General features: G+C 43.4%; 57 protein-coding genes (1 of these 57 only partly in view). 52 read left to right on the top strand and 5 right to left on the bottom strand.

What is annotated here, in order from left to right; translation table 11 throughout:
- The 4 genes from IGI96_RS16620 to IGI96_RS16605 form a co-directional block, all read left to right on the top strand.
- On the top strand, positions 1 to 1425 hold the 3' portion of the coding sequence (locus IGI96_RS16620) for a carboxypeptidase M32 (RefSeq protein WP_438785380.1). The gene continues 90 nt to the left of window position 1, outside the view; only the last 1425 of its 1515 coding nucleotides appear in the window; its start codon lies beyond the left edge, outside the window; the stop codon is at positions 1423 to 1425.
- Between the two features lie 146 nt (positions 1426 to 1571).
- Positions 1572 to 2231 (top strand): HD domain-containing protein, encoded by a 660-nt coding sequence (locus IGI96_RS16615; protein WP_005226139.1) that lies wholly within the window; start codon positions 1572 to 1574, stop codon positions 2229 to 2231.
- Positions 2232 to 2314: 83 nt separating this feature from the next.
- On the top strand, positions 2315 to 2695 hold the full coding sequence (locus IGI96_RS16610) for a hypothetical protein (RefSeq protein ID WP_005226138.1): 381 nt from the start codon (positions 2315 to 2317) through the stop codon (positions 2693 to 2695).
- Complete coding sequence (locus IGI96_RS16605; RefSeq protein ID WP_010748385.1) at positions 2692 to 2925, top strand: hypothetical protein; 234 nt, start codon at positions 2692 to 2694, stop codon at positions 2923 to 2925. Before IGI96_RS16610 ends, IGI96_RS16605 begins: the two co-directional genes overlap by 4 nt.
- A gap of 156 nt (positions 2926 to 3081) precedes the next feature.
- On the opposite strand, the gene IGI96_RS16600 is transcribed toward IGI96_RS16605, so the two are convergent.
- On the bottom strand, positions 3082 to 3408 hold the full coding sequence (locus tag IGI96_RS16600; protein WP_010748384.1) for a hypothetical protein: 327 nt from the start codon (positions 3406 to 3408) through the stop codon (positions 3082 to 3084).
- 93 nt (positions 3409 to 3501) lie between these two features.
- On the opposite strand from IGI96_RS16600, the gene IGI96_RS16595 reads away from it, so the two are divergent.
- Together IGI96_RS16595 and IGI96_RS16590 are read left to right on the top strand one after the other, a co-directional pair.
- The gene (locus IGI96_RS16595) at positions 3502 to 4665 is read left to right on the top strand and encodes a VanZ family protein (RefSeq protein WP_086338189.1); all 1164 of its coding nucleotides are present in this window, start codon (positions 3502 to 3504) and stop codon (positions 4663 to 4665) included.
- A gap of 58 nt (positions 4666 to 4723) precedes the next feature.
- Positions 4724 to 6070: a DEAD/DEAH box helicase gene (locus tag IGI96_RS16590; protein ID WP_086338190.1), complete on the top strand. Its 1347-nt coding sequence runs from the start codon at positions 4724 to 4726 to the stop codon at positions 6068 to 6070.
- A 31-nt stretch (positions 6071 to 6101) separates the two neighbouring features.
- On the opposite strand, the gene IGI96_RS16585 is transcribed toward IGI96_RS16590, so the two are convergent.
- Complete coding sequence (locus IGI96_RS16585) at positions 6102 to 6545, bottom strand: GNAT family N-acetyltransferase (RefSeq protein WP_438785379.1); 444 nt, start codon at positions 6543 to 6545, stop codon at positions 6102 to 6104.
- 70 nt (positions 6546 to 6615) lie between these two features.
- Between IGI96_RS16585 and IGI96_RS16580 the strand changes: the two genes are divergently transcribed.
- From IGI96_RS16580 to cls, 4 genes are all read left to right on the top strand, one after another.
- Positions 6616 to 7668 carry a DUF7278 family profilin-like fold-containing protein gene (locus IGI96_RS16580; RefSeq protein ID WP_086338192.1) on the top strand — a complete coding sequence of 351 codons (1053 nt, stop codon included), beginning with the start codon at positions 6616 to 6618 and terminating at the stop codon, positions 7666 to 7668.
- A 351-nt stretch (positions 7669 to 8019) separates the two neighbouring features.
- A complete protein-coding gene (alaS, locus tag IGI96_RS16575) occupies positions 8020 to 10662 on the top strand; it encodes an alanine--tRNA ligase (protein ID WP_086338193.1) in 2643 nt (880 codons plus the stop codon).
- Between the two features lie 276 nt (positions 10663 to 10938).
- Positions 10939 to 12081 carry a cation diffusion facilitator family transporter gene (locus IGI96_RS16570; protein WP_074535780.1) on the top strand — a complete coding sequence of 381 codons (1143 nt, stop codon included), beginning with the start codon at positions 10939 to 10941 and terminating at the stop codon, positions 12079 to 12081.
- A 24-nt stretch (positions 12082 to 12105) separates the two neighbouring features.
- A complete protein-coding gene (gene cls, locus IGI96_RS16565; RefSeq protein ID WP_086338194.1) occupies positions 12106 to 13572 on the top strand; it encodes a cardiolipin synthase in 1467 nt (488 codons plus the stop codon).
- Here cls and IGI96_RS16560 read toward each other — a convergent pair.
- Positions 13552 to 13968: a ribonuclease HI family protein gene (locus tag IGI96_RS16560; RefSeq protein WP_005226128.1), complete on the bottom strand. Its 417-nt coding sequence runs from the start codon at positions 13966 to 13968 to the stop codon at positions 13552 to 13554. The two genes, cls and IGI96_RS16560, sit on opposite strands and share 21 nt — an antisense overlap.
- A 65-nt stretch (positions 13969 to 14033) precedes the next feature.
- Here IGI96_RS16560 and IGI96_RS16555 point away from each other — a divergent pair, with 65 nt between their 5' ends.
- The 19 genes from IGI96_RS16555 to IGI96_RS16465 all read left to right on the top strand — a co-directional run bounded on the left by IGI96_RS16555 (position 14034) and on the right by IGI96_RS16465 (position 33298).
- Positions 14034 to 14444 (top strand): EbsA family protein, encoded by a 411-nt coding sequence (locus tag IGI96_RS16555; protein ID WP_005231379.1) that lies wholly within the window; start codon positions 14034 to 14036, stop codon positions 14442 to 14444.
- Between the two features lie 209 nt (positions 14445 to 14653).
- Positions 14654 to 16324: a formate--tetrahydrofolate ligase gene (locus IGI96_RS16550; RefSeq protein ID WP_015509731.1), complete on the top strand. Its 1671-nt coding sequence runs from the start codon at positions 14654 to 14656 to the stop codon at positions 16322 to 16324.
- A 228-nt stretch (positions 16325 to 16552) separates the two neighbouring features.
- A complete protein-coding gene (locus IGI96_RS16545) occupies positions 16553 to 16960 on the top strand; it encodes a hypothetical protein (RefSeq protein ID WP_074933801.1) in 408 nt (135 codons plus the stop codon).
- Positions 16953 to 17660, top strand: coding sequence for a CBS domain-containing protein (locus tag IGI96_RS16540; RefSeq protein ID WP_005226123.1), 708 nt, complete (start codon positions 16953 to 16955; stop codon positions 17658 to 17660). Before IGI96_RS16545 ends, IGI96_RS16540 begins: the two co-directional genes overlap by 8 nt.
- Positions 17657 to 18142, top strand: coding sequence for a signal peptidase II (gene lspA / locus IGI96_RS16535; RefSeq protein WP_005226122.1), 486 nt, complete (start codon positions 17657 to 17659; stop codon positions 18140 to 18142). Before IGI96_RS16540 ends, lspA begins: the two co-directional genes overlap by 4 nt.
- Complete coding sequence (locus IGI96_RS16530) at positions 18126 to 19034, top strand: RluA family pseudouridine synthase (protein WP_005226121.1); 909 nt, start codon at positions 18126 to 18128, stop codon at positions 19032 to 19034. Before lspA ends, IGI96_RS16530 begins: the two co-directional genes overlap by 17 nt.
- 243 nt (positions 19035 to 19277) lie before the next feature.
- The gene (pyrR, locus tag IGI96_RS16525; protein WP_005231374.1) at positions 19278 to 19814 is read left to right on the top strand and encodes a bifunctional pyr operon transcriptional regulator/uracil phosphoribosyltransferase PyrR; all 537 of its coding nucleotides are present in this window, start codon (positions 19278 to 19280) and stop codon (positions 19812 to 19814) included.
- 19 nt (positions 19815 to 19833) lie between these two features.
- Positions 19834 to 21114: a solute carrier family 23 protein gene (locus tag IGI96_RS16520; protein WP_086338195.1), complete on the top strand. Its 1281-nt coding sequence runs from the start codon at positions 19834 to 19836 to the stop codon at positions 21112 to 21114.
- A 47-nt stretch (positions 21115 to 21161) separates the two neighbouring features.
- Positions 21162 to 22088 (top strand): aspartate carbamoyltransferase catalytic subunit, encoded by a 927-nt coding sequence (locus IGI96_RS16515; protein WP_005226118.1) that lies wholly within the window; start codon positions 21162 to 21164, stop codon positions 22086 to 22088.
- Between the two features lie 36 nt (positions 22089 to 22124).
- Positions 22125 to 23408, top strand: coding sequence for a dihydroorotase (locus IGI96_RS16510; protein WP_015509725.1), 1284 nt, complete (start codon positions 22125 to 22127; stop codon positions 23406 to 23408).
- A gap of 1 nt (position 23409) precedes the next feature.
- A complete protein-coding gene (locus tag IGI96_RS16505) occupies positions 23410 to 24489 on the top strand; it encodes a carbamoyl phosphate synthase small subunit (protein WP_010748372.1) in 1080 nt (359 codons plus the stop codon).
- Between the two features lies 1 nt (position 24490).
- Complete coding sequence (carB, locus tag IGI96_RS16500) at positions 24491 to 27676, top strand: carbamoyl-phosphate synthase large subunit (protein ID WP_086338196.1); 3186 nt, start codon at positions 24491 to 24493, stop codon at positions 27674 to 27676.
- Positions 27677 to 27697: 21 nt separating this feature from the next.
- Complete coding sequence (locus IGI96_RS16495) at positions 27698 to 28474, top strand: dihydroorotate dehydrogenase electron transfer subunit (protein WP_005226114.1); 777 nt, start codon at positions 27698 to 27700, stop codon at positions 28472 to 28474.
- Positions 28474 to 29397 (top strand): dihydroorotate dehydrogenase, encoded by a 924-nt coding sequence (locus tag IGI96_RS16490; RefSeq protein WP_005226113.1) that lies wholly within the window; start codon positions 28474 to 28476, stop codon positions 29395 to 29397. Before IGI96_RS16495 ends, IGI96_RS16490 begins: the two co-directional genes overlap by 1 nt.
- Positions 29397 to 30116: an orotidine-5'-phosphate decarboxylase gene (gene pyrF, locus IGI96_RS16485; protein ID WP_086338197.1), complete on the top strand. Its 720-nt coding sequence runs from the start codon at positions 29397 to 29399 to the stop codon at positions 30114 to 30116. Before IGI96_RS16490 ends, pyrF begins: the two co-directional genes overlap by 1 nt.
- Positions 30113 to 30748 (top strand): orotate phosphoribosyltransferase, encoded by a 636-nt coding sequence (gene pyrE / locus IGI96_RS16480; protein WP_005226111.1) that lies wholly within the window; start codon positions 30113 to 30115, stop codon positions 30746 to 30748. Before pyrF ends, pyrE begins: the two co-directional genes overlap by 4 nt.
- Positions 30749 to 30905: 157 nt before the next feature.
- Positions 30906 to 31583, top strand: coding sequence for a carbonic anhydrase family protein (locus tag IGI96_RS16475; protein WP_017144366.1), 678 nt, complete (start codon positions 30906 to 30908; stop codon positions 31581 to 31583).
- 309 nt (positions 31584 to 31892) lie between these two features.
- The gene (locus IGI96_RS16470; protein ID WP_086338198.1) at positions 31893 to 32795 is read left to right on the top strand and encodes an AraC family transcriptional regulator; all 903 of its coding nucleotides are present in this window, start codon (positions 31893 to 31895) and stop codon (positions 32793 to 32795) included.
- 14 nt (positions 32796 to 32809) lie between these two features.
- On the top strand, positions 32810 to 33298 hold the full coding sequence (locus IGI96_RS16465; protein ID WP_060791939.1) for a pyridoxamine 5'-phosphate oxidase family protein: 489 nt from the start codon (positions 32810 to 32812) through the stop codon (positions 33296 to 33298).
- A 251-nt stretch (positions 33299 to 33549) separates the two neighbouring features.
- Here IGI96_RS16465 and efbA read toward each other — a convergent pair whose 3' ends face one another.
- Positions 33550 to 35250 carry a fibronectin-binding protein EfbA gene (gene efbA, locus IGI96_RS16460; RefSeq protein WP_086338199.1) on the bottom strand — a complete coding sequence of 567 codons (1701 nt, stop codon included), beginning with the start codon at positions 35248 to 35250 and terminating at the stop codon, positions 33550 to 33552.
- A gap of 108 nt (positions 35251 to 35358) precedes the next feature.
- Positions 35359 to 35757, bottom strand: a complete 399-nt coding sequence (locus IGI96_RS16455) for a DUF1622 domain-containing protein (RefSeq protein ID WP_438785378.1) — start codon at positions 35755 to 35757, stop codon at positions 35359 to 35361.
- A 126-nt stretch (positions 35758 to 35883) separates the two neighbouring features.
- On the opposite strand from IGI96_RS16455, the gene IGI96_RS16450 reads away from it, so the two are divergent.
- The 23 genes from IGI96_RS16450 (at position 35884) to IGI96_RS16340 (ending at position 57420) form a co-directional block, all read left to right on the top strand.
- The gene (locus tag IGI96_RS16450; protein ID WP_074933828.1) at positions 35884 to 36462 is read left to right on the top strand and encodes a hypothetical protein; all 579 of its coding nucleotides are present in this window, start codon (positions 35884 to 35886) and stop codon (positions 36460 to 36462) included.
- A 374-nt stretch (positions 36463 to 36836) separates the two neighbouring features.
- Entirely contained in the window at positions 36837 to 37889 is a 1053-nt protein-coding gene (gene trpX / locus IGI96_RS16445; protein WP_010748363.1) for a tryptophan ABC transporter substrate-binding protein, read from the top strand.
- Between the two features lie 78 nt (positions 37890 to 37967).
- Positions 37968 to 38852, top strand: a complete 885-nt coding sequence (locus tag IGI96_RS16440) for an ABC transporter permease (RefSeq protein ID WP_086338201.1) — start codon at positions 37968 to 37970, stop codon at positions 38850 to 38852.
- The gene (locus IGI96_RS16435; RefSeq protein ID WP_005226102.1) at positions 38852 to 39610 is read left to right on the top strand and encodes an ABC transporter ATP-binding protein; all 759 of its coding nucleotides are present in this window, start codon (positions 38852 to 38854) and stop codon (positions 39608 to 39610) included. The genes IGI96_RS16440 and IGI96_RS16435 overlap by 1 nt, the downstream gene beginning before the upstream one ends.
- A gap of 413 nt (positions 39611 to 40023) precedes the next feature.
- On the top strand, positions 40024 to 40893 hold the full coding sequence (locus IGI96_RS16430; RefSeq protein WP_086338202.1) for a shikimate dehydrogenase: 870 nt from the start codon (positions 40024 to 40026) through the stop codon (positions 40891 to 40893).
- A gap of 39 nt (positions 40894 to 40932) precedes the next feature.
- Positions 40933 to 41958 (top strand): 3-deoxy-7-phosphoheptulonate synthase, encoded by a 1026-nt coding sequence (aroF, locus tag IGI96_RS16425; RefSeq protein ID WP_005226100.1) that lies wholly within the window; start codon positions 40933 to 40935, stop codon positions 41956 to 41958.
- Between the two features lie 36 nt (positions 41959 to 41994).
- Positions 41995 to 43050: a 3-dehydroquinate synthase gene (gene aroB / locus IGI96_RS16420; protein ID WP_086338203.1), complete on the top strand. Its 1056-nt coding sequence runs from the start codon at positions 41995 to 41997 to the stop codon at positions 43048 to 43050.
- Positions 43051 to 43069: 19 nt separating this feature from the next.
- Positions 43070 to 44236: a chorismate synthase gene (gene aroC / locus IGI96_RS16415; RefSeq protein WP_005226098.1), complete on the top strand. Its 1167-nt coding sequence runs from the start codon at positions 43070 to 43072 to the stop codon at positions 44234 to 44236.
- A 44-nt stretch (positions 44237 to 44280) separates the two neighbouring features.
- Positions 44281 to 45363 carry a prephenate dehydrogenase gene (locus IGI96_RS16410; protein WP_010748358.1) on the top strand — a complete coding sequence of 361 codons (1083 nt, stop codon included), beginning with the start codon at positions 44281 to 44283 and terminating at the stop codon, positions 45361 to 45363.
- Between the two features lie 9 nt (positions 45364 to 45372).
- Positions 45373 to 46662: a 3-phosphoshikimate 1-carboxyvinyltransferase gene (gene aroA / locus IGI96_RS16405; protein ID WP_086338204.1), complete on the top strand. Its 1290-nt coding sequence runs from the start codon at positions 45373 to 45375 to the stop codon at positions 46660 to 46662.
- Entirely contained in the window at positions 46659 to 47165 is a 507-nt protein-coding gene (locus IGI96_RS16400; RefSeq protein ID WP_005226095.1) for a shikimate kinase, read from the top strand. Before aroA ends, IGI96_RS16400 begins: the two co-directional genes overlap by 4 nt.
- 1 nt (position 47166) lies before the next feature.
- Complete coding sequence (gene pheA / locus IGI96_RS16395; protein WP_016609328.1) at positions 47167 to 48048, top strand: prephenate dehydratase; 882 nt, start codon at positions 47167 to 47169, stop codon at positions 48046 to 48048.
- Positions 48023 to 48493 carry a GNAT family N-acetyltransferase gene (locus tag IGI96_RS16390; RefSeq protein WP_438785377.1) on the top strand — a complete coding sequence of 157 codons (471 nt, stop codon included), beginning with the start codon at positions 48023 to 48025 and terminating at the stop codon, positions 48491 to 48493. The genes pheA and IGI96_RS16390 overlap by 26 nt, the downstream gene beginning before the upstream one ends.
- 117 nt (positions 48494 to 48610) lie before the next feature.
- Positions 48611 to 49885, top strand: a complete 1275-nt coding sequence (locus IGI96_RS16385) for an LCP family protein (RefSeq protein WP_086338205.1) — start codon at positions 48611 to 48613, stop codon at positions 49883 to 49885.
- 93 nt (positions 49886 to 49978) lie between these two features.
- Positions 49979 to 50827 carry a DegV family protein gene (locus IGI96_RS16380; RefSeq protein ID WP_005235946.1) on the top strand — a complete coding sequence of 283 codons (849 nt, stop codon included), beginning with the start codon at positions 49979 to 49981 and terminating at the stop codon, positions 50825 to 50827.
- A gap of 176 nt (positions 50828 to 51003) precedes the next feature.
- Positions 51004 to 51546: a GNAT family N-acetyltransferase gene (locus IGI96_RS16375; RefSeq protein WP_010748353.1), complete on the top strand. Its 543-nt coding sequence runs from the start codon at positions 51004 to 51006 to the stop codon at positions 51544 to 51546.
- Positions 51539 to 51796, top strand: a complete 258-nt coding sequence (locus tag IGI96_RS16370; RefSeq protein ID WP_086338206.1) for a TfoX/Sxy family DNA transformation protein — start codon at positions 51539 to 51541, stop codon at positions 51794 to 51796. The genes IGI96_RS16375 and IGI96_RS16370 overlap by 8 nt, the downstream gene beginning before the upstream one ends.
- 189 nt (positions 51797 to 51985) lie before the next feature.
- Positions 51986 to 52465: a DUF6530 family protein gene (locus tag IGI96_RS16365; protein WP_005235941.1), complete on the top strand. Its 480-nt coding sequence runs from the start codon at positions 51986 to 51988 to the stop codon at positions 52463 to 52465.
- An 18-nt stretch (positions 52466 to 52483) separates the two neighbouring features.
- The gene (locus tag IGI96_RS16360; protein WP_438785376.1) at positions 52484 to 54751 is read left to right on the top strand and encodes an AAA family ATPase; all 2268 of its coding nucleotides are present in this window, start codon (positions 52484 to 52486) and stop codon (positions 54749 to 54751) included.
- A 137-nt stretch (positions 54752 to 54888) separates the two neighbouring features.
- Positions 54889 to 55527, top strand: a complete 639-nt coding sequence (locus IGI96_RS16355) for a hypothetical protein (RefSeq protein ID WP_438785375.1) — start codon at positions 54889 to 54891, stop codon at positions 55525 to 55527.
- A gap of 87 nt (positions 55528 to 55614) precedes the next feature.
- Positions 55615 to 56283 (top strand): hypothetical protein, encoded by a 669-nt coding sequence (locus IGI96_RS16350; protein ID WP_086338209.1) that lies wholly within the window; start codon positions 55615 to 55617, stop codon positions 56281 to 56283.
- 15 nt (positions 56284 to 56298) lie between these two features.
- Positions 56299 to 57147 (top strand): sce7725 family protein, encoded by an 849-nt coding sequence (locus IGI96_RS16345; protein ID WP_015509701.1) that lies wholly within the window; start codon positions 56299 to 56301, stop codon positions 57145 to 57147.
- A 120-nt stretch (positions 57148 to 57267) separates the two neighbouring features.
- Positions 57268 to 57420, top strand: a complete 153-nt coding sequence (locus tag IGI96_RS16340) for a hypothetical protein (protein WP_010748347.1) — start codon at positions 57268 to 57270, stop codon at positions 57418 to 57420.
- Positions 57421 to 57671 lie beyond the last annotated feature (251 nt).

Below are 57671 nucleotides of genomic sequence, written 5' to 3'. Positions count from 1 at the left end.
ATGCCAGAAAAAGCCAGTGATTACCGTGCGGAAGTTGACAGCTATTTATATGGTCTATACTTTGATAAAAAAGTGGGGGAACCAATCCAAGAAGCCATCAACTATTTCGGGAAACACCCAGATGAATTATCAGAAGTAGGGAAAGTTGCGTATCAATTAGTCAAAGAAGAATATGAATTGCAAAAAGATGTGCCGAATGAGTTAGCGATGGCGGCTTCCGCAGCTACGTCAAAAGCACATACTGCTTGGCTCAAAGCCCGTAAAGAAAAAGATTTTTCTTTATTTAAAGACGCTCTTTCTGAAAACATTCGCTTGACGAAAGAATTGATTCCTTATTGGAAGAAAAATGAGCTGACGAACTATGACGTCTTGTTAAACCAATACGAGCCGAATATGACGGTTGAGATCTTGGATAACGTATTCTCACAAGTGAGAGACGGTATCATGGATATTCGTCGTCAATTGGCTGAAAAAGGAACAGCGCCAGACACTTCGATCCTTTCACGTAAGATGACCGAAGCGCAACAACGTAAATTTATCTCAAAAGTGATCGCCGACTTAGGCTATGACTTTTCTCGCGGCCGTTTGGATAATACGGTCCACCCATTCGCTACGGGGATCAACCACAATGATGTACGGTTGACCACACGCTGGAGCGAAACTGACTTTTCGATGGGACTGTTCGGTGTGATTCATGAAGCTGGTCACGGGATGTACGAGCAAAACATCGATGAGAAATACGAAGGCACGCCTGTTCATGAAGGGGCGTCCATGGGAATCCACGAATCCCAATCGCTGTTTAATGAAATCATTATCGGCAGCAACCGCAATTTCTGGGCAAAGCAATACCCATTTTTCCAAGAATGTGCGGAAGGCACGTTTGATGATGTGTCTTTTGACACTTTCTATGACTCCTTAAAGCACTCAAAAGCTAGCTTGATCCGTATTGAAGCTGATAGTCTGACATATGTCATCCATATCATTATTCGTTACGAGATCGAAAAAATGATCTTTAACGAAACCGTATCGATCGATGAACTGCCAAAAATCTGGAATAACAAATACGAGGAATATTTAGGGATTCGTCCAGAAAATGACTTGGAAGGGATCTTACAAGACGTTCATTGGTCAGGTTCAAGCTTCGGGTATTTCCCATCCTATGCTCTAGGATATATGTATGCAGCACAATTACTCCACGCCATGGAAAAAGAAATCAATGTCGATGAAGTGTTGGCTTCGGATGATTATTCACCGATTCGTAAATGGCTGACTGAAAATATTCATCAATATGGCGCATCCAAGAAACCAAATGAATTGATTTTAGATGCAACGGAGGAATTATTGAATCCTCAATATCTATTAGACTATTTACGCAAGATCTATTTTAGTGTCTATAAAATCAGCGAGACGCAAGATTTCGCTTAAAAGTAACGAGTGGAAAGAAGCTTCGCAAGACGTTGCCGCCCCAATTATTTCATGGGGTGCTCGTCTTGTTGAACTTCTTTTCCTTTTGTATCAATCACCATCGAAAAAAGAAGGCTAGCTGCTTTCATATCGAAAGAAGGAAAAAAATGAAGGAAGAATACAATGTTGCCGATCTTAGCAAAGTAATTGCTTATGCCGAAAGTATTCTGGGGAATGATTACACAGGACATGGGTTTGATCATGTCAAACGAGTGGCTGGGTTAAGTCAAGCCATCATTGATGCCGACGAATTGGCAGTTGATTGCTTTGTCGTACAGGCGGCAGCCTATCTCCATGATACGGTGGATGACAAAGTTGTGGCGGATGTCACAGCGGCGTCTAACGAAGTGCGAGCTTGTTTGACCACAGCGGGAGCCAGTGAAGCACAAACGAAAGAAATTTTTTCTATTATCGAGAATCTGTCTTTTTCAAAAGAACTTTTGCAAGGCGCGCAAGTTGTCTCAGTAGAAGGCCGCGTCGTTCGTGATGCAGATCGTCTCGATGCTTTAGGTGCGATCGGTATTTTACGGACGAGTTATTTTGGTGGCAGTCATCAACACCCGATCCATGTCAGTGACTTAGCCCCAAAGACGTTTCAAAATCATGAAGATTACCGAAAAGGGACGACGGTGATCAATCATTTTTATGAGAAACTATTTTTGCTTCCTGAAAAGATGACCACGGCGTATGGCAAAAAAGAAGCCCAACGGCGTGTGGCTTTCATGAAGGATTTTTTAGAAGAATTCTATGCAGAATGGGATGTTTAACTTTGTTTAGAGTTTTTTAAACTGAAATTCGATTATTTCCTTTTTCCTCCATTGTTCTTTATAATAATAAGTACAAAGGAGGGATGGAAATGTACTACCAACAGGCATTACAACCGAATGAACTATTGCCAGCGATTTCCAATTCAGGGGAATGCTTTTTTGTCATTCGGGCTGAGCTACCCATCCGGCAATATCAAATCGCAGTCTATCTTTACGACGATCAATTCTTTTTGTTGCAAGATGATCGCTTGTTTGATCAAATCGACCAAATCTCTAGTGAAACATTAGGGGATGAAGAAGAGATTTTACCATTTATCGAAGAAGCGCTGGAAGAAAACCATTATTTATTAGTGGAAAAAGCGTTTATTCGTTTAGATCTATCTACTTTACAAAAGATGACCGATCTTACTAGTTTCGATATCTTGTTTTATGAATTTTTTGACTCATGGGGGGAAGAAGGATGAAACGGACTGAATACGTAACGCTACAAGACCAAACATTGATCGACCTATTCCAGCAGTTAGGAGAGGATGTTTCGAATCTCGAGCTGATCGATGAAGAAAAGAATATCGATGTGGTGGTTGTGTCGAATAGTGATTGGCAATATTTATTGGAGCAAGTCAATGATGATGTGAAAGAGTCTTTTGCTGATACCTCAGAGACAGACCTGGATGAAGAACTAGCCGACGAATAAACCTTTTTTTAGTTGATAAACTGTTTTACTACGAAAGTGGCGGATGGATCTTTAGAACGGGTCTAGCAATCTAGGCAGCTTACCAAAAAAATACGAAGCGATCTCATTTCCCGTCAAGAGGAGCAGGATCAATTCGTATTTCTAGGTAAGTTGTTTTTATTTTGTCCGCAGACGAACGTTTTTGACTTTTAAATAGCCGCGAATCAAGTTGACAATCAGTAAAAGAATGCCCACAATCAATGGAATCGCTAATAAATAAGGCGAGTAAAGGTGGGTTTCTTGCACGTGTTCAAGAGATGTTTTCTCCACTTCATTGATGGCTTGTTGAATGACTTGTAAACTAAATCCTGTCAGAAAACCAGCAATGATGAAAAGGACGAAGCCTAGATAGGGAATATCGGAAGACCGGCGAAAAAGAGCAAAAGCTGCATATAAAACCAAAAGGAATGCCGGTACGCCAAAGGCAAAATAGGGATTTAACATGGTTTTTTAACCTCCTTTTCTTTTATGATACTCCAAAATTTACGTTTTGGGAAATAGCGTGTAAGATAAAAAGAAAACGTGAAGGAGTTCTTTATGTCCGCTTATATTACCCCAATAAAGGTTGCCTTGCTGGTTTTTCCTTTCCTAGCATTGGCGATATCAATGATTTTTTTTGTTATCCAATATCGAAAATACGGTCGTTTTATCTTGTCACGCGCACTGGTTCTGTATTCATTTGTCTTCTATTTATTGTGCGCCTATTTCTTAGTTATCCTACCATTGCCCTCGATCGAAGAGGTAGCACAGATGACTGGTCCTAAGATGGAATTGCAGTTAGGGGCATCGTGGCAACATTTTGTCCAACAGACCGTCTTAAACATTCACGATCCGCAAACCTATCTTCCCGCTATGAAGCAGGGGGTCTTTCTTGAGCCACTCTTTAATTTATTGTTGACCTTACCATTTGGGGTCTATTTGCGTTATTACTTCAAATGTTCCTTTTTAAAAACACTCGTTATTACGTTTTGCCTGACGTTGTTTTTTGAATTAACGCAGTTGACGGGCCTATATTTTATTTATCCTCGTCCGTATCGCTTATTCGATGTCAATGATCTCTTTGTCAATACAGTTGGAGGGCTTGTGGGCTGGACGATCGCCCCACTTTTTACGTTCTTATTGCCATCAAGGGAAGAGATGGATGCCGATTCTTACGCCAAAGGCACTCGGGTGACTGTGACACGAAGGGTGTTTGCTTGGTTGATCGACTGGGGAATACTGAATGTGATCAGTTTCCTTGTGGTGATCGCTGTTCGTTTGCTCACTCAACAGACGGTACGGGACTTTAGTGGGGACTATTGGTACTTTGCTCTTGAAGTGTTGCTGTACTTTGTGTTGTTGGCTTACCTTGCCAAAGGACAAACGATTGGAAAAAAACTCGTACGAATCAAAATCATGCAAGAAGGCCGTGAGCGTGTCAGCTTGGGGGCGTTATTGAAACGCTATGGCTTGTTTTATCTGATTTATGCCAGCATCAGTCGGGTCAATATCTTCTTCGCTCCGTTTCTTGAGTCCAACAATCTGCTGCTTTTAGTCGTTAGTTTGTTGATGGTAGTTATTTTTGGGTTGATCCAGTTTGGTTTTTACTTGAATCTCTTGTGGGCAGCAATAAAAAAAGAAAGTCGCTTTTTCTATGAACGCCGCAGTGCAACGTATACTATCAGTACGATCGATCTTCAATCGATTACAAAAGAAAGTTAGGAAAACAAGGCAACATATGCTATAATCCAAAGGATGCTAAAAGAAAGAAGGTGTTTGAATGTCTTTTGAGTCATTTAAATTTCAACCATTTATTTATGAAGCACTTGCTGATAAAAAGTTCTCTAAACCAACAGAAGTGCAAGAAAAACTGATACCTGTTATCCAAAAAGGACGCAGTGTTGTAGGGCAATCACAGACCGGAAGTGGTAAGACCCACACATTTTTACTGCCGTTGATGGATAAAATCGATGCCGAAAAAGATGAAGTGCAAGTAGTGATCACTGCACCGAGTCGTGAATTAGCCACGCAAATCTATCACGCCGCAAAACAAATCGGCGGATTTCATGATCCTGAAATTCGAGTGTCAAATTTCGTCGGAGGAACGGATAAGCAACGTCAATTAAGCCGTCTGCAAAATCAACAGCCCCATGTCGTGATTGGGACACCTGGTCGTATCTTGGATATGATCAACGAACAAGCGTTAGGGGTTCACACTGCCAATGTATTTGTCGTGGATGAAGCAGACATGACCTTGGATATGGGCTTTTTGGAAGAAGTCGATCAAATTGCGGGGCGTTTGCCTGAGAAACTACAAATGCTGGTTTTCTCCGCAACGATTCCAGAGAAATTGCGCCCATTCTTGAAAAAATACATGGCCAATCCATTGATCGAAGAAATCAAATCGAAAGCAGTCATCTCTGATACGATCGAGAATTGGTTGATTTCTACCAAAGGGAAAAATACCAATAAATTGATCTATCAATTATTGACTACAGGCCATCCCTATCTTGCCATCGTTTTTGCCAACACGAAGAGCCGTGTGGATGAAATTACGGATTACTTAAAGGAACAAGGCTTAAAAGTAGCGAAGATCCACGGCGACATCAGTCCTCGTGAAAGAAAACGGATCATGCGCCAAGTGCAAAATTTGGACTACCAATATGTTGTCGCAACAGATTTAGCTGCGCGAGGAATTGATATTGAAGGGGTTTCTCATGTCATCAATGCTGAGATTCCAGCTGATTTGGATTTCTTTATCCACCGTGTTGGTCGGACCGGTCGAAACCAAATGGATGGGACCGCGATCACTTTTTATGATCCAAGCGATGAAGGGGCAATCCAAGCCATCGAAGATCTAGGGGTTGTTTTCCAACCGAAGGAAATCAAAAATGGCGAGATCGTTGCGACTTACGATCGGAATCGTCGGCAAAAGCGAGAAAAATCTCGTGACGAATTAGACCCAACCTTGATTGGCTTAGTCAAGAAAAAGAAGAAAAAAATCAAGCCTGGCTACAAGAAAAAAATTCAATGGGCTGTTGATAAGAAGAACAAAGAAAAACGGAAGATCGAACGTCGTCAAACGACTCGAACGGCCCGCAAAAACAAGAAAAATTCGAATAGCTAATGCTTAGCAAAACAGCAGTCAAGGAAGAGAACTACTCTTCCTTGACTGCTGTTTTTAATTGTTTGGTCATTTCTACACACAATACGCCATCTTCAGCATAGGGTTCAGATGTTTTTTGATACCCACAGGATTCATAAAACGCACAAGCGTCGATCTCTGCGGATAACACTGATTGGAGGGCATCCTCTTGGATACCACGCATTTCGAGATAATGCAATAATTTGGTGCCGTATCCTTGGTGCCGATAGGCCTTGGCTACGCAAAAGCGATCAGGTTGCAGGGTGTTTGGCGTAGAGAATTGATATCTGATGGTAGCGATCGGGATGCGTCCATCTAGCCAAAGATAGTATGGGCAAGTTTGGTCTTTTTCATCAAATTCCCAATCTATAGGAATGTGCTGTTCTTCCACAAAAACGGCTTGCCGCAGGGCGAAAACCGCTTGTAGCATCCACGGACTGCGTCCAAAATAAAGCATCAGTCGTTTTCCTCCTTTTTCGTGGTATACTCGTTATATAGTAATTGTAGCAGATGAGAGGAGAAATGACGTGGATTTTTTTGAGGCGTTACAATGGTCAAATTGGAAGACACTGTCCTTTGAAATCAAAGAACAGCTGATCCAGCAAATTTTAATGTATTTTGTCAGTCCTTTAAAGGAGATCACCGATGTCCATTTTAGTCAGTTGACGTATGCAGGGTTGAAATGTGCTACCTTTGAATTAACGATCGATGGCGAAGACTTTGTCTTTATACCAGGGAACTCTGAGGCGATCTTAGGTTGGGATCTCGGTGTGCAAGGATTACCGGCTACTTGCTGGAGTAAAAATTGGCAGTCAGCCCCCAACGAAATCATTCGCCAGTTGGAAACAATCTATGAGTTAGAAACCAGCCAGGATTGGGGGATTTTTGTCAATGAGTCTACGAGCCCTTTGCGCAAAGCTGTGATTGATCCTATGCTAGTCCAAAAAAGTTCTCTGCCTGCTGGCGCAAGGTATATCGGGCAGTTAAATACGATCACTGGGGAGTTTCACGGGTTAGTCGATCAATTCAGTGTTTTCGAAAAAGAGCTAAAGGCACAATTCACAGCACCAGCGTCCTTTGAGGAAAGCTTGCGTTGGGAATTACCCGCTTTTTATCACGAAGAGAATCGCTATTTTGCTGCACTCGAGCCGTTATCGGAAACCTATCGGTTATTTACCCACGAATCCGTCAGTCAAACAGAATTGAAACAGCAGTTAGACAAACAAGGCTTTCAGCTGCTATCAGAGGATCAATGGGAATACGTTTGCGGTGCTGCGACTCGGCGACTTTTTCGCTGGGGCAATGAAAAGTCCTGCGACGATGGTGTCTCTTTGTCAACCGCTGAATTGCTTGAACCGAATTTATTTGGCTGCACCTATGGGCTTGCGGATGCGTGGGAGCTGACAGATGGCTTGTCTTTAAAAATGGAGAACTGGCAGATTTGTGGGCATCCTTTATTCGATGCCTTGCCATATGCCAGTTATTACCGTTCACGGAAAATGCTGCAGCCAGATCAAAAGCTTTCTCCCCAGAGCTATCGTTACCGCAAAGCGATTCTGATCAACAAAGAACGGATTTGAGGATTGACTTTTTCGAAACATTTCCTTATACTTTGAATGACGAAGGATATGGTCGGTTTGATGATTCATTACAGAAAGTTTTTCACTGCTGAGAGAAAAACATGAATTCGGACGGATTGCTCCCTTTGGTGCTCAACTGCAGCAGAAATGTTGCCGTCCACTCCGCGTTAACGAGTCTAAGAGGTAATGAGTCACATCATTGCAAGCAAGGTGGTACCGCGTATCGACGTCCTTGCTCTGCAATGGTGTTTTTTTATCGTCAAAATGACTCTACAGGAATAAGAGCGCCTTACCAGCAATTTTGTCAGCCCCTGTATCTTAAGCGAACACAGAAGAAAGTAGGAGAATAACGTGAAACAATTATCCAGTGCAGAAGTACGCCAAATGTTTTTGGACTTCTTTCAATCAAAAGGACATTCCATCGAGCCGAGTGCGTCCCTTGTTCCAGTCAACGATCCAACCCTGTTATGGATCAATTCAGGGGTGGCAACGCTAAAAAAATATTTTGATGGCAGTGTTGTTCCTGAAAACCCAAGAATTACCAATGCGCAAAAATCGATTCGGACTAACGACATTGAAAACGTTGGGAAAACAGCAAGACATCATACGATGTTTGAAATGCTAGGCAACTTTTCAATCGGCGATTACTTCAAAAATGAGGCGATCCATTGGGCATGGGAGTTTTTGACCTCACCAGAATGGATGGCTTTTGATTCAGACAAATTATATGTCACGGTTTATCCAAAAGACACAGAAGCAAAACGGATTTGGGCAGAAGAAGTCGGCTTACCACCAGAGCATATCGTTGAGATTGAAGACAACTTTTGGGACATCGGTGCAGGACCTTGTGGACCGGATTCAGAGATTTTCTATGACCGTGGTCCTGAGTTTAATGACGTAGCGGAAGATAATCCCGAAAACTACCCTGGTGGCGAAAATGAACGCTATTTGGAAATCTGGAATCTGGTCTTTTCAGAATTCAATCATCAACCAGATGGCTCCTATGAACCACTACCACATAAAAACATTGATACGGGGATGGGGCTGGAACGAATGGTTTCCATCGTTCAAAATGCACCAACCAATTTTGAAACAGACTTGTTTCTGCCGATCATTAATGCAGTGGCAGATTTAAGCGGTCGTGTGAACTACGGCGACAGCAAAACGACAGATATCTCCTTTAAAGTGATTGCAGACCATATCCGCGCACTTTCTTTTGCGATCGGCGATGGGGCACTTCCTTCAAATGAAGGCCGTGGCTATGTTTTACGTCGTTTATTACGTCGTGCAGTCATGCATGGGAAAAAATTAGGGATCGATACTGCCTTCTTATACAAATTAGTACCGATCGTTGGCGAGATCATGGAAAGCTACTATCCTGAAGTACTAGAGCAGCAAGAATTTATTGAGAAAGTGATCCGCAACGAGGAAGAACGTTTCCATGAAACGATCAATGAAGGGTTAGATATTTTAAATCAAGTGATCGCCCAAGTAAAAGCAGACGGTCAAGATACGTTAGCTGGTCAAGATATTTTCAAATTGTATGACACTTACGGATTCCCAGTTGAATTGACAGAAGAAGTGGCGGAAGACGAAGGGTTGAAAGTGGACCACCAAGGGTTCGAACAAGAAATGGATGCACAACGTGCCCGCGCTCGTGCGGCTCGACAAACAGAGCTTTCGATGGGCGTACAATCCGCTTTATTGACAGATATCAAAGTAGACAGCCGTTTCGTTGGCTATGATTCACTTGAAGCAAACAGCGAATTATTAGTGATCATCCAAGACGAAGCGTTACATGATTCTGTTTCGACAGGTGAAGCAAAACTGATTTTTGCCGAAACACCATTCTACGCAGAAATGGGTGGACAAGTTGCGGACACAGGCACGATCGTAGCAGAAGATGGTACGATCGTAGCGGAAGTGACGGATGTCAAAAAAGCACCGAACGGTCAGTTCTTGCATACTGCTACAATCAAAGCGCCACTAAAAGAAGGCGTGAACTATTTCTTACAAGTGGATCAGCATCGTCGCAATAAGATCATTAAAAATCATACGGCGACTCACTTATTGCATAAAGCCTTAAAAGAAGTATTAGGCAGCCATGCGAACCAAGCAGGTTCATTAGTTGCTCCAGGACATTTGCGCTTTGACTTTAGTCATTTTGGGCAAGTGACCAGCGAAGAGCTGAGCCAAATGGAACAAATCGTCAACCAGAAAATTTGGGAAGCTCTTCCTGTTGTGACGATCGAAACGGATATCGATACCGCAAAAGGCATGGGAGCGATGGCACTCTTTGGTGAAAAATATGGGCATGACGTTCGCGTCGTCAATGTTGCCGATTGGTCGATCGAATTATGTGGGGGAACCCATGTAGCAAATACGGAGGATATCGGTATTTTCAAAATCGTTTCTGAATCAGGGATCGGTGCTGGTGTTCGTCGAATCGAAGCAGTGACTAGTCAAGAAGCTTATACGTTATTGCATGAAGAAGAAGCGCAATTAAAAGCAATTGCAGGGATCGTTAAATCCGCCCAATTAAAAGAAGTCGTTGCCAAAACAGAACAACTGCAAGCGCAGCTGCGTGAATTGCAAAAAGAAAACGAAGCTCTTGCCAGCAAGTTAGCAAACCAGCAAGCAGGGGATGTTTTCAAAGATGTTAAAGAAGTAAATGGTCTGCGTCTGATCACAGCAAAAGTGACTGTAAAGGACATGAACCAATTACGTCAACTAGCTGACCAATGGAAACAAAAAGACCATTCTGATATTTTAGTGTTAGCTACCGCGAATGATGGCAAAGTGAATCTTTTAGCTGCCATGAACAAAGCAGCCAACGAAAAAGGATTGAAAGCAGGCGATTTGATCAAAGAGATCGCACCTAAAGTTGGCGGCGGCGGTGGCGGCCGTCCTGATATGGCACAAGCCGGCGGGAAGAATCCAGAAGGAATCGCAGCAGCACTTGAGACAGCAGCAGCGTGGTTAGCTGCCAAGTAAGCACACTATGGTTGAATCTGTACCCGCGAGTTCCTTTCCTTTAAGAAGATAGGTGAAAGAGGAGCGTAGGTCTTTAACACATTCCTTTTTTGAACGAAGATGACGGAGGGGGAGACCCTTCCGTTATCTTTTTCCTTTTTTCCTACGTGTTATCTGAAAATGCGTTTGATAATTGAAGGGAATTCGCTTTTTTTTCGAAAAAACGATACGAATAGTTGTTTAATTGAATTCCTTCGGGGTAAAATAAGAAAGATGGTTTTTTGAGAGGGTGATGATTTGCTAAACTTTTTTTTAGATCGTAGCAAAAAAAATGGTGTCTACGAACGTACAGCCATCGGGAAATTAGCAGGCAGCCTCGGGTTGCTTTCCAACCTACTATTATTTGCCGGGAAATTTATCATTGGCTTATCTGCCCAGTCTGTTTCGATTATGGCAGATGCCATCAACAGTCTTTCAGATACCGCTTCGTCTATTTTAACATTGATCGGTTTTCGGATCTCTGCGAAACCAGCCGACAGTGAACATCCATATGGTCATGAGCGATTTGAAGCCATCAGTGGGTTTGTAGTATCTTTGATCATCACGTTTGTTGGCGGCCAATTTCTCATCAGCTCTGTGCAACGCATCATGGAACCGACGAGTATCCGTCTTTCCCCACTATTGTTTATCGTTTTGGTCTTATCGATTTTGATCAAAATCTGGCAGGGAGCGATGTACCGCAAACTGGCGAACCTGATCGGCTCTCAAACACTTAAAGCCAGCGGACAAGACAGTCTCAACGATGTGTATACAACGGGGGCAGTTTTGTTTTCAGCAACGATCGAGTGGTTGACTGGCCTACGTATCGATGGCTTCGTCGGCTGTCTGATTGCCTTGTATATTTTGATTAGCGGAATCAAAATGATTCGTTCCTTTATCAACGAATTATTAGGGGCACGCCCAACCCAAGAAGAAGTAGCTGCCATGGAGCAACGCTTGGATCACTATCCGACGATTCTCGGTTACCATGATTTACTGGTTCATAATTATGGACCGAAAAATCGCTTTGCCAGTGTGCATATCGAAGTGGATGAAACGTGGTCTTTACGGGAAGCGCATGAGGTGATTGATGCGATTGAACAAGATTTTCGCCAATCTTTAAAGGTCGACCTGGTCTGTCATCTTGATCCCGTACCAATTCAAGATCAGCAGTATCGGCATTTAAAAAAAGAAGTGTCAAAGATCATTCGCTTCGTTGACCCACAGTTACGGATGCATGATTTTCAGGTCAAAGGAGATCTGTTGGCTTTTGATTTAGTGATTCCCGCAAAATCGGCGTATAGTGATCAAGAAATCGAAGAAATGCTGAAACAAAAAATCAAAGAAACACTAGGGGACTATGAATTGAAGCTTGCTTTCGATCACAGTTACCTATTATAGGGTTACAGGATATAGGAGGAAACTATGATAAAAATGGATATGAGCATGATTTCCACGGTATTATTGGCACTATTGTTTATTAATACGATCGCTGCCTTTATTACTGTTTTTCGGAAACCACGCTCGATTGCAAGTGTCTTTGCTTGGATGATGACGTTGGTATTCATCCCCGGCATCGGGTTCTTGTTGTACTTGTTTTGTGGTCGGGGGATCGACGGAGAAATTATTTATAAATTTAGTGAGCACCACCAAAGTAGGATCAATGAGTTGAATCAAATCATCAAAGTGCACAATTATTCTTTTCCTGAACATCCTTACTCAGATGACAATCATCTATTAGAGCGCTATTTTAAGAACCTTGATGAATCGCCCTTGACGAAAGGAAACAAAGTAGAATTTTATACAGATGGAAAAGAAAAATTTGCCGCATTGTTTGAGGATATGAAGCAAGCAGAAGATAATCTGCATGTGGAGTATTATTCGTTTTTTAATGATGAGATCGGTGGCCAATTCTTGACAATCTTGATCGATAAAGCCCGTGAAGGTGTTGAAGTGCGTTTGGTCTATGATCCATGGGGGTCACCGAAGGCCAATCGGAAATTCTTTCAACCGTTGATTGATGCCGGTGGAAAAGTCGTGCCTTTCATCACTTCGAAGAACCTAATCCGCAACACACGATTGAACTACCATCTACATCGAAAAATCGTTGTGATCGACGGTCAAATCGGATGGACTGGCGGCTTTAATGTCGGCGATCAGTATTTAGGGAAAAAGGCCAAATTTGGCTATTGGCGAGACACCCATGCGAGAATCGTAGGTACTGCCAGTTTTACACTACAAGAGATTTTTATTCGTGACTGGAACGCATCTGTAAAAAGAGAAGAGGATCAGCTGGAATACGAGGATCGCTACTTTATTCTACCGCCGAAAGAGCGCTCTGGAAATGTTGATTTGCAGATCGTCGCTGATGGGCCTGAAAGTGAGACCCAAATTCTCAAAGGCGGTTTTGTAAAAATGATCTTAGCTGCCAAAGAATCGATTTGGATCCAAACGCCTTATTTGATTCCTGATGACAGTATGATGAACGCATTGGAAATTGCCATCCACTCAGGTGTAGACGTTCGAATCATGATTCCATGTATGCCTGACCACCCATTCATTTATCGGGCAACACAGCATTATGCCAATTACTTGCATCGCCGTGGTGCAAAAATCTACATCTATAACAATGGTTTCCTCCATGCGAAGACGGTCATGATGGATGATACCATTAGTTCCTTTGGGACGACGAATCAAGACATTCGGAGTTATGCCTTGAATTTTGAAGTCAATGCCTTCGCCTACGATCACGATGTCACGCAAACGTTGAAAGGCTTCTTTGAAGAGGATATGGCACAATCAACATTACTGACGGATGAAATTTTGGCGAAGCAATCTTACTGGTTGCGCTTCAAACAAAACTTCTCTCGGTTATTGTCTCCGATCCTTTAATTTCATCGCTTTTGCTAATCCTTGGCGTGCCAAATGGTCGGCACCTTTGTTTTGACTCTCAGGGACCCATTGGATGATTGCTAAAGCGAACTGTTTCAACAAGTATTGAATTTCTGTTAAATAATCAGAAAAAGCAGGGTTTTTGGTATAATTCTTGTCGATGGTCTGCGCAACGACTTTGCTGTCGGTATAGAGCATAATTGTCTGTTCCTGTAAACCTTTGTCAATCAGCAGCTGCAACGCATTGACCATCACAGCGAACTCTGCTTGGTGGTTGGTTGAATCAGGTAGCGGAAACGCAATTTGTTCATGCAGATCAGTACCGACAATGACGATTCCACCGCCACTAGGGCCGGGGTTGCCTTTCGTGGAAGCATCAAGATAAACTTTTAACATTGTCTCACCCTTTTTTGATATGATAAAGATAGTATACTAGAAATTTTATGTTGTGAGGAACTTTTATGAAGCGTAAATTGTATTGGCAACCGGAAGCTGCTACAGCGATCATTTATTGGTCGTTTACTATGATGATATTATTTATCAGTTTGATTCTTTCGTTAGAAAATACCAGACCTTATTGGAAAAGCAACCTCGTTTTAGCCGTCTTTTTCTTTTTTGTATGGTTAGGGATTCACCGAAGCATGCTCATCAGGAATGATTTGCTCCTGATTCGCTATGCGCGCTTATGGAAGAAAAGCCTTATTTCTTTACCTGAGATAGAAAAATGGCAAATTATAAACCGTTTAATAAGCATTACCGATCATCAAAAAACGTATACCTTCACGTTGCGTAAAAAAGATGTGGCATGGTTAGAAACTTTTTTTCAAGAAAAAATCCCTGAAAAAAGGGTGCAGGTCAAAACCAACGAGTAATTCATAGAAATCTAGAAAGCAGCGATCACTCCTTTTGGCGTTACAGCCTTAAGAGGGACGTTGTTTTTTGTTTACATAAAGGATTCGTGAAACTTCTTGTAAAAGTGTGAAAAATCTCTCTTTCTTTCTGAATAAAATCAAGTATAATAAGAGCATAGCAAACAAAATACATTTTAAAGTGCTAAATAGTTCGTGAATTGAGGGTAAAAATGAAATCAGATATCGAAATTGCACAAGAATCAATGCCTAAACCGATTATTGAAATTGCTGAACCACTTGGTTTAACAGGCGATGACCTGGAACTTTATGGCAAGTATAAAGCAAAAATCGAATGGTCGGCAATCACCGAAAAAGCAAACAATCCGCTGGGTAAACTCATTTTAGTCACAGCGATCAGTCCGACACCCGCTGGAGAAGGCAAGTCAACCGTGACCATTGGACTTGCAGATGCGTTAAATCAAATCGGCAAGCAAACCGTCATCGCTTTACGTGAGCCATCTTTAGGACCAGTAATGGGCATCAAAGGCGGCGCCACCGGCGGCGGCAAAGCACAAGTGTTGCCGATGGAGGACATCAACTTACACTTCACTGGCGATATGCATGCGATCACAGCAGCAAACAATGCCTTGTCTGCATTGATCGACAATCATATCCAGCAAGGCAATGAGTTGGGGATCGACGGACGTCGGGTCACATGGAAACGAGTTGTCGATTTGAATGATCGAGCGTTACGACAAGTGATTGTCGGTCTAGGGGGACCGTTACAAGGCGTTCCCCGAGAAGACGGTTTTGACATCACCGTTGCTAGTGAAATCATGGCGATTTTGTGCTTGGCAACAAGCATTGATAATTTAAAAGAGCGATTAGGAAAGATTTTAATTGGTTATTCTTTTGAGAAACAACCGATTTACGTAAAAGATCTGGCGGTCCAAGGTGCTTTAGCCTTACTTTTAAAAGATGCCCTCAAACCGAATCTTGTTCAAACGATTGAAGGAACCCCTGCGCTGATCCATGGCGGACCTTTTGCAAATATCGCCCATGGGTGTAATAGTGTCATCGCAACCGAGACGGCTTTGCACTTAGGCGAATACACGGTGACCGAAGCTGGGTTTGGTGCTGACTTAGGGGCAGAGAAATTTCTTGATATCAAAACACCGAACTTATCAAAGGCACCAGATGCGATCGTAGTAGTAGCGACGATCAGAGCACTGAAGATGCATGGTGGGGTCGCTGTGGCTGATTTAGGGACAGAAAACTTAAAAGCATTAGAGTTAGGCTTCAGTAATTTAAAGCGACATGTTGAAAACATGCGTAAATACGGGATTCCAGTTGTCGTTGCGCTTAATGAGTTCTCACAAGACACCGAAGCGGAGCGAACACTAGTCGAAACCATGTGCCAGCAAATCGACGTCACCATCGCACGGACAGCCGTTTGGGCAGACGGTGGTGCAGGTGGAACGGATCTAGCAAAAGCAGTGGTTCAAGTAATCGAGGAAAAACCTGCCAACTATCAACGCTTGTATACCGACGATTTGCCTTTAGCGGATAAAGCTTCTTTGATCGTGCGTGAGATCTATGGCGGGGCAGAGGTTGAGTTTGCGCCGAAAGCCAAGGCACAGTTGCAAAGCTTCAAAGAACAAGGCTGGGATCAGCTGCCGATCTGTATGGCAAAAACCCAGTATTCCTTCAGTGATGATCCAAAGCGATTGGGCGCACCAGATGACTTTACAGTAACGATTCGCGAATTCGTGCCAAAATTAGGGGCTGGCTTTATCGTAGCCTTGACAGGTGCCGTGATGACGATGCCAGGATTACCGAAGAAACCTGCCGCCATCAATATGGACGTGACTTCTGATGGCCAAGCGATCGGTCTTTTCTAAAAGAGCTATCACAAACAAAGAAGGCATTCGCGGCATTTGAAACGGAAAAACGGAAAGAGATGATTTGAAAGGACGGGTGCAAGCGGCATTCGTCTTTTTCTCGTTCATTAGACGTGATGGAAGATAAAAGTAGGGATTCTTGTTATAATAATCAAGGAAGCAAGCAAAAGTCTATTTTCTTTCTTTTGATAATCAAGTATACTTAACCAATTGAGGTGATCTTTGTCAATGGAGCTACAACTAACTAGGAGGACTGGTTTTTATGGAATGGGCAGTCCCTTGGAGGTCATGCAAGGAAAAAAAAGAATCGCTGCCATCAATCATCAGCAAACGATTTTTTTGGGGCTAGCTGAGCAGACGCCGATTCGTGTGCGCATGTTTTTTTTAGAAAGTCAGCCTTTTCAGTTACCAAAAGGCCAATCAGCGCTCAAGCTGGAGGTCGTGATGAATCCTGCGCTTAAAAGAATATATATCGGCTTTTATTTAAGCCTTTTTCTCATGATGGGGGTATTGGGCTTATTATCCATCTCCCTTTACTCGTTGCTTTTTGTCGGTGTGTATTTAGTGGCATATTTTGTCTTTATTTTGATTTATTTAAAAAAAGCGTATCTTATCAAGGAGGTTCCTCATGGCTAGTGGTGCAGATCAATTTTTGAGCAGTTTCAATCGAATCGAAAAGCGGCTTCGTGACGAATTGGATAATCCGCGGAATATGGGTTTTTCTGAAATGGTTCGTCGCTTGTCAAAAAGCAAAAATATCAATGTCAGAAGAGCAGAAGATGATCTATTACAAATGGCTCAGCTGCGCAATGCCATCGTACATGAAAAAATCGGAGAAAACTTTGTCATTGCGGAACCGAATGAATGGGTCGTCAATCGCATCCAAGAAATTGAACGCTCCTTGCTGGCACCTGAAAAAGTCATGCCGCGTTTTGCGAAACGAGTGACTGGTTTTGAAAAGCACCTGCCATTACCAGAGTTATTGAAAATCGTTGCCCAAAAGCGCTATTCACAATTTCCGATCTATGATAATGGTCGATTTTTGGGCTTGATCACCTTGCGGATGCTGGGATACTGGTTAGCGAAAGAAAGTCTCCATGGTGAAATCAAGTTGGCAGGCAGAACGGCAGATGAATTATTAGCAGGAGATGGGAAACGATCGAATTATTGTTTCGTGTCGGCTGAAACGACCATCGTAGAAGTGGAAGAATTGTTTCAAAAAAATGCCCTGCTTGAGGCGGTTTTGATCACCAAGGATAAAAATCCGAATGGAAATCTCTTGGGCATCATCCGTCCGCGAGATATTTTTAAAGAAGAAAGAGTGGAAAATTTATGATCGCGTTGTTTTTTTTGTTAAGTGCTGTTGTCATTGGCTTGGATCAATGGCTGAAAATTTGGATCGTTGCCAATTATCAACTGGGTGAAACACATTCTCTGATCGACAATGTGTTGTCCCTGACCTATCTTCAGAATACGGGTGCAGCTTGGAGTATTCTAGAAGGAAAAATCACCTTTTTTGCGATCATCACCGTTATCGCGGTTGCTGTTGTTGTTTACCTATTGTTTCGCTACCAAAAAAGCAGTCTATGGTTTCGTTTCGGACTGGCGTTTGTTCTAGGTGGGGCGATCGGTAATTTTATCGATCGGTTGCAGCATGGCTTTGTGGTCGATATGTTCCAGCTTGATTTTATCAATTTCCCAATTTTCAATATCGCTGATATGTCATTAGTGTTCGGGGTGATCTTGATTTTTATTTATGCACTGGTAGATGACGAAGCAAAAGGGAAACAAGGAGAATCAAATGGAAAAGCAAATTGAAGTAATCATTAAAGAAGAAAAAGGGCGGGTCGACAAAGTGTTGGCTGAACGCTTGCCAAATCATAGTCGGTCACAAATCCAGCAGTGGCTAAAAGAAGATGCGGTCACATTGAAGGGCGAAACGGTTCGGGCAAATTATAAGGTAAAAGCAGGTGATCACTTGATCATCCAAGTACCAGAACCTGAAGTTGTAGACTTACAACCAGAAAATATTCCTTTGACGATCGTCTATCAAGATGCTGATGTGGCAGTCATCAACAAACCGCAAGGGATGGTGGTTCATCCATCCGCTGGGCATCCAAATGGCACCTTGGTTAATGCGTTATTGTACCATATGGATGATTTATCCACGATCAATGATGTTGTTCGGCCAGGAATCGTTCATCGAATCGACAAAGATACGTCGGGTCTGTTAATGATCGCCAAAAATGATCAGGCACATGAGTCGTTAGCGAAACAATTGAAAGACAAAACATCGTTACGCAAGTATGTAGCATTGGTTCATGGTACGATCAGCCACGAAAAAGGCACCATCAATGCACCGATCGGTCGCTCAAAAGTCAATCGCAAAATGCAAGCCGTGATCGAAAATGGCAAACCCGCTGTCACTCACTTCACCGTGTTGGAGCGCTTCGAGCAGTTCACCTTAGTAGAACTACAGCTGGAAACAGGAAGAACCCATCAAATAAGAGTCCACATGCAGTACATCGGTTTTCCGCTAGCTGGCGATCCGCTATATGGACCTAAACGCACGCTAAAAGGCAATGGGCAGTTTTTACATGCCAAGCTTCTAGGCTTCACCCACCCAACAACAGGCGAGTCGCTAGTCTTTGAAGCGCCATTACCAGAGCTGTTCGCGGACACGTTAAAAAAATTGCGAAAAAATGATTGATTTTTTTGTGTGAGAACTGTATAGTAATTGTAACAACTAAATAGTTCCTTTAAATGTAGTCCCGTGAGGCTAAGAAGGAATGAGTAAGCAGACGACTCCCGCGTTGGAGATTCGAACCCTTACTAGATGATAACGTGTACCCAAAATCCACAGAATGGGATTTTAGGCAACGATCGGAAAACATGACTCCTACCTCAAGCAGGTAGGAGTTTTTTTATGTTCAAAATTAGGAGGGAATAACATATGGCAGCGAAAGAAGTAGTAGATGCAGTAACAATGAAACGAGCGTTAACGCGGATCACCTATGAAATTATAGAAAGAAATCGCGGCATTGATAACTTGGTGCTGGTAGGGATCAAAACCCGCGGCATCTATATCGCGCAACGAATAGCAGAACGTTTAAAACAACTAGAAGGCGTAGAAGTACCTGTCGGTGAATTGGACATCACCTTGTACCGAGATGACAAAAAGACAGAAGATGATCCAGAGATCCATTCATCAGACATCCCGACTGCCATTGATGGCAAAGAAGTCATCTTGATCGATGATGTCTTGTTTACAGGACGGACGATTCGGGCAGCTTTGGATGCCATCATGGATATTGGTCGACCAAAAAGAATCTCACTCGCCGTTTTAGTTGACCGCGGTCATCGTGAACTGCCGATTCGGGCAGATTTTGTTGGAAAAAATATTCCAACTGCTTTAAGTGAAGAAATTATCGTGGAGATGGAAGAATCAGATGGTTCTGACCGGATCATGATCAATAAAGAAAACGACTAGGAAGAAGAGTGACAGCAACATGCAGAAGCAAGAATTTCGCAATCCAGACGCAGTTTTAGACATCAAAGATCGGCCCAAAGCACTGCCTTGGTTAGGCCTAAGCTTACAACATCTTTTCACGATGTTTGGGGCAACCGTTTTAGTTCCGATCCTCGTTGGGATCAACCCCAGCATCGCTTTAGTTAGTTCAGGTATTGGAACATTGGTTTACTTGGTTACGACGAAAGGGAAGATTCCAGCGTATCTAGGCAGCAGCTTTGCGTTTATCGCAGCGATGCAGATGCTGATGAAATCTGACGGCTACCCAGCTATTGCACAAGGCGCCATCACGACTGGGTTGGTCTACGTGATCGTTTCGATGATCATTAAACGTGCAGGTGCTGCTTGGTTGGATAAGATCTTACCACCGATCATTGTCGGTCCTGTGATTATGGTGATTGGATTAGGGTTAGCCGCTAACGCAGCTCAGAATGCGATGTACAATGACTCAGTCTACGATTTCAAGTACATTCTGGTAGCCTTGGCTACCTTAGGATTAACGATTTTCTTCAATATGTTTCTGCGAGGGTTCTTAGGACTGATTCCGATCCTTCTGGGGATCGTGGGCGGATACTTGATCGCCTTAGCAGTGGGAATCGTCGATGTACAGCCCATCATTGACGCCAACTGGTTTGGCATGCCGAACTTCGAGATTCCCTTCATTAACTATGAACCAAAACTGTATCTGAATGCGATCACGACGATGGCGCCGATCGCTTTTGTTACCATGACCGAACACATCGGTCATCTGATGGTCTTGAACAAATTAACGAAGCGGAACTTTTTTGAAGAGCCAGGCTTGAACCGAACACTTTTGGGCGATGGTTTTGCTCAAATCGCAGCCGGTCTCGTTGGGGGACCCCCAGTGACAAGTTACGGAGAAAACATCGGGGTTTTAGCAATTACACGGGTCCACAGTGTGTTCGTCATCGGTGGTGCGGCAATTCTAGCCATCGTACTAGGCTTCGTTGGAAAACTAAGCGCATTGATCTTAAGTATTCCTGGTCCAGTCATCTCAGGGATCAGCTTCCTGCTCTTTGGCGTCATCGCTGCCAGCGGGTTGAAAATTTTGATCGACAATAAAATCGATTTTGATCGTAAGAAGAATTTGATCATTGCGTCAGTGATCCTTGTGGTAGGAATCGGCGGGCTTGTCTTCACGGTCGGTACCTTCACCTTATCCGCAATGGCGTTAGCAACTGTCCTAGGAATCTTCTTGAATCTTATTTTACCTGACAGCTCTCGCAGCGAAGAAAAATAACTTGTGCCAACTCATCGTTTAAACAGAATCAAAGGAGGAATTCATTCATGATTATTCAATCCGAAAGAATCAGCTTAAAGCATCTTTTGACGGTCGAAGCATTGACAGACCGTGAAGTGATGGGACTCATCCGCAGAGGACAAGAATTCAAAAGAGGGGCGAAATGGATGCCCCAAAAAGAACAATATTTCGCAACAAATCTCTTTTTTGAGAACAGTACCAGAACCCACAAAAGCTTCGATGTTGCTGAGAAAAAACTAGGGATCGAAGTCATCGAATTTGAAGCCTCCACCAGCTCTGTTCAAAAAGGCGAGACCTTGTATGACACGGTCTTGACGATGTCGGCTTTAGGTGTAGACGTTGCGGTCATTCGCCACGGCGATGAAAACTACTACGACTCTTTGATCCAAAGCAAAACGATCCAGTGCAGTATCATCAATGGCGGGGACGGCAGCGGCCAACACCCAACGCAATGTTTGCTAGATCTGATGACGATCTATGAAGAGTTCGGGCACTTTGACGACTTGAAAGTCGCAATCGTAGGCGACATCACCCACTCACGGGTCGCGAAATCAAACATGCAAATGTTGAAGCGTCTCGGCGCGAAAGTCTTCTTCTCAGGTCCAAAGGAATGGTATGACGAAGAATTTGAAGTATACGGTCACTGGATGCCACTCGACGAATTGGTCGCAGAAGTCGATGTCATGATGATGCTTCGTGTCCAGCACGAGCGCCATGATGGAACGGAAAGCTTTTCAAAAGAAGAATACTTAAAAAATCACGGGTTGACCGTCGAACGCGCCGCAAGAATGAAAGAGCATGCGATCATTATGCACCCAGCACCAGTCAATCGCGATGTGGAGTTAGCTGATGCCTTAGTTGAAAGCTTACGCTCGCGAATCATCACCCAGATGTCCAATGGCGTCTTTGTTCGAATGGCAATTCTTGAAGCGGTGTTGAACGGTAAGGCCTAACAGGCAAAAAGGAATGAATTAGAGGAGGAAGTTTACATGAAAACGCTCATTAAAAACGGTAAAATCATCAAAAAAGACAATCACTGTGTTCCTGCAGCAATTTGGATCGAAGACGGAATCATTCGCGGGATCGGTACAGAATTTCCCGAAACAGATTTTGACGAAGTCATCGATGCCAAAGAGCAATTGATCACACCAGGTTTAGTGGATGTTCATGTACACTTCAGAGAACCGGGCTTTGAATACAAAGAAACAATCGAAACGGGCAGCATGGCAGCCGCTCGTGGTGGGTTTACGACAGTTTGCGCAATGCCAAACCTTGACCCAGTTCCTGATACACCAGAAAAATTAGCAGCTGTTTACGAAAAAATCAACGCAGATGCATCAATCAATGTCTTACAATACGCCCCGATCACCGAAAACTTGCGCAGCGAAACGTTGACGGATGCAGCTGGAATGAAAGCCGCGGGGGCATTTGCCTTAACAAATGACGGTGTCGGGGTTCAGACTGCTGGCACAATGTATTTGGCAATGAAGCAAGCCGCCGAAAATGACTTGGCATTGGTTGCCCATACAGAAGATGATTCCTTACTCTTTGGCGGCGTGATGCATGCTGGTAAAAAAGCGGAAGAACTTGGATTGCCAGGGATCTTGAGTGTAACAGAAGCATCTCAAATCGCTCGGGATGTGCTTTTAGCGGAAGCAACAGGAGCCCATTACCATGTCTGCCATGTCTCTACGAAAGAAAGTGTTCGAGTGATTCGAGATGCCAAAAAAGCTGGGATCCATGTGACAGCCGAAGTTTCTCCCCACCATTTGCTTCTCATCGATGAAGATATTCCTGCCGATGAAGGCTTTTGGAAAATGAACCCACCGTTACGTGGGCAAGAAGACCGTGAAGCGTTGATCGAAGGTCTGTTGGATGGCACGATCGATTGTATCGCGACGGATCATGCCCCACATGGCTATGAAGAAAAAATGCAAAGCTTTTTAAAAGCACCATTTGGCATCGTCGGATCAGAATATGCCTTCCAATTGTTGTACACTCATTTTGTGAAAACAGGACGCTTTACCTTGCAGCAGCTAGTGGATTGGATGACCGTGAAACCAGCGTCGCTCTTTGGTCTAAGTGCTGGAACGATGATGGTCGGAGACAAAGCCGACCTGGCAATTTTTGACTTAGAATCAGCTTATAACGTGGATCCTAAGCAATTCCTATCAAAAGGAGTCAATACGCCTTTCGGTGGATGGACGTTATATGGGGATACGAGTTATACATTTGTAAATGGTAAAACAGTATGGCAAAAAGGTGGGCAATAATATGAAGCGTTGGCTTATTTTAGAAGATGGAACATACTTTGAAGGCGAAGGGTTTGGTGCCAGTGTCAATGTTTTTGGTGAGATCGTTTTTACCACAAGCATGACAGGGTATCAAGAAGCCATTACGGATCAAAGCTTTAACGGACAAATCATTACGTTTACGTATCCGATGGTTGGCAATTACGGCGTCAACCGAGACGATTACGAATCAATTTCACCAACTTGTAAAGGGGTTGTTGTGAAAGAACACGCGCGTCTAGCGAGCAATTGGCGAAAACAGCTGACGTTAGACGAATTTTTAAAACGCAAAAATATTCCAGGGATCGCAGGAATCGATACACGAGCGTTGACGAGAAAGATTCGTCAACACGGAACCATGAAAGCGAGTATCGTTGATGCAGGCGATGTCTTTGATCATGCCTTTGATCAATTAAAAGCGGCGGTTTTACCAACCAATCAAGTGGCACAAGTTTCTACCTCAAAACCTTATCCAAGTCCTGGAACGGGTCGCAATATCGTGGTCATCGACTTCGGCTTGAAGCACAGTATTTTACGGGAGTTGTCACGCCGCAACTGCAATTTAACGATTTTGCCATACAATACGACAGCCCAAGAAATTTTAGACCTCGCACCAGATGGTGTAATGCTGACGAATGGACCAGGCGATCCCAAAAGCTTGCCAGAAGCAATTAAAATGATACAAGGGATTCAAGGCAAGGTACCAATCTTCGGGATTTGTTTAGGCCATCAGCTCTTCTCATTAGCGAATGGAGCAGATACCTATAAAATGAAATTCGGTCACCGCGGATTAAACCATCCGGTAAGAGAGATCGCCACTGGTCGGATCGATTTCACCTCACAAAACCATGGCTTTGCTGTGGATGAAGCATCCATCGATCCAGAAAAACTAATGGTAACCCACGTCGAAGTGAACGATGGCACGATCGAAGGGGTTCGTCATCGCCGTTACCCAGCATTCAGTGTCCAGTACCACCCAGATGCGGCACCAGGCCCGCATGATGCAGTCCACTTATTTGACGAATTTTTAGAGATGATCGATGCATGGAAGGAGCAGAACTAATATGCCAAAACGTACAGATATCAAGAAAATCATGGTTATCGGTTCTGGACCGATTATTATAGGACAAGCGGCAGAGTTTGATTATGCCGGTACACAAGCTTGCTTAGCTTTACGAGAAGAAGGCTACGAAGTGGTGTTAGTCAATTCGAATCCCGCAACGATCATGACGGACAAAGAAATTGCTGACAAAGTCTACATTGAACCAATCACATTTGAGTTCGTCTCACGGATTTTACGTAAAGAACAGCCTGATGCAATTTTACCGACATTAGGCGGACAAACGGGCTTGAATATGGCGATGGAATTAGCCAACTCAGGTATTTTGGATGAATTAGGAATTGAGTTGCTAGGAACCAAATTAGCAGCAATCGACCAGGCAGAAGACAGAGATTTATTCAAACAATTAATGGAAGAATTGGATCAACCGATCCCAGAATCAGAAATCGTGTCAACGGTGGAAGCAGCAGTTGAATTTGCGAAAAAAATCAGCTTTCCAATCATTGTTCGTCCAGCATTTACGCTAGGGGGAACGGGCGGCGGCATGTGTAACAATGAAGAAGAACTTCGCCAAATCGCTGAAAACGGCTTGAAGCTCTCGCCAGTGACCCAATGCTTGATTGAACGGAGTATTGCTGGATATAAAGAGATTGAATATGAAGTGATGCGAGATTCTGCTGACAACGCGATCGTCGTTTGTAATATGGAAAACTTCGATCCAGTCGGTATCCACACCGGCGATTCCATCGTCTTTGCGCCGAGCCAAACTTTGTCAGACCATGAATACCAAATGTTACGGGATGCCTCATTAAAAATCATCCGCGCGTTAAAAATCGAAGGTGGCTGTAACGTTCAATTGGCGCTTGATCCTCATAGCTTCAACTACTATGTCATTGAAGTAAATCCACGGGTCTCACGTTCCTCTGCGTTAGCAAGTAAAGCTACAGGGTACCCGATTGCCAAACTGGCAGCGAAAATTGCCGTCGGTTTAACATTGGATGAAATGAAAAATCCAGTCACAGAAACGACGTATGCAGAATTTGAACCCGCCCTTGACTATGTCGTCGCAAAAATTCCTCGCTGGCCGTTTGACAAGTTTGAAACTGGGGAACGTCGATTAGGAACACAAATGAAAGCGACTGGTGAAGTGATGGCGATCGGTCGTAATATTGAAGAGTCATTATTAAAAGCCGTTCGTTCATTGGAGATCGGCACACACCATATCGAAATGAAAGAATTAGAAGCTCTTTCTGACAATGATCTGATGGAAAAAGTCATCAAGGCGCAAGATGATCGCCTATTCTACGTCATGGAAGCCATCCGAAGAGGGTACACCATCGAAGATTTGAACGAAATGACGAAAATCGACTTGTTCTTCTTGGATAAGATGCTTCACATCTTTGAGATCGAACAAGCATTAGCAAACGAACCACAATCCCTTGATGTGTTGAAAAAAGCCAAGCAAAACGGCTTTACGGATAAAAAGATTGCTGAGCTGTGGGAAACCACGGAAGCTGAGATCCGCACGCTGCGTCATGAGCAAAAGATTTTGCCCGTCTACAAAATGGTAGATACATGTGCCGCAGAATTTGAATCAGCAACACCTTATTTCTACAGCACCTATGAGTTTGAGAATGAAAGCAAGCGCAGTGAAAAAGAATCTGTTCTTGTCCTAGGTTCTGGACCGATCCGAATCGGACAAGGGGTGGAGTTCGATTATGCAACAGTGCACTCGGTGAAAGCGATCCAAGCTGCTGGCTATGAAGCGATCATCATGAACAGTAATCCTGAAACGGTTTCGACTGACTTTTCTATCTCCGACAAGCTGTACTTTGAACCATTGACCTTAGAGGATGTCTTACACGTCATCGATTTGGAACAACCCATTGGGGTCATCGTCCAATTTGGCGGGCAAACGGCGATCAACTTAGCAGAGCCTTTAGTAAAAGCTGGGGTCAAAATCTTAGGCACCAGCATTGAAGATCTTGATCGTGCCGAAAATCGTGATCTCTTTGAGCAAGCATTACAAGCGCTAGATATTCCGCAACCACCAGGGGATACAGCGACGAACGAACAAGAAGCGATCGCCATCGCTCAAGAAATCGGCTATCCTGTTTTAGTCCGCCCAAGTTATGTCTTAGGGGGACGTGCGATGGAAATCGTGGAAAACCAAGCCGATTTAGAAGATTATATGCGTCATGCAGTGAAAGCATCACCAGAACATCCTGTTTTGGTCGATCGTTACTTGGTCGGTAAAGAATGTGAAGTCGATGCTATCTGTGACGGCAAAACTGTTTTGATTCCTGGAATCATGGAACATATCGAGCGTGCAGGGGTCCATTCAGGAGATTCAATGGCGGTCTATCCACCGCAAAATCTTTCGGATGAATTAATTGCTACGATCGAAGAATATACCAAACGCTTGGCATTAGGTTTAAATTGTATCGGTATGATGAATATCCAATTTGTCATCCATGAGAACAAAGTGTATGTCATTGAAGTAAACCCTCGTGCTAGCCGAACCGTACCATTTTTAAGCAAGGTAACAGAGATCCCAATGGCCCAAATTGCCACGAAGGCGATTCTCGGAGAAGAGATCACAGCGTTAGGTTATCATGACGGACTTGCGCCAACGCCAAATGAAGTACACATCAAAGCACCTGTCTTCTCCTTTACAAAACTTTTAAAAGTCGATACTTACTTAGGCCCTGAAATGAAATCAACGGGTGAAGTAATGGGATCAGACAAAGATTTGGCAAAAGCACTTTATAAAGCTTTTGAGGCATCAGGCCTGCATATTCCTGAATTTGGAAAAGCACTTTTCACCGTTGCAGACGAAAGCAAAGAAGAGGCAGCAGCACTGGCAGCGCGTTTCGTAGAGGTCGGCTTCACCTTATTGGCTACCAATGGAACCGCCGATTACTTTGAAGAAAAAGGACTACAAGTGACTCGGGTTGCCAAGATTTCCGAACAGCAAGCAGAAGAAACGGTTGTTGATTTGATCCGTAAAGGAACGACCCAAGTAGTAGTCAATACCATGGACAAAGATCGCCAAAATGCAACGGAAGACGGATTTATCATCCGCCGAGAAGCGGTGGAACATGGTGTACCGACCTTTACTTCTCTTGATACAGCGGATGCGATTCTAAAAGTGATGGAATCCCGCAGTTTTTCAACAAAAGCAATTTAACGCAGATAAAGGAGTTTTTTGATGAAGCAAGAAATCATGACCATCAGCAAACAGCGTCAACTGGCACCGCGGATTTTTGAAATGACATTGACGGGTGAATTAGTCAATGAGATGAGGACCCCAGGGCAATTTCTACACCTGCGGGTTCCTCAAAATGCCTTTCTTCTTCGCCGACCGATCAGTATCAATCATATCGATGCTGAGAAAAAAGAATGCCGAATCATTTATCGGGTCGAAGGAGATGGCACAAGAATTTTTTCAGAAATGACTGTTGGTGATCCAATCGATGTGATGGGACCGTTAGGAAATGGGTTTCGCTATCATCATTTAAACCAAGGGGACACTGCATTTATCGTAGGGGGCGGTATCGGTGTACCGCCGCTCTATGAATTATCGAAACGCCTGACGCAACAAGGCGTCCACGTCATTCACTTTTTGGGCTTTGCCAGCAAAGACGTCATGTATTATGAAGAGGAATTTCGCGCACTGGGAGATACGAGGATCGCTACCGATGATGGCAGCGCGGGTTTACAAGGAAATGTTGGCAACCTGTTATTAGCTGCAGAGCAAACACCTGCGGCGGTCTTTGCTTGCGGAAATAACGGTCTTTTAAAAACCACCGCCCAGCTTTTCGAAGACCTTCCAGATGTTCAATTATCCATGGAGGCGCGAATGGCTTGCGGGATGGGTGCCTGTTATGCCTGTGTTTGCCATACGAAAGATGATGAACAAGGCACAAAAAGTGTCAAAGTTTGTGACGAAGGGCCTGTATTTCAGGCGAGAAAGGTGGTCATTTAATGTCGATCAATGTCGAGCTACCCGGATTGAGTCTAAAAAATCCGATCATGCCTGCCAGCGGCTGTTTTGGGTTTGGTGCAGAATATGATAAATATTATGACATCAGTCAATTAGGTGCGGTGATGATCAAAGCGACTACACCTGAACCACGTTTCGGCAATCCGACCCCAAGGGTAGCAGAAACGCCTAGCGGTATGTTAAATGCCATCGGGTTGCAAAATCCTGGGTTAGAAGCGGTCATGAATCAAATTTTACCCGACTTGGCTCAAAAACACCCCGATTTGCCAATCATCGCGAATGTTGCCGGTTCGACCGTCGAAGATTATGTTCTTGTGTGTCAGGAAATCAGTCAGGCAGAAAATGTCAAAGCGATCGAATTGAATATCTCTTGCCCGAACGTCAAGCATGGCGGCATCACGTTCGGAACCGATCCTGCGGTTGCTGGTGCATTGACTGAAGCGGTCAAAAAAGTCTCGCAAGTGCCGATCTATGTCAAACTTTCGCCGAATGTGACGGATATCGTCCCAATTGCACAAGCGATCGAAGCAGGCGGCGCCGACGGGTTTACGATGATCAATACACTTTTAGGCATGCGGATTGATCTAAAAACACGGAAACCAATTTTAGCTAACCAAACGGGGGGCTTGTCTGGTCCGTCAATCAAACCAGTGGCGATTCGCCTGATCAAACAAGTGGCGCAAGTTTCTCAATTACCAATTATTGGCATGGGGGGCGTGATGTCAGTGGATGATGTCCTTGAAATGTATCTGGCAGGTGCTAGTGCTGTTGCAGTCGGAACCGCAAACTTTACCGATCCTTACATTTGCCCAAAGTTGATTGAAGAATTGCCTATACGAATGGCAGAATTAGGAATCCCTTCTTTGGAACAGCTGATAAAAGAAGTGAGAGAGGAGCACATGTGATGAGTGAACGGCCAATTATTGCCTTAGATTTTCCTAACAAACAGGCTATTGAAACTTTTTTAGCGCATTTTCCTAAAGAGGAAAAGTTGTTTGTGAAAGTGGGAATGGAGATTTTCTACCAAGAAGGACCAGCGATCGTTACTTGGTTAAAAGACTGTGGTCATGATATTTTTTTAGATTTAAAACTACATGATATTCCCAATACAGTAGGACGAGCAATGGAACGCTTAGCTTCTTTAGGTGTGGCTTTGACGAATGTTCATGCAGCCGGTGGGATCGAAATGATGACTGCTGCTAAAAAAGGCCTGCAGCAAGGAACCCCCGCAGGGCACAAAGTTCCTGATTTGATTGCAGTTACCCAATTGACCTCCACTAGTGAGGCACAAATGCATCATGATCAGCAGATCATGACGTCACTGCAAGAAAGTGTCATGCATTACGCCACTTGTGCCCAAAAAGCTGGGTTAGACGGTGTTGTTTGCTCCGCTCACGAAGCAAAGCAGATCAAACAAAGGACAACGGATGCCTTCATACGCTTGACGCCTGGTATCCGACCAGCTGGCAGTGAAGTTGGTGATCAAAAACGGATCATGACACCTGCACAAGCTCGTAAAGCAGGGGCTACCATGATCGTTGTGGGACGTCCAATCACCCAATCTAAGGCACCGTATGAAAGTTATCTGCAAATAAAACAAGAATGGAAGGAAGCTAGCCAATGAAAGAACAATCCAATCAAATCGCCAAAGATCTTTTAGACATCGAGGCGATTTTCTTACGACCGAATGAACCATTTACTTGGGCAAGCGGCATCAAAAGCCCTATTTACTGCGACAATCGAATTACTATGAGTTATCCACACGTACGTCGCGCCATTGCGAAAGGCTTAGCTGCAGTCATCAAAACGACTTACCCAGAAGCAGAAGTGATTGCAGGGACCGCAACAGCTGGGATTCCCCATGCTGCATGGGTCGCTGAATTGTTAGATTTGCCAATGGTTTATATTCGCAGCAAAGCAAAAGAACACGGTAAAGGCAATCAAATTGAAGGGCGTATCCAACCAAATCAAAAAATGGTCGTCATTGAAGATTTATTGTCAACAGGTGGCAGTGTCTTAGAGGCTTGTGAAGCAGCCAAAAGAGAAGGAGCCGATGTATTAGGCGTCGCTGCGATCTTTACTTACGAGCTGCCTCAAGTCCAAGAAAATTTTGATCAAGCAGGTTTATCCTATGTGACTTTGACAAACTATACAGCGTTGATCGAGTCGGCTTTAGAAACGGGTGCTATTCAAGAATCTGATGTTGCCCTGTTACAAGAGTGGCGTAAAGATCCTGCTGCTTGGTTGAGTGAATAAGGAATTGAAATAAGAAACGGATATGTGAGGGAATGACCAAGCATATTCGTTTTATTTTTACCTATTTTCTGATAGCATTGGGAGAAAGTTTTTTGATAGGAAGGGCTATACCTTGCTGTCAACTTGAATTAGGAGGCTGTTTTTTTTGAAAAGAAATATGGACGTTCCATGGAGTTATTCCGGAGACAATGGACCTGAACATTGGCACACTTTGTGCGACTGGTATGCACAAGGTGCCGAATTTCCTTACCAATCCCCAATCGCTTTAGTCCACGATGAGACCGAAGAACCCATCGATCAGGACTTGGCTTTTCACTATAAACGAGAGCGGTTCACGGAAAAAGAATTCAAAAATACGATTCACTTCGTTCCTTATAACAAAGAAAGCTATGTCACATTTAAAGGGATCAACTACTATTTGACGGATATTCATTTTCACATGCCGTCTGAACACATTATCGATGACGAGCAGCAAGAGTTAGAGTTTCACCTCGTTCATATGAATGATGACGGAGAAAACTTGGTGGTGGGTATCTTATTCAAACTGACGGATAAACTCAACTGGATCTGCAATCAGCAAGACGACAGCATCTGGGACTTTGAGAACCACACCCAATGGTTTGATCCGAGCATGTTCTTGCCAGAACGCACCCACCATTTTCATTATGTTGGTTCCTTGACGACCCCACCAACGAAAGGGCCAATCAACTGGTTTGTCTTTGACTGGATTGGGGAGATGAGCCGTCGCTTCATTTTAGAATTCCGCGAAGAAGTATTAGAAAATAATAATCGCCCATTGCAAGACCGCAAAGATCGGCCTATTTATTTCTATTGATTTATAAAAATGGTTCCTTTTACTTATTTTTTCTCGGACTTCTCTTCTGATTATCCTATAAAACCCGACATAGTGGGAACCTTCAAGCAATACAATAGTTTAAAAACGAACGGAAAAAAAGACGAAAATCCTCGTCTTTTTTTTATTTTCATAGGTATCGAGCACAAAGGCTATGCTAAACTAATCAATAAGCAGGTTTTAAGTATTTGGTTTATTGTGAAATGAAACACAATTAAATCAATTGAAAAAGAGCAGACACGGTAAAGCTTTTTTAGCGAATTATTTTATAGTAAAAGAAAGGAAATTCATATGCATGCATGGGAGGCAATCCAAAAATCAATCGATTATATTGAAGACAATCTTACCGAGCCATTAGAGATCGAAACGTTGGCGCAAGTTGCATCATTGTCCGTTTTTTATTATCAGCGCTTATTCACTCGTTTGGTTAAAATTTCTGTTAGGGAATATATAAAACTGCGTCGTTTGGCAAGAGGTGCGCTTTTATTGAAAAACCAAAAGAAGCGAGTCATTGATGTCGCTTTTGAAGTCGGCTTTAGCAGTCATGCCGTTTTTTCAAGAACGTTTAAAACGGTCTATAGAATTTCACCCTCGCTTTATCAGAAAAAGCCCATTGGCTTACAAAACTTTGATAAGCCAGATCTTTCATTAGGCTATATTGTGACGGAAGAGGGTATCCCATTGATCAGTGAAGGGGTTGTTTTAGAAATCCAGAAAAAAAACAATCCGCATCCACTGGTCTTCTATGGGATCGTCGGTTACTACCCATTCAACTATGGGAAAATGCTAGGGCAACGAACAGGGATCGACCCGATTGAAGAAATTTGGCATGAATTTCTTCAAAAGATTGCCAATCAACCGGGAAATGCCATCTACCAGATCGGTGTTTCGTTTCCAGGAGATGCGCCAGAAGGCTATTCGAGTTACTTTGTTGGCCAAGTAGGTGATGACTCACAGGGATCGACCTTCAGTGAATGGACGCTACCGGCTCGGGATTACGTTGTTTGCAGTTTTGATACGATTTCAGAGCAACTGATCATCAATATGGGGAAGGCGATGCGCTATATCCGTTTCTGGTTAAAGAAGAAGGGGTGGATTGCTGAGGATTTTTTCCCTGAGCTTTATCAAGAAAGAGAAAATCATGTCGTTCATGTTGAATTATGGATTCCTTTTAAAAAAAGAAGTGAGATGTAAGGAGGAACAGTACAATGACTCAGTTTGAAGAAGGAGTAAAACTACTTGAAGAAAAATTCGGACATTTTAAAGACAATGTGATCGCCCTTGCCACGACTGCTTGTAACGAGAATGACAAGGGAGAAACACAGCCAGTCGTCCGAGAAGTAGATGCTTTTTATGAAGACGGCGTTTTTTACGTGTCAACTCATGAGCAATCAAACAAAATGAAGCAAATCAGTAAGAATTCAGCAGTTGCGATTGCTGTCAGTGGTGAATGGTTTACTGCGATCGGTCAAGGAGAGAATTTAGGGTGGGTGCTAGACCCTAAAAATGCAGAATTAAGAAGCAAAATTCGCAAAGCCTTTGTCTGGTACGACGAAGTTAACAATGAGGATGATAAAGGCTGTTGTTTTCTAGCGATCCGTTTGACCAAAGGAACGTTGAATATCAATCACTGGGAAAAGCTGTATCATTTTGATTTTGAGAAGAAAGTCACTATGGAGGATGGCGGGATTTATTAGCCAGCAGAGCCTATTAGCCGCAGGTGATGTTCAATTGCCATTCTAGCGGATCTAGCAGATATGTTGATGGCTGAATTCTGAGAAGGCTTGCCTTTTGTGATACAAGCTAAGCAAAATTGTTGCTGAAAGAGCAGTAGATAGAACGAAAAAGCATAAAAACCGATCACAAGCGCTGCGAAGAGGCACGCGCTTGTGATCGGTTTTTTGATTGATTACTTTATGATTTTTGATCCGAATAAACTTAGAAACAGCTAGGACTGTTTTAATCTCAAAATTCCCTCATCAGGTGTCACAAAAAGTGTTTTTTGATTCTCATAAATGACGAATCCAGGCTTGGCACCATTCGGTTTCCGAATATGTTTGACTTGCACGTAGTCCACTGGTACTTGGGCAGATTGACGATATTTTGAGAAATATGCGGCAAGCTCTGCAGCTTCCATTAAGGTTGTCTCACTAGGATCATCCGAACGAATGATGACATGAGAGCCAGGAATATTTTTGGTATGCAGCCAGATATCACTCTTACGAGCTGTTTTTAAGGTCAGTTGGTCATTTTGTAAATTGTTTTTTCCGACGAAAATTTCAGTTCCGTCTGAAGAAAGAAATCGTTCTGGTTGCGAAGGAGCAGCTTTTTTACGCTGTTTCGCCCGATTTTTGACATAGCCTTGTGCGATCAGTTCTTCCCGAATAACCGCCAGATCCATGGGAGAGGCAATTTCTAATTGGGCTAACACGGATTCGAGATACGCGATTTCTTCTTTCGTTTCGGCAATCTGCTGATGGATCAGTTTGACTGCATTTTTTAATTTCTGGTAACGTTGAAAATATTTCTGAGCATTTTGATTGGGAGACAGAGCAGGATCGAGTTTGATCGTCAAAAGCCGATTCTCATCATAGTAATTTTCCAAATCAACTGAAGCAGCACCACGAGGGACTTGATTCATAAAGGTCGTCAAAAGCTCACCTTTTTGACGGAATTCTTCGGCGTTTTCTGAATCGATCAACGTTTGTTGGCGTTTCTTTAACTTCAACTGGTTCCGTTTCAGTTCATTCTCAATTTTTTTCAGTAATTCGCCACCTTGTTGTTTGACCCGATCTCTTTCCGCCTTGTCGTGATAAAACGCATCTAAAAGCTCACTCAGACTCTGATAATGGGTGACAGTGGTGGTCGCATCGATCAATGATGGATAGGGAATTGGTGTAAAATATTCCTTTTTCTCTGACTGGAGATAACTTGGTACTAGCTCCTGGGTAAGCTCTGTAAAGAAAGCTTCCCACTGACGCAGTTTTTCATTGGGATTGGCATTGATTCGAGCGATCAATTCTTCTGCTGTATCGCGGCCTAAGCCTTGGAATCGTTGTTGAAGTTCTTTTGCCGTCAATGGATCAAGAGTAGATAATTCTTCAAAAATTTTGGTGCGAGAGGCTGTGAAAGGATTAAGCGTCGATTGCTTTGGTGGTGCAACATAGACAGCACCTGGCAATAAGGTACGATACGTATTTTGTGAATGACCAATGTGTTTGATCGTATCGACGATTTTTCCGCTCGTCTTATTCATTAATAAAATCGTACTGTGACGGCCCATTAGTTCGACGATCAAGACGAGGGCTTGCAAATCACCTAATTCATCTCGTCGCGTGAAATGAAAATGGATCACACGGTCATTGTCGATTTGTTCGATTGATTCTAAGATCGCCCCTTCTAAATATTTCCGTAGCATCATCAAGAAATTCGGTGGGATTTCTGGATTGCTATAGGCGATCGTTGTGCATTGTACACGAGCATAGGTGGGGTGTGCGGATAGCAAAAGTTTGTGATTTTTTCCTTGGGAACGGATCACAAATACGACCTCATTTTCATAAGGTTGATGAATTTTGTTTACACGTCCACTGGTTAATTGATTTTGTAATTCTTTGACCATTAAATGGGTAAAGACACCATCAAAAGACATATTGTTTCCCTCTTTTCTTCTAAGGATAGTTTGACTGAGGGATTGATCCTTCCAATGTCAAATATTCCTATCTATTATACCGAAGAATCCAAAGAAAAGCCATGGCAGCTAGCTTTCCTTTTTCTTGGTAGGTTGGTGATCGGTGGTTTGCAGTGCACGCTCGATTTCCTTATTCAAGAAATAAGAGATGACTGTCCGAATAATAACGACGGCAGCTAGACGTACGATGTCTTCGAAAGTAGGGTGGATGATCGTCTCAATAATATCTGCTGCAATCAAGATCTCCAGACCTAATAAAACATAACTCCCTAAATAATTGTGGATAAAATTATTCTCTCTGGCTGCCACCAATCGATCCTTTTCTTTTAATTCGTAGCGCACAAAGTCAATGCCTGCGATCAATACACCCCAAACGATGACAAAAATGGAGAGAAAGTTTAAACAGACAACGATGAAATCGAAGATTGGATTGGCTCCAGACATCAATGAATCAGCTAGATTATGCATAATGACTCCTTTACCGTTTTCTTTTATCTTACCGAATTATCGAAGAAATGTGAAGTTTCTTGACGTTCTAGAAGGGAATTGATAGTATGAATTAATAGTAGGATTTTTAAAAAAGGTGGGCAAATTATGGAACAAGTTAGGAACTTTGTTCATTACACAAAAGAAAAAATAGTTGAAAGCTGGCAAGCTTTTTTAGATGATCTTTATCGAGATCAGAAAAAAACGATTTTCACGCTGATCGGGGGAATTCTTTTCGCACTCGTCTTCGCAGGTTTGATCGTCTTTTCTCAAAATCGTATCAATGCTTCTTTAGTGGATCGGATCGCTTTTGACAAGCTGCCGTCAGAAAAAGTACAGCCATTGCCTTATCTGACTGCAGACAAGACGATTCGTGAAACACGAGCGATCTCGGTGATGTTTAGTAAGCCCAACGGACCTCAACTCGATCAAGTATTTGATCTGATCCAAGCGCAAGAAGATGAACTGAATCGGACATTTTTTTATTATCCAATCGTCTATGATGCGGCTTTTTTCTCCAATGAATACAGCGTTGATCCTGATAAAGTGACGTTTGTTTTTTATGAAGAAGGGGTTGAGAAAAATCGCTTTACCTTTGATTCATTTGGGCAGCCAACGACGGAATTCATCCCAGAATTGAATCGTTTACCGATGTGGACGATTCGTTCTTCTGCCAATGATCGATAAAAAAATCTGACAATTTGACAGAAAATTGTTGACGTTTTTTTATCAATAAGCTAAACTGAATTCAATCAAGAAAAAAAACAAGTTGAGAAGGAGGAACAATCATGAAACTATTTATTCCATTGCAAGTGAAATCATGGCAAAACTGGCGTAGATAGTTGTATTGATGGGACCTCATTCCATAGATACAACTTTTTAGAGAACCTTCTAAAGTGCTGTATCTATGCTGGTAGTTGAATTTATCGCCGCATAGGACAAGCTTCTATGCGGCTTTTGCTTACTTGCAATTGCCGTCACATAGGCAGTTGCTTTTTTTGTTCTCAAAAACCATAAAATGAAAAACACGAAAAACGTAAGCAGAAAAAGGAGAATGAAAAATGAAAAACAAGGGATTAATTGCATCGGTTGCCGTTATTTTATTATTTTTAGGAGCGACATTTGTCTATCAGTTAGGAATGAGAAGTGGGACCAATCAAGCTAGTGAGACTTCGGAACCAGTAGAAAAAGCTGAAAAAACAGTCGGGATCTTACAATTTGTCAGTCATGAAGCACTGGATGCGATCACCGAGGGGATCAAAGAAGGCCTTAAAGAATCAGGCTATACCGAAGGGGACAACTTGACGATCGAATTCCAGAACGGTCAAGCGGATCAAAGCAAATTGGCAACGATGAGTCAGCAGCTGCTAAATAAAGATGCCGACGTTTTGGTTGGGGTAGCAACACCCGCAGCACAAGCGTTGGCGAATGTCACTCAGGATGTACCGATCGTTTTAGGAGCGGTCACTGATCCAGTTGGGGCAAATCTGGTGGCAGATATGGATCAACCCGGCGGCAATATCACTGGTGTTTCCGATAAAGCACCAGTTGCTGCACAAATCAAACTAGCAAAAGATTTGCTGCCAGAGGCAAAAACAGTCGGTATTTTGTATTCTTCGACCGAAGACAATTCGAAATACCAAGTGGCAGAAGCAGAAGCTGCTGCCGAAGAAAATGGCTTGACCAGCAAATCGTATGCCGTTCCTTCAAGTAATGAAATTGCGCAAATGGTGCAAGTGATGGCACGGGAAGTCGATTTTATCTATATTCCGTTAGACAATACGATCGCAAATGCTATGCAGACCGTAGTTCAAGAAGCCAATAAATCAAAAACACCAATCATTACTTCCGTAGACACGATGGTGGAACAAGGCGGTTTGGCAACGGTCGGACAAGATCAATTTACGATAGGCGTGGAAACTGGGAAGATGGTGGCAGCAATTCTTGATGGGACAGCAGAACCTGCTACAACACCGATCTATACATTCAGCGATGGCGAAACGATCATCAATGAAACTCAGGCGCAGTTATTGGGCATCACTATCCCAGAAAACCTCAAAGACGAGGCGAAACTGATTACAACGACGCCAGAAAGCGAAGCAAGTGACGAGTAACAACCAAGAACAGCGACCACCTGCGATCATCGAGAGGGTCTTGAAAGAGAAAACTTGTAAGAATATGGAGGAAGAATGATGATTGTTTCAGCAATAGGGCAAGGACTAGTTTGGGGAATCCTGGGATTAGGGATTTTTATGACCTATCGAATTTTAAATTTCCCGGATATGACGACGGAAGGGTCCTTTCCGTTAGGCGGTGCTGTCTGTGTGACAGCGATCACCCATGGGGTGTCGCCCGTCTTAGCGACTTGTTTAGGAGTATTGGCTGGGATGTGTGCGGGCTGTGTGACAGGACTTCTTTATACAAAAGGCAAAATTCCCGTGATTTTAGCTGGAATCTTGGTGATGTCTTCATTGAACTCGGTCATGCTGTTTGTGATGCGCTCACCCAACCTCTCTTTATTAAACCAACCGAAAATTCAAGATTTTTTTACTAGAATGAATTTACCGAATTATTATGATACGGTGATCATTGGATTGATCATGGTCTTGTTGATCGGGGGCGTCTTGGTTTACTTTTTCCATACGAATTTGGGTCAAGCTTACATCGCTACAGGTGATAATGAGCATATGGCAAAATCGATGGGGATCAATACCGATCGAATGAAAATCATTGGATTGATCGTCTCCAATGGCGTGATCGCACTCTCAGGCGCATTGATTGCGCAAAATGACGGCTATGCTGACATAAGCAAAGGTATCGGTGTGATCGTTATCGGACTGGCGTCAATCATCATTGGTGAAGTGTTGTATGGGGAACTGACCTTGCTGGAACGTTTGATCGCTATTGTGATTGGCAGCATTATTTACCAATTATTGATCCTATTTGTGATCAAAGCTGGATTTGATACGACCTACTTGAAGATCTTCTCTGCAATCGTCTTGACGATCTGCTTGTTGATCCCTCAATTTAAACAAGCCTTGCATCTACGCACTGGTTTTGAAACGGAGGACGAATAATGTTAGCCTTAAAAAAAGCCTTTAAAGTTGTCGGCAACGGACCAAATGAGAAAAAAGTACTCTTGAATAAAATCGATCTTTCTTTAAAGCCAGGAGAATTTGTCACGGTCGTTGGAGGAAACGGCGCCGGCAAAAGCACGTTATTCAACTGCATCTCAGGCACCATGCCCTTGACGAGTGGGCAAGTGATGATCGATGATCAAAATGTGACTACACTTTCGGAAGAAAAACGCGCACGCTTTTTGGCGCGGGTTTTCCAAGATCCGAAAATGGGCACTGCTCCCCGTATGACAGTGGCAGAAAATCTGCTGTTAGCCCAAAAAAGAGGGCAAAAACGGTCACTTGGTCTTCGACAACTCCAAGGACAAAGGGAAATGTTCTTTGCACTTTGTAAAGAAATCGGCAACGGGTTGGAAAATCATTTGGATACGCCAACGGGCAGTTTATCTGGTGGTCAACGACAGGCACTAAGTTTATTGATGGCAACGATCCAAACTCCAAAACTGTTGTTGCTAGATGAACATACGGCTGCGTTAGATCCAAAGACCTCCAAACAGCTGATGCAAATCACTGCAAAACGCGTGGAAGAACAAAACCTGACCTGTCTAATGATCACCCATCGGATGGAAGATGCATTAAAATACGGAGACCGCTTGATCCTGCTCAGAAAAGGGGAGATCGTCAAAGATCTTTCAGCAGAGGAAAAAGCGCAATTAAGCTTACCTGAACTATTATTGTTCTTTGAGGATGACTTATAAACCCTTGATAGAACAGTGTTTTCAAAAAAAACAATCAAATAAATGAAAAAAATAAGAAAAAATCATTGACATCTTTCAAAGTTAAACCTATACTTAGGTCAATCTTACATCAGTTTGGAGCGAACGACTATGCAAAAATTATTGCTAACGAACCCCACACAACTGAATAAATATTACTTTAGCTATTTTAGATAGGTTTGTATTCATGAAGGCATGGGTACAAACGCTAAGTTTGTATCTATGATGGCTAGAGCATTTCGTAATGAATTCGCAGCCACGTAGATCGTAAAATCTATAGTGGCTATTTTTTATATTCACATATCGGCTCTGTCGTTATGTAATGTTTGAAGGTGTTCACTGTAGATTCTTAAATTTACGGTGGACATCTTTTTTTGTTGAAAGGAATGAACCAGATGAAACAAATGATAACCGGACACACACGGTTGGCGGCACTATTTGCCAAACCAGCCAAACACAGCATCTCTCCAGCGATGCACAATCTTTCTTTTGAAGAACAAGGGATCGACGCCGTGTATCTGGCCTTTGATGTTGAGCCGGACGATTTAGCCGCTAGTATCCAAAGCATCCGTCAGTTGGACCTCTTAGGTGTCAATTTATCGATGCCTCATAAAATGGCGGCTGTAGCGCTGATGGATGAATGTTCACCCGCAGCCGAGTTGATCGGCGCAATCAATACGATCGTCAATCAAGAAGGTCGCTTGATTGGGCACAATACAGACGGCATCGGCTTTATGCGAGCTCTTGAGGACATTCAAGTATCCATCATTGGCGACACCATGACGGTGATTGGAGCTGGCGGAGCGGCGACAGCGATCATTAGCCAAGCCGCACTAGACGGCGTCAAAACGATCCATGTCTTTAACCGCAAGGATGAGTTTTATCCAATCATCCAAGAAAAATTAACACAGATTGCACAAAAAACATCTTGTGAAATTACCTTAACCGACTTAGAAGATCAGATGGCTTTAAAAACAGCCATCGATCAAAGCAGCTTATTGGTAAATGCCACGGGCGTGGGAATGAAACCAAATGATACCGTAAGTCCTCTGAAAGATAAAACACTCCTACGGGAATCATTAGCTGTCTATGATGTCATCTATAATCCAAGAGAAACGCAGCTTTTGAAAGATGCGAAAGCAGTCGGCGCCAAAACTGCAAACGGCTTAAGCATGCTACTCTATCAAGGTGCAGCCGCATTTGAACTTTGGACTGGCAAAGCGATGCCTGTTGAAAAAGTCAAAGCACTCATCGAATCCATGTAAAAAATAAAAAACAGAAAAAAACGAAAGTAGGAAGAAAAAATGATCGTAATTATGAAACCAGGCGCTACGCCAGAACAAGTTGAAGTTGTTGTAACAAGAATCAAAAAAGAAGGCTTAGATGTTCAAGTCAACCAAGGAAAAGAACAGGTCGTTATCGGCTTAAAAGGGGATACCCGCCGCATCCAAGATGTTGCTTTTCGCAGCTACGAGGGTGTCGAAGATGCCATTCGGATCTCAAACACCTACAAATTGACCTCTCGTGAGTTCCATCCGCAAGATACGGTTGTGGATGTAGATGGCGTGAAAATCGGTGACGGCAACTTTGTTACGATGGCTGGTCCATGTTCGATTGAAGGCTTAGACCAAATTCGTGAATGTGCCCGAATCGCTAAAGCTGGTGGTGCCCAAATCTTACGTGGTGGTGCCTTCAAACCACGCACGTCGCCATACGCATTCCAAGGGCTGGAAGAAGAAGGGCTAAAATACATTCGTCAAGCAGCGGATGAAACGGGCATGAAAGTCATCACAGAAGTCATGGACGAAGGACATATCGATATGGTTGCGGAATACAGTGACATTTTGCAGATTGGTGCTCGGAACATGCAAAACTTCAAATTGCTAGCTGCCGTTGGGAAAACTGGGAAACCAATTGGCCTTAAACGAGGCATCTCTGGCACGATCGACGAATGGTTGAATGCAGCGGAATACATCGCCGTTCAAGATAAAAGTGAAGTGATTTTCATTGAACGTGGGATCCGAACTTACGAAACAGCAACCCGTAATACCTTTGATTTAAGCGCGGTACCAATCATCAAAAAACTGAGCCACTTCCCAATCATCGTTGATCCTAGTCATGGAACAGGTATCTGGGATCTCGTACCTCCTATGGCTAGAGCGGGTGTTGCTGCTGGCGCCGATGGGATGATCGTTGAGATCCATCCAGATCCAGCCAATGCTTGGTCTGATGGTCCTCAATCACTTAATGAAAAAACGTACATGAACATGATGAAAGAAGTCCATATCATGGAAAAAGCGATGAAAGAAATCAAAGCATTGCAAGACTAAGCGTCAAGACAACCAATAAAAGAGGTGCAAAAATCAATGTTACACATTCATTTAGAAGAACATTCCTATGATATCCTCATCAAACGAGGGGCGTTTCAAAAAGTCGGAACCTGGGTGCAACAGTTGTGGGACAAACAGCGTATTGCCGTCATTACAGACAGCAACGTCGCACCCCTGTATGGCGGACAAATCGTCGATTCCTTGACCGCTGCAGGGTTTGAGGCAACACTGTTAGTCGTACCAGCTGGCGAAAAAAGCAAATCACTAGAGCAAGCAGCTAATTTATATGATGGTCTTGCCCAACTCGGAATGACCAGAAGCGATGGGATCATTGCCCTTGGTGGCGGTGTGATTGGTGATCTTGGAGGATTTGTTGCTTCTACTTATATGCGCGGCATTGATTTCTTGCAGATTCCAACGACGTTATTGGCACAGGTCGATTCAAGTATCGGCGGAAAAACAGCTTTAAATACTGGCAGTGCCAAGAATCTCGTCGGGACATTTGCACAACCAGCCGGTGTGATGATCGATCCAGATTTACTTACAAGTTTGCCCCTCAAACGCGTCCAAGAAGGCATTGCTGAAATCATCAAGTCAGCCGCTATTGCAGATTCTGAGCTTTGGGAAACGTTAGCAGGTTTGAAAGATGAAGTCGATCTTTTGGCACATGCTGAGAAAGTAATCACTGCCTCTTTAAAGGTTAAACAAAAAGTAGTAGAAGAAGATCCTTTTGATCATGGCAGTCGTCTGACACTGAACTTCGGTCATACGATCGGGCATGGCTTAGAAAGAACAGCCGCGTTTGACACCAGTCATGGCGAAGGGGTTGCAATGGGGATGATCATGATCACCCGTCATGCAGAAGCCATCGGATTAACACCAAAAGGTACGACCCAGCTGCTTACAGAAATGGTTGAGAAGTTTCACTTGCCGATCACACCAAGTGAAATAGATAAAGAGCAATTATACCAAGCAATCACTCATGATAAAAAAGCCCGCGGGCAACAATTGAAGATTATTCTATTAGAAGCGATCGGACAGGCGAAAATCGTGACGATCCCGACTGAAAAAATCAAAGACTACCTATTATAAGAAAGGAAGGTAACGGATCATGCGTTATATTACAGCAGGCGAATCACATGGACCAGAGTTGACCGCCATTATCGAAGGGTTACCGGCAGGATTGCCATTAACAGCAGAAGACATTAATTTTGAATTAGCGAGACGACAAACCGGCTATGGCCGTGGGGGACGGATGCTGATTGAAAAAGACCAAGTCCGTATCACTTCGGGTATCCGTCATGGAAAAACACTAGGCTCTCCTGTGACTTTAGTGGTTGAGAACAAAGATTGGAAAAACTGGACCAAGGTCATGGCGATCGAAGAGGTACCAGAAAAAGACCGCAAACTACGACGAGTGGCACGACCAAGACCTGGTCATGCTGACTTAGTCGGCGGCATGAAATACCATCATCAAGATTTACGAAACGTTTTGGAACGCTCATCTGCTCGTGAAACGACCATGCGGGTAGCCATCGGAGCAATCGCGAAGAAAATTTTAAAGGAGCTTGGCATCGATGTGGCGGGTCATGTAACAATGTTAGGCGGCATCAAAGCGGAAATTCCTGAAGGGTTGACCGTCAAAGAAATCGCAGAACGCTCTGAAGCTTCAGAAGTAAGGGTGTTAGATCCGTCAGTCGAAGAAGAAATCAAGCAGCTGATCGATCAAACGAAGAAAAATGGCGATACGATCGGCGGTGTAGTGGAAGTACTTGTTGGCGGCGTTCCTGCTGGTTTAGGCAGTTACGTGCAATGGGACAAAAAACTTGATGCGAAAATCGCCCAAGCCGTGGTCAGCATCAATGCCTTTAAAGGTGCTGAGTTCGGCGTTGGCTTTGAGGCTGGTGTTTTGCCAGGTTCCAAAGTCATGGATGAGATTTTATGGGACGAACAACGAGGCTATACCCGTCGCAGCAACAACCTTGGCGGGTTTGAAGGCGGCATGACGAACGGTGAACCAATCGTGGTTCGTGGTGTTATGAAGCCGATCCCGACCTTGTACAAGCCGTTGCAAAGTGTGGATATCGACAGCAAAGAACCGTATAAAGCAAGCGTCGAACGCTCAGATAGCACCGCTGTACCAGCAGCCAGTGTTGTTTGTGAGAGTGTGGTGGCGACAGTGGTGGCCAATGAACTATTAGAAAAGTTCCCAAGTGATTCATTCGCAGAATTGACTGCATCTGTTCAAGCGTATCGAGAATACTTGTTAACCTACTGATTAAAGAACCAGCAAAAATTCCAGTAGAAATGAGGATTCTTTTCATGAACCAAAATATCTTTGTCGCCGGTCTAGGATTGATCGGCGCTTCCTTAGCAAAATGTATCAAAAAGGCACATCCGCAAGTGCATTTGATGGGCTGGGATTGTCAGGAAACCAATGAGATCGCATTAGCAACAAGTTTAGTAGACGAAGTGCCCCCTTCATTTTCAGAAGGTGCTGTCCGTGCCGACGTGATTTTGTTGGCATTGCCGGTAGAGATCACCAAAAAATATCTTGCCGAACTGGGGGCACTTTCATTAAAGCCTTCGGTGCTGGTAACAGACACCGGCAGTACCAAAGCGGAAATCACCCAATTCGCCGAGTCCTTTTCCTTTGATTTTATTGGGGGCCATCCGATGGCTGGCTCTCATAAATCAGGGATCACAGCAGCCGATGAGAACCTTTTCGAGAATGCTTACTATATCTTCACACCGACGAAAAGTCAGCGGATGGAAGAGCTGCAAGAGCTTTTTCGCGGCACTAGAGCCAAATATGTGGCGCTTGCGCCAAAAGAGCATGATCAAATCACAGGGATGTTGAGCCATTTGCCCCATATTATTGCTTCTGGATTAGTCAATCAGGCAGACGCTTTCAACCAAGCCCACCCCAGAGCGCAACAACTTGCAGCAGGCGGTTTTCGCGATATCACTCGCATCGCTTCTTCAGATCCTCGCATGTGGACCGATATCTTATTGAGTAATCGACAGGAACTACTGCAGCTGATCGATGAGTGGCAAAAACAAATGACGACCATGGCTCACTGGTTGCAGGAAAAAGACGAACGGGCGATCTTTCGGTTCTTTGAATCCGCGAAGGAAACACGGGATCAATTGCCGGTTCATCAAAATGGCGCGATCCCGGCATTCTATGATCTATTCATCGATGTACCGGATCATCCCGGTGTTGTCGCTGAAGTGACGGGGCTATTGAGCGAGCATCAGCTCTCTTTGATCAACTTAAAAATTCTTGAAACTCGAGAAGACATCATTGGTGTTTTACAGATTTCATTCAAAACGCAAAATGATTTGCTGCAAGCAGAGCAGCTGATCCAAAACAAGACGACCTATTCGTGTCGAAAAAAATAGGAGGCTGGGATGAAACTAAAAAAAGCAACACATTTAAAAGGGACGATAGCGGTCCCTGCTGACAAATCGATCTCACATCGCAGTATCATGTTCGGGGCGTTAGCTGAAGGAACAACGACTGTCCGAAATTTCTTACGTGGAGAAGACTGCTATAGCACCCTTCATGCATTTCAATCATTAGGGGTTCCGATCCATGATGACGGTCAGACGATCACGATTGAAGGACAGGGCTTTAATGGTCTTAAGCCTGCTGACGAACCAATCGATATCGGTAATTCTGGCACAACGATTCGTCTAATGATGGGGATTTTGGCTGGACAGCCATTTACAACTACCTTATTCGGTGATGACTCATTGAATAGACGACCAATGAATCGCGTGATGCTGCCATTAAGAGAAATGGGTGCCGATGTGAGAGGGCATGAACAGACGGAGTTCCCACCGATCACCATCAATGGCACGGCTTCATTACATCCCATCAATTATCAGATGCCCGTAGCAAGTGCTCAAGTAAAATCAGCGCTGATTTTTGCGGCACTACAAGCACAAGGTACATCTACGATCATTGAAAAAGAAACAAGCCGCAACCACACCGAAGAAATGATCCGTCAATTCGGTGGTGTCATCACAACACAAGGCAAAACGATCACTGTGACGGGACCTCAAACACTCCAAGGACAAGAAGTAGTTGTTCCCGGTGATATTTCCTCCGCTGCCTTTTTCTTAACAGCCGGCGCGATTATGCCAGAAAGTGAGATCGTTTTAAAAAATGTCGGGATCAACCCCACTCGTACAGGAATTCTTGACGTGCTAGAGGAGATGGGTGCTTCGATTGCTTTTTCTAATCAAGACGATCAGAATCAATCAGCTGACCTTACCGTTCAAAGTTCTACCTTGCAGGCAGTAACCATCGCTGGCGATATTATCCCACGCTTGATCGATGAATTGCCGATCATTGCGTTGTTAGCCACGCAGGCGCATGGCAAAACGGTGATCAAAGATGCGGAAGAACTAAAAGTAAAAGAAACCAACCGAATTGATGCAACTGCCGAAGAGTTGACAAAACTAGGAGCGGACATCACTCCCACCGAGGACGGGTTGATCATCAACGGTCCAACCCCTTTGCATGGCGGACGTGTGTCAAGTCGGGGGGACCATCGCATCGGCATGATGCTGCAAATTGCCGCCTTATTGACAGATGAAGAGGTAGAATTAGAAAAAGCCGAAGCCGTAGCAGTTTCTTATCCTGATTTTTTTGAGGATGTCGCACGTTTGGCTAAAGGAGGAAACAGCGAGTGAAAAAAGTGATATTAATTGGCTTTATGGGTGCTGGAAAAACCACGATTGGTCGTCTTTTGGCTGAAGAAACGAAACAGTCTCATGTGGATTTTGATGACTTGATCGTTGCTGAGATCGGCATGACCATTCAAGACTTTTTCGATCAACACGGTGAGGAAGCCTTTCGCAAAATCGAAACGGATATTTTAGCTAAAACTTTGGCAAAGGAACAAATTATTTCCACTGGTGGGGGCATCGTATTAAAAGAAGAAAACCGTCAGCTTTTAAAAGAGATGCCGCTCGTCGTGTATTTAAAAACAGATCCCGAGGAACTGATCCATCGCTTAAAGGCGGATACTGGCAGCATTCGTCCTTTAGTCGTCTCAAAATCACCAGAAGAAATATTGGCTGTTTACCGTCCTCGGATTCCTCTTTATGAAGAAACTGCTTCATTGATCGTTGAAACGACGAACAAAACACCAGAAGAAATCGTACAGGAAATTTTGATCAAAGCAGGTGCATAAAATGAAGATTGGTTATTTAGGACCGAAAAGTTCCTTTACGCATTTAGCTGCGCAAGAAGCGTATCCAGAAAATGCCTGTATCCCTTATGGATCGATTCCACTTTGTATTCAAGCGCTAGCTAACGGTGTGATCGATCGTGCGGTCGTTCCGAACGAGAACTCATTAGAAGGGTCCGTTCATGCCACTATTGATACACTGTTTCGTCAAAATCAATTGAGCATCGAACAGGAAATTATTTTACCGATCAATCATCAATTGTTAGTTTCTCAGCAAACAGCAAAAGACTACCGTCCCATCACTAAGATAATTTCTCATCCGCAAGCCTTGGCTCAATGTGCCGACTTCATCGAAGCCCGATTTGCTGGAGCTACTGTTGAGGCGGTTGCTTCCACAACGACTGCAGCAGCGTACGTAGCAAAACATCCAGAAGAAGCAGTTGCGGCGATTGCTTCCAAAGAAGCCGCTTTGGCTTATCAGTTAACGATCAAAGAAACCAATATTCAAGATGTTGCCTTTAATCAAACCCGGTTTTGGGTTTTGACGAAGAAAGCAGCAAACACCCAATTACCAGAGCAGACCGTCGAGAAAGCAACGATTTTTGTGACGCTGCCAGCAAATCGCCCGGGAATCTTGCACAAAATCTTAGCAACCTTTGGCTGGCGAGAAATTGATTTAAGCAAAATTGAATCGCGGCCGTCAAAAACCTCCTTAGGGGAATACTTTTTCGTGATCGATCTGGTGATGGACAAACCGTGGCAACTGATTGTAAATGCCTTTGAAGAGATTCAGTTGTTGGGTGGACACGTCCATCTTCTCGGCGTGTATTCGGTAAATGTTGTTGAGGAAGTGACAAAAAATGACTCAAGTCAAAATAAGAATTAGCCAAGATGAAACACTTTTAGCAACGTTTCATAAAGAGATCCAAACACAGCACCATCAATGGTACCCAACGATTTTTAAGTCCTTTGATCAACCAAGATTTGAACAAGCAATCACACAGCAGCTGCAAGAGCCAAGCCACCACTTTTTTATCGCTTGGTTGGCGGAACAGCCTTGTGGCTTTGTGCATCTTCAAGAGGTCCGTTTGCCACAAAATGCGATGATGCATGAACGAAAGTGGCTGGAAATTGCAGCGATCGCTGTTGACCCTCGGTACCAAGGGATGCATATTGGAAAACAATTGTTGGCATTTGCTGAAAACGTTGCGCTGGAAAAAGGCTTCGATGATCTCTCGCTAAACTTTTGGTCGGCAAATCAAGTGAAATCATTTTATGAGCAAGCAGGATTTGTGAGCACACGACAAGGAGCATCAAAGCATCTAAGGTAGAAAAATGAAGAAATTTCCTAGAAAAAGGTTAAAATTTCAAAAAATAGCTTTCTTTCTATAAGGTCTAGGGTATCCTTATAGACAGAGAGCTATTTTTTAGTTGGAGGATCAGAAGCAATGAGCAGGATGGAAAAAAATAAAAAACTGCATGAACGGCTAGAAAAGGAATCCAGTCAGGCAGCCAAAGAAAGTATCTTTGCCCGCCGAGAAGCCAAAAGAAGAAACCAGCGCGTCAGACCGAGTGATTCTACTTCGTCTGCTGATGAGCCAGTAAGAGACATTTTGTATCAAAACACCGAGCATCCTAGGGCAAGCGACCCTCGTGCGGCTCAAAGTTCCCGAGAACAGTCACAAGTAGGAATAAAAAAATCTGAGGGACGAAAAAGCGCAATCCCCCCGCTATCTGCTCAGGGACCTGCGATGCATCAAGGCCAGGAACAAAGCAAACAAAAACCGCAAAAGCTTAAGAAGAGCAAGCAACCCAAACAAAAGAAAAAGCGGAAGCACCCAGTTCTGCGTATTGTGGTTCGGGTACTATTGGTGCTTTTTGCCTATTCATTAATTGCGTTTCTTGTCGGTCAGCAAGTCGCAAGAAGTGACGCTGCTTTTGCTACGACTGATGAAGAGACCTTTAATGGTACGGCCGCTGCTAATGGTGCTCGTAATATATTGCTCATTGGTAGTGATAGTCGTGAAGGAGAAGCTGGACGCGCAGACACTATTATGGTTTTGCAATTAGATGGTCCCAGTAAGCAACCGAAGCTGCTTTCCTTTATGCGGGATACTTTAGTTACGATTCCCGGTTATGGCGAAAACAAGATCAATGCGGCGTATGCCTTTGGTGGTGCTGATTTAGTCAGACAAACATTAGCGGAGAATTTCGGGCTAGAAACCAACTATTATGCAAAAGTTGACTTTCGTTCCTTTGAAAAAGTGATCGACACACTGTTTCCCTCAGGTGTTGCTATCAACGCGGAAAAAGATATGAGTAAAAATCTTGAAGTTGCCATCAAACAAGGGCAACAACAAATGAATGGGCTTGAGCTGTTGCAATACGCACGCTTTCGGATGGACGAAGAAGGTGACTTCGGTCGTGTAAGACGACAGCAACAAGTAATGGATGCGATCTTTAGCGAAATGAAAAATCCTTTAGCTATTTTAAAATTGCCTTATGCAGCAGGAAAAGTCTTAGGCTATGCTTCCACCAACCTGCCAATGTCTTTCCTATTAAAAAATACCTTCTCGATTGCTCGAGGGGCGGGAGGAGTCGACAGCTTGACTGTCCCAGTCGCTGACTCTTGGCAATACGGTTCAAGTGCGAGTGCTGGAAGTGTGTTAGTCGTCAATCTTGAAACCAATCAACAAGCGATCAGGAATTTTCTTAATGAGTAAGCAGAATGAAAAGTTCTGAAAACCATTTGAAAGTAAGTAAATTTATGCTATATTATTAATGACGTTTGAAATTTGTTGAAACGAGGAAAAAGAATGAAATTAGCCGTTGTTACTGACAGTACAGCTTATCTGCCGGAACGGATCAAAAACCATGAAGATTTGTTTATCATACCGATTCCTGTTATTTTAGATGGAAAAGTCTACAATGAGGGTATCGACATTGAAGCTGATGAGTATTACGCTTTGCTGAAAAACAGCAAAGAATTCCCAACCACTTCTCAACCGGTATTAGGAGAAGTGTTAGCCTTATATGAGTCATTGAAAGATCGCGGTTACGACACGATCATTAGTATCCACTTATCAAGCGGGATCTCTGGATTTATCGGAACGCTGTATGGAATCACCGATGAAATCGAAGGTGTTCAAATCATTCCTTACGATTCGAAAATCACAAGTATGCCGATGGGTCACATGGTAGAAACCGCTCTTGATCTATCAAGTCAAGGCAAAACCGTCGAAGAGATCATTTCCCATCTGGACACTATCAGAGACAATACCTATGCCTATCTAATCGTGGACGACTTGAATAACTTGGTTCGCGGCGGTCGCTTAACCAATGGGGCAGCCTTGATTGGCGGATTATTAAAAATCAAACCGATCTTGACCTTTGATCAAGGTAAAATTGTGCTTTACGAGCGCATTCGTTCCAGTAAAAAAGCATTCAATCGCGCAGAAGATATCATTGGTCAACGGGAGCAAGAAATCGCATTGCCCGTTAAATTTTATGTAATCCACGCCAACAATTTAGAAGTAGCGAAAGAAGAAAAAGCGAAGCTACAAGCGAAATACCCAAATGCAGAAATTGAGATTGGTCACTTCGGACCAGTTATCGGCACGCATTTAGGAGAAAAAGCCATTGGAATCGCTATTTCAGCGCAATAATTTTTATTTTTTCTATGTTTATCACGCCATTATCTTTTCAAGACGATGTATGTAAGAACCAGTTAGACGTTTGTCTAGCTGGTTCTTTTTTCTGCTTTTTTGAGATTCGCTTGTAAAAAATCACACAAACTCGTACAATAGGATCAAAATGAAGGACTGACAAAGGAGGAATTGCTATGAAGTGTTCCTTAAGAAGATGGCAAATGAGCGATGCACAAGATTTAGCCCATGCGTTAAATAATCAAACCATCCACGATTATTTACGAGATGGGTTGCCATTCCCCTACACGGTCGCAGATGCACAAGCCTATATTCGATCTGTGGAGGAAGCAGAATTTGCCTTTGCGATCACTGTGGATGACCGAGCAGTCGGCAGTATCCGTGCTGTTCGCAAAGAAAATATCCATTATAGAACGGCTGAGATTGGCTACTCTATTGCACAAGAGTATTGGGGAAAAGGCTTGATGACGCAAGCCGTTCAGCAACTATGTGACTATGTATTTACTACATCAACTATCGTTCGTATTTCTGCTGAATCTTTTGCGAAGAATCATTCCTCTTGTCGTGTGTTGGAAAAGGCAGGTTTTACGTTAGAAGGCGTTTTGCGAAAGCATGCGGAGAAAAACCAGCAGCTGTTCGATATGAAGCTCTATGCGTTGGTTCGTCAAGAGAAAGAGGGGCAAGATGACCACAATCAAAAAGGAGAAACCTATGAATGAACTGCAAAAATTACCAAATGTAGGTCAGGTTTTAGCGGATCACCTGGTGCGTATCGGCATCAATACCCCTGAACAACTACGCACAAAAACGGCCGAAGAGGTTTTTCTAACTATCCGCCACCAATGTGATGCGGGCGCTTGCTTGCATATGCTCTACGGCATTGAAGGGGCGATCCAAGGCATTCCTAAAGCGCAGCTTACATATCAGAGAAAACAAGCGTTGCGCCTTTTTTTCAATCAATTGAGTTAGTGAAGTAATGCGTCATAAAAAAGTACTTTTTAAGAGCGTTTGTTTTTAGATGCTTCTTATCAAGTGCTTTTTCTATAAACATCTGTCCCTAGCTACTAGAAAAGACCTTTTGCTTGTTCCAAACTAGCTTCCTCATTATACTTACTCTATCTAGTAAATTACTAATTTACTAAACAAGGAGTGAGAATAATGAAAATACCAGAAAACTTGAAACATAAGCCCGTCATTAAAGTGGAAGACTATGATACTGTTGACGGAAAAAATGCGTTACATACAGATGCAAAAGGCCTTTCCCTCGGATTAGCACAATGGAATGATCGCGGAAAAGTCGATATCTCAGGCAAGGTTTGGCGCCATACAGGTGAAAAATGGTCTCGTCAGTCAGAAGAACTACCCCTCACTAGAATCTTAGATCTAGCAATCTTAGTGGCGCAATCTAGTTTGTATTTTCAAGAGGCCTATCGCCATGAAAAGTTTTACGATCCTGAAAATCCGTTGATCGAGATCATTGGCCTGCAAGGAAATCGTATGACCGTTGAAGTAGACACCGAAAATCCTAAAATCGATGAAGACATTCTGCTTTTTTATGATTCCTTGCAAAAAGATGGCGAGCTATACGGCGAACGCTTCAAAATCCTAAAGCGGCTTTTAGATGAGCTAGGTTATTAAGAAAAGGAGCAGATTGCCATGACACAAAATCAACCGTCTTTTGTCGTAACGAAAGGATGCGCTTTTAGCAAATTAGAACAAACCATGATTTGGAAAAAACCACAAAGTCATCAGACCAGTGCTGAAGAACTACGAATTGCTTCAGAGATCGCGTTGAATTGGGCGGATCCAGAGATGAAGATCTTCAATGTGTTGCTGGAAGGCGATGCTGGGTCTGGTAAGACCCAGTTGGCAAAGGCACTTTCTGCCGACTTGCAACTGCCCTACACCAAAATCACCTGCTTTGCGGATATGGATAAGTCAGATGTATTTGGTGCTTTATTACCAGTGATCAACACCGACCAAGAAGAGGACAAGGACTTGCTGGATGCGATTTATCAAAGTGATTGTTTTGAAGATGTCTTGGCATTGATCCAGCGGCATTTTTCCTTGACTCGTGAGCGGGCACGGGCGAAATTTGCGGAACTGATCGAACGGATTGAAACCAGTGATCAGCAACCGACGATTCAATACAAATTTTATCCCTCCGAAATCGTACGGGCGCTGGAAAAAGGCTATTTGCTTGAGATTCAAGAACCAACGGTCATTCGTGATGCTTCGGTACTAGTGGCACTAAACTCGGCCCTTGAACAAAACGGAATGCTAAATATCCCGACCGGTTTTGTTCGACGACACCCTGACTGTGTGGTGATCATCACAACGAATCGGAATTACCAAGGCAACCGCCCCTTGAACGAATCCTTGCGAGATCGGATGCAGCACGCTGAAAAAATGGATTTACCTGAGCTAGCAGTCATGGTGCAGCGAGGCATTGCCAAAACCAGTTATCCGGACAAAACGACTGCAGAGAAAATGGCTGAAATCATCCGCTTACTAGACGTGACCGCCAAAGCCAACGCCATCAAAGGGGTGGCGGGCATGCGTTCCTATTTTTATTGGTTAAATGCTGTCAAACAAGGACAAGATCCCTTTACAGCAATTGATAGCAAAGTGCTCTACAAAATCACTACCGATCCAAATGAGCTTTCTCTGTTACAACAGGCGCTAGAAGCTTCAGGGTTATTGGCGCAATTGCGGCTTTTGTTTTCTGGACAACCGCTAAATGCCTTTAAAGAACAAATCAAAGGACGCAGAGTCAACAGCGAAGAGGCTGACCAACGCAATGTAGTGGAAGAAGGCACGCCCATCCTAAAAAATGAGCAAGTCCTTGAGACCGCCAATCAAGAAACTGAGGCGGAAACGATGGAAACCAGTGATTCTGACAAACAAGAAGCGAAAAGCGCAGCAACTGAGGCGACGTTTTCAGAAGAACTAGAACGCAATAGTCATGATGGCCAAGCAAAAGCTGGGAGTGAGACACAAGAGGCAGCTCCTGCTTCTCATTCTTTGTCGATCGAAGCGTATGAAGCCCAGGAGAAAGAAAAGAAAACCACGGCATCAAAGGCAGCACGACAAGCATTGAAAGAATCGATCCATGCCAAAGAAGGGCTGATCGTTCATCGACCACCCGTCGATTTAGAAAAAGCGACTGAAGCCCAACAGCGTTTGCAGCCGTTGCAGCCGATCGTAGAGTCATTGATCAAGCAAACCCAAGAAGTATTGGAAAACGAACAAGCTTCGGCATACAGTAAAGGTAAGTACAGTGGTACACGCTTTGATGCCAGCAAGGTTGCGTATCAGGATTTTCGGACCTTTGACAAGAAGAATCCACCTCACGAACAGCCTTCCTTAGCTCTTGCTTTGCGCATCGATGAATCAGGTTCGATGATTCGAGAAGATCGGATATTGTATGCCCAACAGGCGGTCTTAGCGGTGAATGCTTTTGCCGAACGTTTATCTTTGCCATTGATGATCTATGGCGACACAGCGGACGTGACCGCTCGTGAAAAAACCTCGCTTTTTGCATACAAAGAATTTAATGAAGGCTTTGAATTTGTGCCAGAGAAACTCATGACAATGAAGCCTCGGCAAAATAACCGTGATGGAGCTGTCTTGCGTGTGCTAGCTGAAAAGCTCGCTCATCAGCCGGCAACCACTAAATTACTCTTGAATATCAGTGATGGCCAGCCAAAAGCTCTTCCTGATTATACAGGGGTAAAAGCCAAAGAAGATATTCAGCAGGTGATCGCTGACTATGAACGACAAGGGGTGCTGTTTCTTGCAGCTGCTATTGGGCAAGACAAAGAGGTGATCAAAGCGATTTATGGGGAAGAACGCTTTATTGATCTTTCCAATTTAACAGAATTTCCGCAGCGTTTGTTGCAGCTACTAACAAGGTATTTGTAAACGTCGATAGCTAAAGGGAAAAGAGTGTGGACTGCATGCCGCACTCTTTTTTTGATCATAATTATATTATGTAAACAAGATGATATTTGTCTAAATTTGGATAGTTCTGTAAAATAGACGCCAAAAGGAGAGATATCATGAACAAATGGCGGTACTTCTACTATCCTTGTCAATTCGGCTGGCACGCAGCACTTCGTAGGCGCAGTTTGCTGATGAGTGGTGTGTTGGCGATTCTTCTACTGATCATCGCCATCTTTGCAGAGCATTGGCTAGTGTTTTTTCATCAATGGCTACAATATGAAACAAATAGCAGTGAGAATCAGATGGATCTCACGTATGTCAGTTGGCTTTTCTTTTTGCAGTTGCTACGCTTCGTACTAGGCGTTCTAACTATAGGCTTGATCGCCGCCTTTTTATGGCACTGCAATCACATGTATCGTTTTCATTTGATGGGGGAGGAGCAGCAATCTCTGAGTATTCGGTTGTTGTTAGGACAGTCTCCGTTGTTGGTCACCTTTGAAGAGCTTTTCTTTGTAGGCATTCAAAGCACTGTTATTAGTTTGATAGGGCTTGTCAGCGGTTTGTGGCTTAGTCAAAAAGCACTGCAGGATTTCTTCCATTTCTTTCATCTTCCCACAGGCTTTACTTTTGAATTTCCCTTTAAAGGTCTATTAATCGCTCAACTTGGTGTGCTCTTGTTGCTTTTTTTGTTACGATTCCGCGGTACAAAGAGGATGGTTGAAGAGATTCTTGTTAACGGATGCCCGAATGGGTGAGGGAATGATAGGCTGCTTTTATTTCCCTCTTCCAAAATGCGAACATATGTTTTATAACAGGTGAAACAAGACAAAGGTCGTGAATTTGTGAAGACATCCTTAACTTTAGAAATGGAAGAGGCACTTTATTATTATTGTCGGGAAAACAGTGATATTGTGGTAGAAGAGGTCGTCATGCCAGATGATCACGGCATCGTGGATACTTTGAGTTGTCGCTTGACGACTGAAAATACCTTTGAATGGCGTTGCTACGAACTCAAAGTTAGTTTGGCAGATTTTCGCTCAAAAGCAAAACTATCCTTTATTGGGAATTATAATTATTTTGTCTTACCCAAGGCATTGTATGAGAAAGTCAAAGATCAGATTGGACCTACAATTGGTGTTCTGGTCTATCATGCATTTCTTGAAAAAGAAACGGGCAGCAAAGGGTATTTCAGTGTCGAAAAGAAGCCCCAACGGCAAGAGCTGCAGGTTCCAGAAAATGCCTTATTGTTTCGGTTGATTTCGGCACAAGCGCGAGAAGTCGGCAAAGCAAAACAGACTGCTCGAGGATTGCGGGTATTTTCAACAGAACGTTTGTACCAAGAACTGAAGAAACGTCAGCCTGAGTATGACTTGTTCGGTGGTGGAGTCAATTACTATGATCGATTTATTGAAGATACTCAGCTGCAAGCGATCGAAGCCTTGAAAGAAGAATTGGCCGCTACGAGATCAGCCTATGAAGCGCTGGAAAAACGTTTTTTATCAGGCGAGTAAGAAGGAGAGAAGAAGATGTACTTCCCGTATATTCGTGGAAAACAATTTGATTTATTGGCGTTGAAAGCACTGTTGGAACAAGATTGTTTGTCAGACGCGATCCAGCCGATCATTGAACCAGTCAAGCAATCAAAAACGTTTTGGACGACCATTGACCTGTTTCAAAGGAAGCAGCATCCTTTTTATCTGGTTCGCAATCCACAGGCGGGGGCTTTTCTGACGGCAGAGGGGTTAGCAGAGTTGCAAAATGTTGCTGCCCCTAAAGCAATGATCGTAGATCGTCCCATTGAAACAGTGGAAGAAAAGCCTGATCTTTGGATCATCCATCAAGCGGACCAAGCACTCGCTAGTGATTGGCGGGAAAATACACTGCCGGTGCTGGTTAGCAAAGAGTTTCGTTTGTTAAATAAAATCAACGGCCCGAAACTACTGATGGAAGATCCGTTTACCCGTTTACCTAAAAATAGTTTTTATACAGAATGTCCGGAGGAAGGATTTTCAAAAACCCATCATCTTTATCATAAATTGGGCTATGCGGGATTTAGTGATTTTTCTGTCGATAGCAAAATTTATTATGAGCACAGTTATCCCTCAAAACGGTTGGTTTTGCATTGGATCTATCCGACAGCAGAGCAAGACTTGCGAATCGTTCACTTATTTTCTGAGGAAGAATTACCAAGTCAGAAAGAAAAGTTTTTTGAAGTCATGGAAGCTTTGTTGCAGCATGAGGAAGAGTATCCTACACAAACAGCTGGGCTGCAGCTATTAGTTGCTGCTTATCAGCAAGGGGCGTTTCCTGGTATGGGCGTTATTCGGAAAGCCGCCGTTATGAATCACTTGGAACTCGTCAGTCGTCTTATTTAGTCGCTATACGCATACGATTGTAGGCTCTAACAAAATACTGCCATTTATTGTACAAAACACCTTGATTGCACCCATTGTTTTCAGGATAGTGATAAAATCAGGGAAAAGGAGTTGGCGCTCGTGGGAACAAAAGATAGAGAATATTATCGAAATGAAGGAAAAGAATTTGAAAAAAACAAGAAAAACCTGCTTATTCGACGTTTAAATCAACTAATCGTTGTCTTGGTCATTTTGATCATTGTCTTTTCGGCGATCCTGTATTACATAGTTTGAAACTTTCCGTAGCTGTCATTGCTTTATTGGCAGCAACAAAACGAAACTTGTACTTAGATGACTGTGCACCCTTGATTAGGACTCGCTATGGGAATCTGATCCGTTTAGGTGAAAACTGAACGCAACGAAACGTTTCTTGTTTATCGTTGCTGGTTTGCCTGTGATCAAGATTCCCATTAGGCTATTAGTTAGCACAAATTTGCTGGGTTAAGTGCGAATCATTACTGATAAGATCGTGAACAACGATACTT

It is taken from the genome of Enterococcus sp. DIV0421 (assembly GCF_051713745.1).
Classification (GTDB): Bacteria; Bacillota; Bacilli; order Lactobacillales; family Enterococcaceae; genus Enterococcus_D; species Enterococcus_D casseliflavus.
This window is presented reverse-complemented; position numbering and strand designations above follow the sequence as displayed.

Excerpts from the sequence above, each read along its gene's own strand:
- IGI96_RS16365 (WP_005235941.1), top strand. The coding sequence starts at position 51,986 with ATGAAAATACCAGAAAACTTGAAACATAAGCCCGTCATTAAAGTGGAA.
- IGI96_RS16465 (WP_060791939.1), top strand. The coding sequence starts at position 32,810 with ATGACTCAGTTTGAAGAAGGAGTAAAACTACTTGAAGAAAAATTCGGA.
- IGI96_RS16590 (WP_086338190.1), top strand. The coding sequence starts at position 4,724 with ATGTCTTTTGAGTCATTTAAATTTCAACCATTTATTTATGAAGCACTT.
- IGI96_RS16475 (WP_017144366.1), top strand. The coding sequence starts at position 30,906 with ATGGACGTTCCATGGAGTTATTCCGGAGACAATGGACCTGAACATTGG.
- IGI96_RS16345 (WP_015509701.1), top strand. The coding sequence starts at position 56,299 with ATGTACTTCCCGTATATTCGTGGAAAACAATTTGATTTATTGGCGTTG.
- IGI96_RS16355 (WP_438785375.1), top strand. The coding sequence starts at position 54,889 with ATGAACAAATGGCGGTACTTCTACTATCCTTGTCAATTCGGCTGGCAC.
- IGI96_RS16555 (WP_005231379.1), top strand. The coding sequence starts at position 14,034 with ATGAAGCGTAAATTGTATTGGCAACCGGAAGCTGCTACAGCGATCATT.
- pyrR (WP_005231374.1), top strand. The coding sequence starts at position 19,278 with ATGGCAGCGAAAGAAGTAGTAGATGCAGTAACAATGAAACGAGCGTTA.
- IGI96_RS16520 (WP_086338195.1), top strand. The coding sequence starts at position 19,834 with ATGCAGAAGCAAGAATTTCGCAATCCAGACGCAGTTTTAGACATCAAA.
- IGI96_RS16610 (WP_005226138.1), top strand. The coding sequence starts at position 2,315 with ATGGAAATGTACTACCAACAGGCATTACAACCGAATGAACTATTGCCA.
- IGI96_RS16470 (WP_086338198.1), top strand. The coding sequence starts at position 31,893 with ATGCATGCATGGGAGGCAATCCAAAAATCAATCGATTATATTGAAGAC.
- IGI96_RS16430 (WP_086338202.1), top strand. The coding sequence starts at position 40,024 with ATGAAACAAATGATAACCGGACACACACGGTTGGCGGCACTATTTGCC.
- IGI96_RS16390 (WP_438785377.1), top strand. The coding sequence starts at position 48,023 with ATGACTCAAGTCAAAATAAGAATTAGCCAAGATGAAACACTTTTAGCA.
- IGI96_RS16490 (WP_005226113.1), top strand. The coding sequence starts at position 28,474 with ATGTCGATCAATGTCGAGCTACCCGGATTGAGTCTAAAAAATCCGATC.
- aroF (WP_005226100.1), top strand. The coding sequence starts at position 40,933 with ATGATCGTAATTATGAAACCAGGCGCTACGCCAGAACAAGTTGAAGTT.
- IGI96_RS16605 (WP_010748385.1), top strand. The coding sequence starts at position 2,692 with ATGAAACGGACTGAATACGTAACGCTACAAGACCAAACATTGATCGAC.
- IGI96_RS16540 (WP_005226123.1), top strand. The coding sequence starts at position 16,953 with ATGGCTAGTGGTGCAGATCAATTTTTGAGCAGTTTCAATCGAATCGAA.
- IGI96_RS16600 (WP_010748384.1), bottom strand. The coding sequence starts at position 3,408 with ATGTTAAATCCCTATTTTGCCTTTGGCGTACCGGCATTCCTTTTGGTT.
- aroB (WP_086338203.1), top strand. The coding sequence starts at position 41,995 with ATGTTACACATTCATTTAGAAGAACATTCCTATGATATCCTCATCAAA.
- IGI96_RS16380 (WP_005235946.1), top strand. The coding sequence starts at position 49,979 with ATGAAATTAGCCGTTGTTACTGACAGTACAGCTTATCTGCCGGAACGG.
- IGI96_RS16560 (WP_005226128.1), bottom strand. The coding sequence starts at position 13,968 with ATGTTAAAAGTTTATCTTGATGCTTCCACGAAAGGCAACCCCGGCCCT.
- pheA (WP_016609328.1), top strand. The coding sequence starts at position 47,167 with ATGAAGATTGGTTATTTAGGACCGAAAAGTTCCTTTACGCATTTAGCT.
- IGI96_RS16440 (WP_086338201.1), top strand. The coding sequence starts at position 37,968 with ATGATTGTTTCAGCAATAGGGCAAGGACTAGTTTGGGGAATCCTGGGA.
- IGI96_RS16455 (WP_438785378.1), bottom strand. The coding sequence starts at position 35,757 with ATGCATAATCTAGCTGATTCATTGATGTCTGGAGCCAATCCAATCTTC.
- IGI96_RS16550 (WP_015509731.1), top strand. The coding sequence starts at position 14,654 with ATGAAATCAGATATCGAAATTGCACAAGAATCAATGCCTAAACCGATT.
- trpX (WP_010748363.1), top strand. The coding sequence starts at position 36,837 with ATGAAAAACAAGGGATTAATTGCATCGGTTGCCGTTATTTTATTATTT.
- IGI96_RS16435 (WP_005226102.1), top strand. The coding sequence starts at position 38,852 with ATGTTAGCCTTAAAAAAAGCCTTTAAAGTTGTCGGCAACGGACCAAAT.
- IGI96_RS16530 (WP_005226121.1), top strand. The coding sequence starts at position 18,126 with ATGGAAAAGCAAATTGAAGTAATCATTAAAGAAGAAAAAGGGCGGGTC.
- IGI96_RS16410 (WP_010748358.1), top strand. The coding sequence starts at position 44,281 with ATGAACCAAAATATCTTTGTCGCCGGTCTAGGATTGATCGGCGCTTCC.
- IGI96_RS16545 (WP_074933801.1), top strand. The coding sequence starts at position 16,553 with ATGGAGCTACAACTAACTAGGAGGACTGGTTTTTATGGAATGGGCAGT.
- IGI96_RS16360 (WP_438785376.1), top strand. The coding sequence starts at position 52,484 with ATGACACAAAATCAACCGTCTTTTGTCGTAACGAAAGGATGCGCTTTT.
- lspA (WP_005226122.1), top strand. The coding sequence starts at position 17,657 with ATGATCGCGTTGTTTTTTTTGTTAAGTGCTGTTGTCATTGGCTTGGAT.
- IGI96_RS16515 (WP_005226118.1), top strand. The coding sequence starts at position 21,162 with ATGATTATTCAATCCGAAAGAATCAGCTTAAAGCATCTTTTGACGGTC.
- IGI96_RS16495 (WP_005226114.1), top strand. The coding sequence starts at position 27,698 with ATGAAGCAAGAAATCATGACCATCAGCAAACAGCGTCAACTGGCACCG.
- aroC (WP_005226098.1), top strand. The coding sequence starts at position 43,070 with ATGCGTTATATTACAGCAGGCGAATCACATGGACCAGAGTTGACCGCC.
- IGI96_RS16385 (WP_086338205.1), top strand. The coding sequence starts at position 48,611 with ATGAGCAGGATGGAAAAAAATAAAAAACTGCATGAACGGCTAGAAAAG.
- cls (WP_086338194.1), top strand. The coding sequence starts at position 12,106 with ATGATAAAAATGGATATGAGCATGATTTCCACGGTATTATTGGCACTA.
- pyrF (WP_086338197.1), top strand. The coding sequence starts at position 29,397 with ATGAGTGAACGGCCAATTATTGCCTTAGATTTTCCTAACAAACAGGCT.
- IGI96_RS16375 (WP_010748353.1), top strand. The coding sequence starts at position 51,004 with ATGAAGTGTTCCTTAAGAAGATGGCAAATGAGCGATGCACAAGATTTA.
- IGI96_RS16505 (WP_010748372.1), top strand. The coding sequence starts at position 23,410 with ATGAAGCGTTGGCTTATTTTAGAAGATGGAACATACTTTGAAGGCGAA.
- IGI96_RS16370 (WP_086338206.1), top strand. The coding sequence starts at position 51,539 with ATGAATGAACTGCAAAAATTACCAAATGTAGGTCAGGTTTTAGCGGAT.
- IGI96_RS16615 (WP_005226139.1), top strand. The coding sequence starts at position 1,572 with ATGAAGGAAGAATACAATGTTGCCGATCTTAGCAAAGTAATTGCTTAT.
- IGI96_RS16510 (WP_015509725.1), top strand. The coding sequence starts at position 22,125 with ATGAAAACGCTCATTAAAAACGGTAAAATCATCAAAAAAGACAATCAC.
- IGI96_RS16585 (WP_438785379.1), bottom strand. The coding sequence starts at position 6,545 with ATGCTTTATTTTGGACGCAGTCCGTGGATGCTACAAGCGGTTTTCGCC.
- carB (WP_086338196.1), top strand. The coding sequence starts at position 24,491 with ATGCCAAAACGTACAGATATCAAGAAAATCATGGTTATCGGTTCTGGA.
- IGI96_RS16595 (WP_086338189.1), top strand. The coding sequence starts at position 3,502 with ATGTCCGCTTATATTACCCCAATAAAGGTTGCCTTGCTGGTTTTTCCT.
- pyrE (WP_005226111.1), top strand. The coding sequence starts at position 30,113 with ATGAAAGAACAATCCAATCAAATCGCCAAAGATCTTTTAGACATCGAG.
- aroA (WP_086338204.1), top strand. The coding sequence starts at position 45,373 with ATGAAACTAAAAAAAGCAACACATTTAAAAGGGACGATAGCGGTCCCT.
- IGI96_RS16450 (WP_074933828.1), top strand. The coding sequence starts at position 35,884 with ATGGAACAAGTTAGGAACTTTGTTCATTACACAAAAGAAAAAATAGTT.
- efbA (WP_086338199.1), bottom strand. The coding sequence starts at position 35,250 with ATGTCTTTTGATGGTGTCTTTACCCATTTAATGGTCAAAGAATTACAA.